This is a genomic window from Ectobacillus funiculus (assembly GCF_004138295.1).
GTDB classification, from domain to species: domain Bacteria; phylum Bacillota; class Bacilli; order Bacillales; family Bacillaceae_G; genus Ectobacillus; species Ectobacillus funiculus.
In genome coordinates this window covers 1-55,725 of record NZ_SCFM01000043.1, presented here as the reverse complement: position 1 = coordinate 55,725, position 55,725 = coordinate 1, and the positions used below count along the sequence as shown (strand labels likewise).

At 35.9% G+C, this 55,725-nt stretch carries 55 protein-coding genes and 1 riboswitch; of the genes, 34 read left to right on the top strand and 21 right to left on the bottom strand.

What is annotated here, in order from left to right:
• On the bottom strand, positions 1 to 689 hold a 689-nt coding region (locus EP737_RS20615; protein ID WP_129730507.1), incomplete at its 3' end, for an IS6 family transposase.
• Positions 690 to 850: 161 nt separating this feature from the next.
• On the opposite strand from EP737_RS20615, the gene EP737_RS20610 reads away from it, so the two are divergent.
• Positions 851 to 1,495, top strand: a complete 645-nt coding sequence (locus EP737_RS20610; RefSeq protein ID WP_129730505.1) for a LysE family translocator — start codon at positions 851 to 853, stop codon at positions 1,493 to 1,495.
• A 259-nt stretch (positions 1,496 to 1,754) separates the two neighbouring features.
• On the opposite strand, the gene EP737_RS20605 is transcribed toward EP737_RS20610, so the two are convergent.
• Entirely contained in the window at positions 1,755 to 2,474 is a 720-nt protein-coding gene (locus EP737_RS20605) for a HoxN/HupN/NixA family nickel/cobalt transporter (protein ID WP_165350878.1), read from the bottom strand.
• A gap of 303 nt (positions 2,475 to 2,777) precedes the next feature.
• Positions 2,778 to 2,966: riboswitch (cobalamin riboswitch) on the bottom strand.
• 238 nt (positions 2,967 to 3,204) lie between these two features.
• On the opposite strand from EP737_RS20605, the gene EP737_RS20600 reads away from it, so the two are divergent.
• From EP737_RS20600 to EP737_RS20575, 6 genes are all read left to right on the top strand, one after another.
• Positions 3,205 to 3,498: a metal-sensing transcriptional repressor gene (locus EP737_RS20600; RefSeq protein WP_129730502.1), complete on the top strand. Its 294-nt coding sequence runs from the start codon at positions 3,205 to 3,207 to the stop codon at positions 3,496 to 3,498.
• A 12-nt stretch (positions 3,499 to 3,510) separates the two neighbouring features.
• Positions 3,511 to 4,875, top strand: a complete 1,365-nt coding sequence (locus EP737_RS20595) for an MATE family efflux transporter (RefSeq protein WP_129730500.1) — start codon at positions 3,511 to 3,513, stop codon at positions 4,873 to 4,875.
• Between the two features lie 314 nt (positions 4,876 to 5,189).
• Positions 5,190 to 6,176, top strand: a complete 987-nt coding sequence (locus EP737_RS20590; protein WP_205650991.1) for a DUF1259 domain-containing protein — start codon at positions 5,190 to 5,192, stop codon at positions 6,174 to 6,176.
• Between the two features lie 244 nt (positions 6,177 to 6,420).
• A complete protein-coding gene (locus tag EP737_RS20585) occupies positions 6,421 to 7,617 on the top strand; it encodes a chromate transporter (RefSeq protein WP_129730498.1) in 1,197 nt (398 codons plus the stop codon).
• A gap of 18 nt (positions 7,618 to 7,635) precedes the next feature.
• Positions 7,636 to 8,070, top strand: a complete 435-nt coding sequence (locus EP737_RS20580; protein WP_129730496.1) for a Chromate resistance protein ChrB — start codon at positions 7,636 to 7,638, stop codon at positions 8,068 to 8,070.
• Positions 8,067 to 8,480, top strand: a complete 414-nt coding sequence (locus tag EP737_RS20575; protein WP_129730494.1) for a chromate resistance protein ChrB domain-containing protein — start codon at positions 8,067 to 8,069, stop codon at positions 8,478 to 8,480. The genes EP737_RS20580 and EP737_RS20575 overlap by 4 nt, the downstream gene beginning before the upstream one ends.
• A gap of 435 nt (positions 8,481 to 8,915) precedes the next feature.
• Here EP737_RS20575 and EP737_RS20570 read toward each other — a convergent pair whose 3' ends face one another.
• Complete coding sequence (locus tag EP737_RS20570) at positions 8,916 to 10,661, bottom strand: GMC family oxidoreductase (protein ID WP_129730492.1); 1,746 nt, start codon at positions 10,659 to 10,661, stop codon at positions 8,916 to 8,918.
• A 255-nt stretch (positions 10,662 to 10,916) separates the two neighbouring features.
• Here EP737_RS20570 and EP737_RS20565 point away from each other — a divergent pair, with 255 nt between their 5' ends.
• Positions 10,917 to 11,615, top strand: a complete 699-nt coding sequence (locus EP737_RS20565) for a hypothetical protein (protein WP_129730490.1) — start codon at positions 10,917 to 10,919, stop codon at positions 11,613 to 11,615.
• A 96-nt stretch (positions 11,616 to 11,711) separates the two neighbouring features.
• Here EP737_RS20565 and EP737_RS20560 read toward each other — a convergent pair whose 3' ends face one another.
• On the bottom strand, positions 11,712 to 12,149 hold the full coding sequence (locus EP737_RS20560; protein ID WP_129730488.1) for a hypothetical protein: 438 nt from the start codon (positions 12,147 to 12,149) through the stop codon (positions 11,712 to 11,714).
• A gap of 312 nt (positions 12,150 to 12,461) precedes the next feature.
• On the opposite strand from EP737_RS20560, the gene EP737_RS25760 reads away from it, so the two are divergent.
• Both EP737_RS25760 and EP737_RS20555 read left to right on the top strand, forming a co-directional pair.
• On the top strand, positions 12,462 to 12,614 hold the full coding sequence (locus EP737_RS25760; protein WP_165350877.1) for a hypothetical protein: 153 nt from the start codon (positions 12,462 to 12,464) through the stop codon (positions 12,612 to 12,614).
• Between the two features lie 52 nt (positions 12,615 to 12,666).
• Positions 12,667 to 13,275 (top strand): uridine kinase family protein, encoded by a 609-nt coding sequence (locus EP737_RS20555; RefSeq protein WP_129730486.1) that lies wholly within the window; start codon positions 12,667 to 12,669, stop codon positions 13,273 to 13,275.
• Positions 13,276 to 14,374: 1,099 nt separating this feature from the next.
• Here EP737_RS20555 and EP737_RS20550 read toward each other — a convergent pair.
• Positions 14,375 to 14,605 (bottom strand): hypothetical protein, encoded by a 231-nt coding sequence (locus EP737_RS20550; RefSeq protein WP_129730484.1) that lies wholly within the window; start codon positions 14,603 to 14,605, stop codon positions 14,375 to 14,377.
• Between the two features lie 199 nt (positions 14,606 to 14,804).
• On the opposite strand from EP737_RS20550, the gene EP737_RS20545 reads away from it, so the two are divergent.
• On the top strand, positions 14,805 to 15,266 hold the full coding sequence (locus tag EP737_RS20545; protein ID WP_129730482.1) for a hypothetical protein: 462 nt from the start codon (positions 14,805 to 14,807) through the stop codon (positions 15,264 to 15,266).
• Between the two features lie 391 nt (positions 15,267 to 15,657).
• Here the strand turns inward: EP737_RS20545 and EP737_RS20540 are convergent, their stop codons facing one another.
• From EP737_RS20540 to EP737_RS20530, 3 genes are all read right to left on the bottom strand, one after another.
• Positions 15,658 to 16,755, bottom strand: a complete 1,098-nt coding sequence (locus EP737_RS20540) for a GerAB/ArcD/ProY family transporter (protein WP_129730480.1) — start codon at positions 16,753 to 16,755, stop codon at positions 15,658 to 15,660.
• Between the two features lie 72 nt (positions 16,756 to 16,827).
• On the bottom strand, positions 16,828 to 18,039 hold the full coding sequence (locus EP737_RS20535; RefSeq protein ID WP_129730478.1) for a Ger(x)C family spore germination protein: 1,212 nt from the start codon (positions 18,037 to 18,039) through the stop codon (positions 16,828 to 16,830).
• Positions 18,040 to 18,060: 21 nt separating this feature from the next.
• Positions 18,061 to 19,605, bottom strand: a complete 1,545-nt coding sequence (locus EP737_RS20530) for a spore germination protein (RefSeq protein ID WP_246040324.1) — start codon at positions 19,603 to 19,605, stop codon at positions 18,061 to 18,063.
• Positions 19,606 to 20,277: 672 nt separating this feature from the next.
• Between EP737_RS20530 and EP737_RS20525 the strand changes: the two genes are divergently transcribed.
• The 3 genes from EP737_RS20525 to EP737_RS20520 all read left to right on the top strand — a co-directional run bounded on the left by EP737_RS20525 (position 20,278) and on the right by EP737_RS20520 (position 21,617).
• Entirely contained in the window at positions 20,278 to 20,493 is a 216-nt protein-coding gene (locus tag EP737_RS20525) for a hypothetical protein (protein ID WP_053348812.1), read from the top strand.
• Positions 20,494 to 20,733: 240 nt separating this feature from the next.
• Entirely contained in the window at positions 20,734 to 20,883 is a 150-nt protein-coding gene (locus tag EP737_RS25755; RefSeq protein WP_165350876.1) for a hypothetical protein, read from the top strand.
• Positions 20,884 to 21,122: 239 nt separating this feature from the next.
• Positions 21,123 to 21,617: a DinB family protein gene (locus EP737_RS20520; protein WP_129730474.1), complete on the top strand. Its 495-nt coding sequence runs from the start codon at positions 21,123 to 21,125 to the stop codon at positions 21,615 to 21,617.
• Between the two features lie 102 nt (positions 21,618 to 21,719).
• Here the strand turns inward: EP737_RS20520 and EP737_RS26065 are convergent, their stop codons facing one another.
• Positions 21,720 to 21,863 carry a hypothetical protein gene (locus EP737_RS26065; protein ID WP_205650990.1) on the bottom strand — a complete coding sequence of 48 codons (144 nt, stop codon included), beginning with the start codon at positions 21,861 to 21,863 and terminating at the stop codon, positions 21,720 to 21,722.
• Positions 21,864 to 22,120: 257 nt separating this feature from the next.
• Here EP737_RS26065 and EP737_RS20515 point away from each other — a divergent pair, with 257 nt between their 5' ends.
• The 5 genes from EP737_RS20515 (at position 22,121) to EP737_RS20495 (ending at position 24,871) form a co-directional block, all read left to right on the top strand.
• Positions 22,121 to 22,477: a DoxX family protein gene (locus EP737_RS20515; RefSeq protein ID WP_129730472.1), complete on the top strand. Its 357-nt coding sequence runs from the start codon at positions 22,121 to 22,123 to the stop codon at positions 22,475 to 22,477.
• 30 nt (positions 22,478 to 22,507) lie between these two features.
• On the top strand, positions 22,508 to 23,275 hold the full coding sequence (locus tag EP737_RS20510) for a pirin family protein (RefSeq protein WP_129730470.1): 768 nt from the start codon (positions 22,508 to 22,510) through the stop codon (positions 23,273 to 23,275).
• 44 nt (positions 23,276 to 23,319) lie between these two features.
• A complete protein-coding gene (locus EP737_RS20505) occupies positions 23,320 to 23,772 on the top strand; it encodes a MarR family winged helix-turn-helix transcriptional regulator (protein ID WP_129730468.1) in 453 nt (150 codons plus the stop codon).
• Between the two features lie 29 nt (positions 23,773 to 23,801).
• Positions 23,802 to 24,170 (top strand): DoxX family protein, encoded by a 369-nt coding sequence (locus tag EP737_RS20500; protein ID WP_129730466.1) that lies wholly within the window; start codon positions 23,802 to 23,804, stop codon positions 24,168 to 24,170.
• A gap of 95 nt (positions 24,171 to 24,265) precedes the next feature.
• Positions 24,266 to 24,871, top strand: coding sequence for an NADPH-dependent FMN reductase (locus tag EP737_RS20495; RefSeq protein WP_129730464.1), 606 nt, complete (start codon positions 24,266 to 24,268; stop codon positions 24,869 to 24,871).
• Positions 24,872 to 25,207: 336 nt separating this feature from the next.
• Here the strand turns inward: EP737_RS20495 and dltC are convergent, their stop codons facing one another.
• The 3 genes from dltC to EP737_RS20480 form a co-directional block, all read right to left on the bottom strand.
• Positions 25,208 to 25,447: a D-alanine--poly(phosphoribitol) ligase subunit DltC gene (gene dltC / locus EP737_RS20490; protein ID WP_129730462.1), complete on the bottom strand. Its 240-nt coding sequence runs from the start codon at positions 25,445 to 25,447 to the stop codon at positions 25,208 to 25,210.
• Between the two features lie 485 nt (positions 25,448 to 25,932).
• Positions 25,933 to 29,067 (bottom strand): efflux RND transporter permease subunit, encoded by a 3,135-nt coding sequence (locus tag EP737_RS20485; RefSeq protein ID WP_129730460.1) that lies wholly within the window; start codon positions 29,065 to 29,067, stop codon positions 25,933 to 25,935.
• Between the two features lie 179 nt (positions 29,068 to 29,246).
• Positions 29,247 to 29,858, bottom strand: coding sequence for an undecaprenyl-diphosphatase (locus tag EP737_RS20480; protein ID WP_129730458.1), 612 nt, complete (start codon positions 29,856 to 29,858; stop codon positions 29,247 to 29,249).
• Positions 29,859 to 30,131: 273 nt separating this feature from the next.
• On the opposite strand from EP737_RS20480, the gene EP737_RS20475 reads away from it, so the two are divergent.
• From EP737_RS20475 to pssA, 4 genes are all read left to right on the top strand, one after another.
• Complete coding sequence (locus tag EP737_RS20475; protein WP_129730456.1) at positions 30,132 to 31,424, top strand: VTT domain-containing protein; 1,293 nt, start codon at positions 30,132 to 30,134, stop codon at positions 31,422 to 31,424.
• Between the two features lie 61 nt (positions 31,425 to 31,485).
• Positions 31,486 to 32,178: a response regulator transcription factor gene (locus tag EP737_RS20470; RefSeq protein ID WP_129730454.1), complete on the top strand. Its 693-nt coding sequence runs from the start codon at positions 31,486 to 31,488 to the stop codon at positions 32,176 to 32,178.
• A gap of 46 nt (positions 32,179 to 32,224) precedes the next feature.
• Positions 32,225 to 33,586, top strand: coding sequence for a HAMP domain-containing sensor histidine kinase (locus tag EP737_RS20465; protein ID WP_129730509.1), 1,362 nt, complete (start codon positions 32,225 to 32,227; stop codon positions 33,584 to 33,586).
• Between the two features lie 249 nt (positions 33,587 to 33,835).
• On the top strand, positions 33,836 to 34,327 hold the full coding sequence (pssA, locus tag EP737_RS20460) for a CDP-diacylglycerol--serine O-phosphatidyltransferase (RefSeq protein ID WP_129730452.1): 492 nt from the start codon (positions 33,836 to 33,838) through the stop codon (positions 34,325 to 34,327).
• A gap of 437 nt (positions 34,328 to 34,764) precedes the next feature.
• Here the strand turns inward: pssA and EP737_RS20450 are convergent, their stop codons facing one another.
• Positions 34,765 to 35,928 carry an MFS transporter gene (locus tag EP737_RS20450; protein ID WP_129730450.1) on the bottom strand — a complete coding sequence of 388 codons (1,164 nt, stop codon included), beginning with the start codon at positions 35,926 to 35,928 and terminating at the stop codon, positions 34,765 to 34,767.
• A 152-nt stretch (positions 35,929 to 36,080) separates the two neighbouring features.
• On the opposite strand from EP737_RS20450, the gene EP737_RS20445 reads away from it, so the two are divergent.
• The 4 genes from EP737_RS20445 to EP737_RS20430 all read left to right on the top strand — a co-directional run bounded on the left by EP737_RS20445 (position 36,081) and on the right by EP737_RS20430 (position 39,161).
• Positions 36,081 to 36,437, top strand: a complete 357-nt coding sequence (locus tag EP737_RS20445; protein ID WP_129730440.1) for an MmcQ/YjbR family DNA-binding protein — start codon at positions 36,081 to 36,083, stop codon at positions 36,435 to 36,437.
• Positions 36,438 to 36,656: 219 nt separating this feature from the next.
• Positions 36,657 to 37,655, top strand: coding sequence for a DUF3231 family protein (locus tag EP737_RS20440; RefSeq protein ID WP_129730438.1), 999 nt, complete (start codon positions 36,657 to 36,659; stop codon positions 37,653 to 37,655).
• 213 nt (positions 37,656 to 37,868) lie between these two features.
• On the top strand, positions 37,869 to 38,186 hold the full coding sequence (locus tag EP737_RS26960) for a sigma factor (protein WP_129730436.1): 318 nt from the start codon (positions 37,869 to 37,871) through the stop codon (positions 38,184 to 38,186).
• 177 nt (positions 38,187 to 38,363) lie between these two features.
• Positions 38,364 to 39,161, top strand: a complete 798-nt coding sequence (locus EP737_RS20430; RefSeq protein ID WP_129730434.1) for an HAD family hydrolase — start codon at positions 38,364 to 38,366, stop codon at positions 39,159 to 39,161.
• A gap of 577 nt (positions 39,162 to 39,738) precedes the next feature.
• On the opposite strand, the gene EP737_RS20425 is transcribed toward EP737_RS20430, so the two are convergent.
• Both EP737_RS20425 and EP737_RS20420 read right to left on the bottom strand, forming a co-directional pair.
• Positions 39,739 to 40,212, bottom strand: coding sequence for a CBO0543 family protein (locus EP737_RS20425; protein ID WP_129730432.1), 474 nt, complete (start codon positions 40,210 to 40,212; stop codon positions 39,739 to 39,741).
• Positions 40,202 to 40,696 carry a CBO0543 family protein gene (locus tag EP737_RS20420; RefSeq protein WP_129730430.1) on the bottom strand — a complete coding sequence of 165 codons (495 nt, stop codon included), beginning with the start codon at positions 40,694 to 40,696 and terminating at the stop codon, positions 40,202 to 40,204. The genes EP737_RS20425 and EP737_RS20420 overlap by 11 nt, the downstream gene beginning before the upstream one ends.
• A 205-nt stretch (positions 40,697 to 40,901) precedes the next feature.
• Here EP737_RS20420 and EP737_RS20415 point away from each other — a divergent pair, with 205 nt between their 5' ends.
• From EP737_RS20415 to EP737_RS20400, 4 genes are all read left to right on the top strand, one after another.
• A complete protein-coding gene (locus EP737_RS20415; protein ID WP_129730428.1) occupies positions 40,902 to 41,309 on the top strand; it encodes an NUDIX hydrolase in 408 nt (135 codons plus the stop codon).
• A gap of 490 nt (positions 41,310 to 41,799) precedes the next feature.
• Positions 41,800 to 42,147 carry a cation:proton antiporter domain-containing protein gene (locus EP737_RS20410; protein WP_129730426.1) on the top strand — a complete coding sequence of 116 codons (348 nt, stop codon included), beginning with the start codon at positions 41,800 to 41,802 and terminating at the stop codon, positions 42,145 to 42,147.
• 459 nt (positions 42,148 to 42,606) lie between these two features.
• Positions 42,607 to 42,882 (top strand): hypothetical protein, encoded by a 276-nt coding sequence (locus EP737_RS20405; protein WP_129730424.1) that lies wholly within the window; start codon positions 42,607 to 42,609, stop codon positions 42,880 to 42,882.
• 410 nt (positions 42,883 to 43,292) lie between these two features.
• Complete coding sequence (locus EP737_RS20400) at positions 43,293 to 44,480, top strand: styrene monooxygenase/indole monooxygenase family protein (protein WP_425455939.1); 1,188 nt, start codon at positions 43,293 to 43,295, stop codon at positions 44,478 to 44,480.
• Between the two features lie 927 nt (positions 44,481 to 45,407).
• Here the strand turns inward: EP737_RS20400 and EP737_RS20395 are convergent.
• The gene (locus EP737_RS20395) at positions 45,408 to 46,640 is read right to left on the bottom strand and encodes a cytochrome P450 (RefSeq protein WP_129730420.1); all 1,233 of its coding nucleotides are present in this window, start codon (positions 46,638 to 46,640) and stop codon (positions 45,408 to 45,410) included.
• Positions 46,641 to 47,032: 392 nt separating this feature from the next.
• Between EP737_RS20395 and EP737_RS20390 the strand changes: the two genes are divergently transcribed.
• The gene (locus EP737_RS20390; RefSeq protein ID WP_129730418.1) at positions 47,033 to 47,632 is read left to right on the top strand and encodes a TetR/AcrR family transcriptional regulator; all 600 of its coding nucleotides are present in this window, start codon (positions 47,033 to 47,035) and stop codon (positions 47,630 to 47,632) included.
• Between the two features lie 1,128 nt (positions 47,633 to 48,760).
• Here EP737_RS20390 and EP737_RS20385 read toward each other — a convergent pair.
• The 4 genes from EP737_RS20385 to EP737_RS20370 all read right to left on the bottom strand — a co-directional run bounded on the left by EP737_RS20385 (position 48,761) and on the right by EP737_RS20370 (position 52,340).
• Positions 48,761 to 49,030 (bottom strand): hypothetical protein, encoded by a 270-nt coding sequence (locus tag EP737_RS20385; protein ID WP_129730416.1) that lies wholly within the window; start codon positions 49,028 to 49,030, stop codon positions 48,761 to 48,763.
• 420 nt (positions 49,031 to 49,450) lie between these two features.
• A complete protein-coding gene (locus EP737_RS20380; protein WP_129730414.1) occupies positions 49,451 to 50,365 on the bottom strand; it encodes an ABC transporter substrate-binding protein in 915 nt (304 codons plus the stop codon).
• Positions 50,366 to 50,387: 22 nt separating this feature from the next.
• Positions 50,388 to 51,404 carry a FecCD family ABC transporter permease gene (locus EP737_RS20375; protein WP_129730412.1) on the bottom strand — a complete coding sequence of 339 codons (1,017 nt, stop codon included), beginning with the start codon at positions 51,402 to 51,404 and terminating at the stop codon, positions 50,388 to 50,390.
• Positions 51,405 to 52,340 carry a FecCD family ABC transporter permease gene (locus EP737_RS20370; protein ID WP_379950760.1) on the bottom strand — a complete coding sequence of 312 codons (936 nt, stop codon included), beginning with the start codon at positions 52,338 to 52,340 and terminating at the stop codon, positions 51,405 to 51,407. It lies immediately after the preceding gene.
• Between the two features lie 439 nt (positions 52,341 to 52,779).
• Between EP737_RS20370 and EP737_RS20365 the strand changes: the two genes are divergently transcribed.
• The gene (locus EP737_RS20365) at positions 52,780 to 53,652 is read left to right on the top strand and encodes an AraC family transcriptional regulator (RefSeq protein ID WP_129730408.1); all 873 of its coding nucleotides are present in this window, start codon (positions 52,780 to 52,782) and stop codon (positions 53,650 to 53,652) included.
• A 205-nt stretch (positions 53,653 to 53,857) separates the two neighbouring features.
• Here EP737_RS20365 and EP737_RS20360 read toward each other — a convergent pair whose 3' ends face one another.
• Positions 53,858 to 54,733 (bottom strand): LysR family transcriptional regulator, encoded by an 876-nt coding sequence (locus EP737_RS20360; RefSeq protein WP_129730406.1) that lies wholly within the window; start codon positions 54,731 to 54,733, stop codon positions 53,858 to 53,860.
• 684 nt (positions 54,734 to 55,417) lie between these two features.
• On the opposite strand from EP737_RS20360, the gene EP737_RS20355 reads away from it, so the two are divergent.
• Positions 55,418 to 55,725 (top strand): RRXRR domain-containing protein (locus EP737_RS20355; protein WP_205650989.1); only part of this gene is annotated, 308 nt, incomplete at its 3' end.

Below are 55,725 nucleotides of genomic sequence, written 5' to 3'. Positions count from 1 at the left end.
AGCTTATCAATGAATTCTTTTCGATTTTGGACAGATTTCACTCCTTGATGAACCTGCTTCTTTTTAATCATATGCATCGCTTCTATGCCACTCAGTATGTAATTGGCTGTACGAAATGATTTCAATCCTAACATAGAGCGAACTCGCTTCTTTATAAAGCGATGATCCTGTTCCACGATATTGTTTAAATATTTCTTTTGTCTGAGTTGCATGCCTGATGGCATGTTTTTTTCTTTTCTCAATTCTTCAATTGCTATAGGATAAGCCGGATTTTTATCCACTGTTATGACACGTGGCTTAGAAACATGAAAAGACCGCAAAGCTTTCTTGAAGAAGCGCTTTGCAGCCTTATGATCTCTTGTTTTGCTTAGGTAAAAATCAATCGTACTTCCTTCGGAATCAACTGCGCGATATAAATACATCCATTGACCTTTTACCTTGATATACGTCTCATCTACTCGCCAAGAATCATTTGTTTTCTTAAGATGACAGCGAACTCTCTTGTCTAGTTCAGGACCATATTGATGGACCCAACGCATGATGGTTGTGTGAGCAATGGATAAACCTCGTTCCTCCATCATTTCTACCAAATCACGAAAACTGAGATTGTACCGTAGGTACCATCTTACAGTTAGCAAAATAATGTCAGGCTGATAATGTTTCCATTTGAATGAATTTTGGTTTTCCATACTGATCATGCTCCTTTTTTAGAGTAGTAGTATCAGTATGTCCAAGATTTAGAGATTAATTGCATTATCTTGAAGTTTTTGTACCAGAACCATAATAAATATTGTGAATATTCCTTAATGAGTTTATAGTCATAATACCTATTTACTTCGGAGGTGTATTTATGTTTGGTTTTATTAATTTAGATTTTACTACTTTTACAGCTTTTTTATTTGCTACATTGGTAATATCAATTATTCCAGGGCCAGATGTAGCATTTATAGTGAGCCGTAGCGTTGCTGGAGGTAAAAAGGTTGGAATTGCCACAGCATTTGGGATGCAATTAGGGATTATGTTCCACATTCTTCTTGCAGCATTCGGACTTTCAGCTATCTTGATGACTTCTGCACTTGCTTTTCAAATCGTTAAGTATATTGGTGCTGCGTATCTAATTTATTTAGGAATACAAACTATTCGAGATAAAGAGGGAATAAACATTAATATTCAAGAAAATCATGGTGGTATGTGGAAAGCTTTTTGGCAAGGAGCTATAACTGATATTTTTAATCCGAAAGTTGCTTTATTTTTCCTTACTTTTCTCCCACAATTTATTAATCCCGACAAAGGGAACACTTTTTTCCAATTCATATTTCTAGGAGTTGTTTTTGGATTGCTTGGTTTAATAATTGATGTTTGCTATTCAATTATTGCGAGTTCGATTAGAAATGTTTTAGCGAAAAATAAAACTGTAATGCAATGGCAGAAAAAGGTTAGTGGATTTACTTTAATTGGTTTAGGAACTTGGTTAGCTTTTGAGAAGAGAAGTTAATCTTTAACTAATGGAGAGTTTAATTAAACAATGGGGTAGCTGTGCGACTCTTTTTCTTATTCGGCTAACGGGTGCCTTAATTGAGCAAGAAACTCAAAACTTTTAACTTCCGAGAACGGGGATTATGTCAATTGAATATGAATACGGGATACATTTATTTAGATTTAAAACATTATCCAACTCGTCTCAACTTTAATTTCATTAAAAAATGAAAAGCCGTTCATCTTGTTAAACGGCTTTTCTAAATTAAAGAGTATGATTAAATTTTCAAAAGTATTATAACTCCTAATGTGAAACTATATGCAGCAGTAAGACAGCCGATAATTCGATATATTGAGAGACGTAAACGTGCTTTCATATAACCAATTACTGCCAGTAACGCAATAAGCGAAGTAGAGAGAATTAAACCAATTACAAAAGAGAGTACTACGGAACCTCCTAAAATCATCGTACCCATTCCAGCAGCTGTACTAAGCAATAAAATTTGCGTTGGTGTTTCTGCACCAAACCCATGAATAATACCAACTAAAAAAGCTCCTGCATATCCAACAGTTTTTTTTGTCGAAGAAATTTGTTCAATTTCCTTTTTAAATATTTTAGCAGCAATTACATACTTTAATTGTCGAAGTCCATCTAGAGCAACACTCCATTTGCTCTTAAGTTCAAAACCATTCCATTGACGAATTAATGTAATAACCATCCAAATACTCAATATGATTAGTGTAAAAGCCACTAATATTTCCATTGTTGCATCAAGCCAACTAGGAACTTCTTTACCAAGTCCAATTGCTATTACACCAAGAACAAGAATAACCAAACCATGGCCCAAAGAATACATTGTAGCTAAGAACATTCCCTTTTTTGCTTTTGTCTCTACACCAACAAGATCTGTGATAGCTGCAATATGATCCCAATCAATTCCATGTCTAAATCCTAAAAGTAACGAAGACATAAAAACTAGTACAAATTGATTTGTCATTTTCTCTCCTCCTCTTCTTAAAAACACAACAAAAAACCCTAGCCAGACTTGGGGAGGGGAGGGCAGTGACATGAGGATACAACATGTATCTTTATATCCTCAAGAAAAACATAAGGAAATTTAAAGATAGGTATATTAGAAGCAGTATCGATATTTCGAAAAACACGTACAGAAATGGATTTTTTTATAAATACTATTATTTCTATTCTAAAGTACGTTTTTCGTATTTTAACAGCGATACCCTTAAATAATAACCGTTCATGTTGAATACATTTTACACTAGCCCCTTTCCGCGAAGGTCAGCTACTATCTGATTACTAGGTAGGTCTCCTGGCTTTCAGATCCATGCTTCTTTCTTCCTTCCCCAAGACTTTGAGTGGATACTGTAGAAAGTTGCTCCCTGATTACAGTGGCGGGACCGCTGAGGAATTTCACCTCATTCCCTGTTACCCTTTTTGCTTACAAAAAGGCACCTAATAACCTATGTATTTTATTGTCTTTTATAATATAAATACCATAAAAAAGAGGGAAATGAAATAATGAATTTCGTCACACGAAAATAAAATGATCAGATCAATTTATAGAATCTTAGGTACATTGACTCCTGATAATGAGAAATTATGTTAACTCGACATGAATATGGTATACACGTGGAATTGTAGTTTTATAAAAAATTTTATTATGACATATCCCCCTAGGGGGGATATTATGTTCTTAAGGAGGGATGAGAATGAGTGAACATAACCATCATCATAATCATGAACATAAACATCGCAAACAAGTCATTAACCGTTTAGCAAGGATTGAGGGGCACGTGCGTGCTATTAAAAATATGGCGACCGAGGGCAGAGAGTGTTCTGATATTTTGCTGCAATTGGCAGCTGTGCGAAAGGCAATTGACAGCACTGCTAAGGTTGTTTTTGCTGATCATATGGAGACTTGTCTGGTAGACGCAGTTCATCAAGGCAATGAAGAGAAGGTATTGCAAGATTTAAAGAAGGCATTAGAAAATTTTATTAGATAGGAGAAACCCTCAATGGTTACCGAAGGAATAAATCAGGAGCTCACAAGGAAGCAAAAAATTTTCCTGATTTTAGCATTGGCTGTACCAGCTATGATTGAAAATACTCTCCAAACCGTGGTTGGATTTGTAGACACGCTTTTTGTATCCAAATTAGGATTAGCAGAAGTTACAGCTGTTGGGGTTGCCAATACTGTACTAGCTGTTTATATCGCCATTTTTATGGCAATTGGAGTAGGAGCATCTTCGTTGATTGCACGTCATATTGGTGCTGGAAATGTAGTGTTGGCCAAAGGTGTTGCGAAACAATCGACAATTATATCTGCCGCACTTGGATTGCTCTTTGGTGTGATTTCATTTTTCTTCGCAGAGCCTCTTCTTCGCGTAATGGGAGCAGAATCAAAGGTTGTAGCAGATGGAGCATTATATTTCCGCATTGTTGCTGTCCCATCTGTATTTATTTCCCTCATGTTTATTTTTGGTAGTATCCTCCGTGCCGCTGGTGATACAAAAACACCAATGAAAGTGAGTTGGTGGATTAATATCATTCATATCGGTCTCGATTATGTTTTGATTTTTGGTTTACTTGGATGGAACGGATTGGGAATAGCAGGGGCAGCATGGGCTACTGTCATCGTACGTATCCTAGGGACATTGGCTCTGTATTATTACATTCAAAAATCAAAAGTGGCATTTTCTCTGTGGAAAGATGGGTTCTCACGTACCACCCCATTCATCAAGCCTATCTTACAACTCTCTATACCCGCAGCTATCGAAAGATTGATCATGCGTCTAGGGCAGGTCTTATACTTTGGATTAATCGTTAGAATCGGAACAGAAACCTATGCGGCTCACACCATTGCTGGAAACATCGAAACATTTTCTTATATGCCAGGTTATGGATTAGCCATTGCAGCCACAACATTGGTAGGTCAACAGATTGGAGCTCGGCGTAAAAAAGAAGCGTATGAATATGGAATGCTGACAACTGGTATTGCTGTTGGTTTTATGTCTTTCGTTGGGATTCTATTGTTCTTCCTTTCTCCTTGGTTTGCTTCGTGGTTTACCACCGACAAACATGCGATTGATATGGTAGTGACAGCGTTACGAATTGATGCGTTTGCCCAACCAGCATTAGCAGCTAGCTTAGTATTAGCAGGAGCTCTACAAGGAGCAGGAGACACGAAAAGCCCAATGTACAGTACCGCTATTGGGATGTGGGTCATTCGTGTGATAGGTGTATATGTATTGGGAATTCAATTAGGAATGGGGATAGCTGGTATTTGGTTGTCTATTGCCATAGATGTGTTAATTCGAGCTATATTTCTATTCTTTAAATTTAGAACATCATTCCACCCATCAAAACTTAAGTCTCATTAGTACAACGTAACCATAATGATTAAACAAGGAACCTCCAATAGCAGTAAAAAATCCCTTCAGTAAACGATCTGAAGGGATTTTTTATAAAATACTAGATGTATTGAATTCCTGGAACGAATCTTATATGAACAAGATAGCCCCGTTTGGGGCTGTTTTTGTTTCTTAGCGTAGGAACAGCAGGGAGTTCCTTCTAGAAACTGTATTAGCGTATAAAATTTGAATTTTGACATCGGGACCCCCTTTTAAAAAAGAATAACTTTAGGATTTTTTTGTAAAAATAAGTAAAAAATTCTATAAACAGAGGCGGTTTTACGATGTTTCATAAAAATAAAATCATGATAGGCTTATTTCTAGCTTCAGTATTAATTATTGTTGGAAACATTCTGTTAAACAATAATTCGAGAATTGAAATGAAAACAAATCCCCAAATACCTACTATGGCTCATGTTTCTCAACAAAGTAATTGGCAAGCGATTGAAAAAGTAATCGGAAAAAGTGGAGAAATAAAAACAGGAAACGTTTATTACATTAGCCTCCCAAGAACAGACCTAGAAATTAAAGTGAGTGATATCCTCTTACATCCTTCTTTTGTACTTGGGTCTTGGCTTGCATTTAAGGAAGTACACGATGGGGGAATGGTAATGGGTGATCTTGTTCTTACCGAAGATGAGGTTAATCCCGTGATGAACGAATTGATAAACAACGGAATAGAAGTAACTGCTTTGCATAATCACCTACTAGGCGAGTCACCCCGTATTATGTATATGCATATACAAGGGCATGGAGAAATAGTCGGTTTAGCAAAAAAACTTCATTCCGCTTTAATCAAGTCAAATACTCCATTAAAAGACAGTCCATCTCCTTCAACTGGGAAATTCGAATTAGAAAAAGAACAGTTGGACAATATTTTTGGTAAAAAAGGAATTGTCAGTAACGGCATCTATAAAATAAGTTTTCCACGTGTTGAAGATATCACTGATCAAGGCATGATTATCCCCCCTTCTATGGGAATTGCAACAGCAATTAACTTCCAGCCAACTGACAAAGGGAAAGCCGCCATTACAGGAGATTTTGTATTAACGGCAAAAGAAGTCAATTCTGTTATACGTACTTTAAGGAAACATAATATTCAAGTAACAGCATTGCATAACCATATGTTGTATGAAAAACCACGCTTGTTCTTCTTACATTTTTGGGCAAATGATGATGCAATAAAACTGGCAAAGGGACTACGAGAAGCTATTGAAAATACAAATTCAATAAAAACTAGAAGCACATTACTTATACTTTCAAAAACATAAATTGTGTGAACTCAACAGCCCTTCAGGTAGTTTAACTGAAGGGTTTTTTGGTAGGCTCCTAAATCCAATGACCCCCGATAATAACGAGTTATGTCAATCTCACATGTATACAGTATTCATTATATTTTATTCAATTAACAAACTTAAAATGTAACCAGTGTTACAAAAAATCTTCTAATATTTCCTATTATGACATACAATGTGTTTATAAATGTAACCAGTATTACTTTTAGGAGGAGAAGGAATGAGTGATTTTTCAAAAGCAAAGTTAAAAAATGAAACTCAAACTGCAACTTACTCACTTTGGCAAATGATTGTATACTTTTTAAAGTTGGGTACTGTTGGTTTTGGAGGACCTGTCGCCTTAACAGGTTATATGTATCGAGACTTAGTGGAGAAACGAGGTTGGATTTCAGAAGAGGACTATAAGGATGGTCTTGCTCTTTCACAACTTGCTCCTGGTCCCTTGGCCGCACAATTAGCTATTTATTTAGGTTATGTTCACTACCGACTACTTGGAGCGACATTAGTAGCAATTGCATTTGTTATTCCTTCATTTGTAATGGTTGTTGCTTTAGGTTGGGCATATGTAAAATTCGGCGGCTTAACTTGGATGCAAGCTGTTTTTTATGCAGTAGGTGCCAGTGTAATTGGAATTGTTGCTTTTAGTGCTTACAAATTAACTACCAAAACAATCGGCAAAGATTGGTTGCTTTGGATTATCTTTTTTATTGCCGGTACAGTAACAGTTCTTACCGAGACAGAAAATATTTTGTTATTTTTGGGATCTGGTATTTTATATTGGTTAGTAAAATCGCCTCCAAAGGGATTATGGAAAAAAACAAAATTAAGCATTCTTGAACCATTTTCGCTTACTGTACTGCTGGGAGCCACAATACCTTCAAATACAGGTGTTCTATGGAACATATTCACCTTCTTTACAAAGGCAGGAGCATTTGTTTTTGGTAGCGGTCTTGCCATTGTTCCTTTTCTATATGGAGGTACTGTTAAAGAACACGCTTGGTTGAATGCCCAACAGTTCCTTGATGCGGTCGCTGTGGCAATGATTACACCGGGTCCTGTTGTTATTACAACAGGGTTCATAGGGTACTTAGTAGCCGGATTTTCAGGAGCAACTGTTGCAGCTTTGGCTACCTTTCTTCCGTGCTATTTATTAACAATTATTCCTGCACCTTTCTTTAAAAAATACGGAAAAGTTCCTGGAATTAATGCTTTTGTAAATGGTGTTACAGCTGCTGCAACCGGAGCCATTAGTGGTGCAGTAATTGTATTGGGGAAACGGTCTATCATCGATATTCCTACGGCGTTGTTAGCCCTTATCACGTTAGGAATTCTATGGAAGAGTAAGAAAGCTTCGGAACCGATTATTATTCTTGTAGCAGCTATTATTGGATTAATTGTGTACCCAATGATGCATTAAAAGTTAGGAGATGGATTCATGCAGGAATGGTTGCATTTGGTGTATAAGATTCCACGCAATCCAAGTAAAATACGTGTGTATGTATGGAGAAAACTGAAGAAACTCGGCGCCGTTCTTCTTCATGATTCTGTCTGGTGTCTTCCATCCCATCCGAAAACAAAGGAACAATTTCAATGGTTAACTGTTGAAATTCAAGAACTGGGAGGGGAAGCCAGTCTATGGGAGTCACAGCTTGTCTTGGGAATGAATGAAGAATGTATCATAAAAGAATTTTTATTCCAAGTAGATAAGGAGTATGAGGAAATTTTAGAAGAATTGAAGAAAGAAGAAGTAGACCTTATTTCTCTTTCTAAAAAATATCAGCAGGTGAAAGTAAAGGATTATTTCCAATCTCCCCTAGGAAAACGTGTATTGGAAGAATTACAAATTGCCAGAGGAGGAATACATGGATGAAGTGGGTTACTTGGGAAAACGTTGGAGTAGACAGGATGGCTTGTGCATGGCTTATCAGAAAATGGATTGATTCCGAAGCAGAATTTTTATTTATTCCAGTAGGTCAAAAGCCATTCCCAGAGGGGGCAGAACCCTTTGATATTCCTGGTGTTCGTCTTTCTCATCGAAAGGGTCATTGCACATTCCATACAATGTTGCGAGAGTTTGAGGTCAAAGACCCAATACTGGAACAAATTGCTCTCATTGTAGACGAAGCGGATATTGTACAGGAAGTATCTTTGGAGCCAGTTGCACCAGGACTTGATTTTATATGCGATGGAATTCGATTAGCAAGCCCTGATGATATAACAGCATTAGAAAGAGGTAGTTTAATTTTTGAAGCATTATATGCTCAATTATCAGTAAAATAAAATTCATTAAAAACTAGAAATGTGTTACTTGTATTGCCGAGAACAATGATTATGTGAACAAGAACCCCCTTCAGACTTTCTGAAGGGGGTTTTATAGTGTATGAGATATATTGACCTCCGATAATGTGGAATTATGTTAACTGAATATGTATAGGATATACAGGAAAAAGACTTGTCCTTTTTTCCATAAATCCCCTCTTGAAGAAAACGTTGCCCAAACAGGAGTTTTTCTACATTTACTTTAAGAGATGCATCACATTGTACCGAAGTTATTTGTTATTTGCTATTTGCTTAAACAATTAATTGATCTTTATTAGACCAACCATTGTGTCAGACACATTTCACAAAAATAGCTTCTTTTCTATTAATATTTTATTCTTATCATTAATGATGTTCAGAATCATCATCATCAAATTTATCATCTAGAATGTATGGTTAAGAGCCCTCTAGAATAAATCGTACAGTATTTAAACCAATCATCTGCGCTGGAATGGAAGTATTACCATCTGGTATAATAGGTGAGATGGAAAGGTCAGCAACTTTTAGATTTTGGGTACCAAAGACATTCAAAAATCCATCAACAACACCTTCTTGAATATTTCTACCCATTTTACATTGCCCTGCAAAATGAGCGAAATTAGTGTAAGACGACTTGGCATAATCGGCAAGCTGGCTTCGCTTTTCTTGTTCATTAGTTAATTCGAATATATTTTCAGGTGGGTATACAACCTTATAAATGCCACCGGGATCTATTTCCCGAGCTCTCTTCATAATATTGAAAGTCTCAATATACTGATCCACCACAAAATTTAAATCATCTGGATTATCTAACGGATTAAAGCTAACCGATGGATAAGCTTCAGGATCGCTATGTGCTACCATAATCGTCCCTCTGCTTTTTGGATTTACGTCGCCAATCCCAATACTCATGATATTGCTCCGCTTTGCTCGATCAAAACCCCAATTATTAATAAATACAACTTGATTAGGAACAAAACTTGGTTGCGGTGACGTAAACAATTGAAGCCGGCGACCTTCTCCATCTTCTCCTTTAAAAGCTCCAGATGGAAAAGGCTGATCTGGATCAGCGTCTATTACATCAAGAAGTCGTTGTGTTTCTACTTCTATTCCGATCCCAACAAAAAAGTGAGACTGAAAATTGTGACCAACATTTGGACTTTCTACTAATGTTGATATACCTGCTTTAGCTAAATCAGTTGATCTCCCAATTCCCGAACGTTGTAAAATGACAGAGGAAAAATTACCCGCAGAAACAATGACTCCTTTTCTTGCTAAAGCTCTCTCTGATACCCCATTCCTAACAAACTCAACGCCAACAGCAATGTGAACTCCTTTTCTTTTTTGAAAAAGAATTTTATTCACCGTTGTTTTTGCGAGAATGGACAGCTTTCTCTTATTAATCCCAAACTCATCTGGACGGAACTCATTTCCTTGTTTGACAATATTCTCATTTAAATATCCAGTTGCAGTAGATGAACGAATGAACTTTCCATTCACTTCTTTGTGCATAAATTGTGATCTGAAAAATGTACAATCTCTTATGCCTGTATTATAGTCTTCGACAATTGGGATACCTAAAGTATCTGATGTTGCTTTAGCTAAAGTCTCTATAAGTCCACCATCAGGAATTATTTGTTGTCTAACAAAAATAGGACCATGAGTTCCACGTGCGTTCGGTTCTTGTGTGTTTCCTGTATATGTCTCATTTTCTTTAAATAAAGAAAGAATATTGTTATAACTCCATTGAGGTCCAACGAGCTTTGCCCACTCATCATATAGATTACTACTTCCACGTACTGCATACATGGCATTATGTTCTGAACTTCCCCCAATTGCTCTGCCACCTGATAATCGAAGCTGACGCCCAATGTTTAGTTCCGTTTTAGTAAAAATATTAAACGAATGCCTATTATCAGAAGCTAAAAGAGCTGATCCTGTACGAGAAGGATCACTTAGCTCGTTTATCATATTAGTCCCTGCTTCAAGAACGAGTACAGAAGTAGACATGTTATCCGTTAATTTTTTTGCAATTACTCCTCCGGCAGTTCCTGCACCAATCACAATATAATCAATATAGTCAATATACTTTTTATTTTTCCGATCAAAATAATGGCTACCCGGATTATAATAAAAAGACTTTTCTTCTTTTTTTCTTTTCATTTAATCACCCTTTCTTTATTCTCAAAATATATGTATGTTATTTATTTTTAAAAAGAATTAATTTTTTTAGATGGGGTACCGCCAGTAAATTTCCAAACTGCTGACGCTACCCCTATATTAGGGGATTTCTTGCATAAATTAACTTCCTACAACGCACATTATGTTGACTTGCCATGAATGTGGGGCACATACAGGGATTGCCCTAATAACTGGTGAATCTTATAGTAATAGGCGGACAAAAAGAGGGGGGCTCTTTTGAAGAAGAGCATTTTATTTGCTGTTTTAGCGGTTCTGATGTTGGGTGTAGTTTCTTGCTCCAATCAGGATGAGAAGAAGTCAAGCAATTCTCTAGCCACGTCTAAAAGCGTTTCAATAAGCGGAACAACAGCAGGCATGAAAACAGCATTTACACTGTCTTCCTATGCGGATTATACCAAAGCCGTGGCCTCTGTTTACACAATGTATCAAGAAGCGGATATTGTTTTAGTAGGGAAATTTGAGAAAGATAATAAATCCTTTGTAGACCATGGTACGATTGAAACTGAGTCACACATGAAAATAAATAAACTGCTAAAGGGAACTCTGACGGATTCAGAAATGAAAAATGGGATAGATATAGTGTATTACGGAGGGGAAATGACTCTGGATACTTATCTGAATAACGCCCCACCAGTACCCGATAAAGTTGATAGCAATGGTATCCTTCATAGACAAAAACAATATTCTAAACAAGAGCGTGAATCTCAAAAAGTTGTTTATCAACTTGAGCACCAAGCTAATAAAGATAAAGATAAAAACTCGGAAATCATGGTTTTCTTATCTCGTAACCCTGCTCCAAATAATTATTTTGTGATTGCAGATGAATTTGGATATAGAAAAATCAACAATAAAGGAGAGGTATTCAATCCTAGGACAAATTCTTATGAAAAGGTAGATTTTTATCCGACGAATTAACAATTAAAACAATAAAAATATTGCCACAAAAGCAGAAATCCCCTTCTTTTCTTATAAAAGGAATGGGATTCTTTTTGTGCTTTTATAAAATTAATGTTAATAAGGTAAGGTTTTCTCTCTAAACTGTTTTAGAGGTACTTTTTGAATTACTTTTGAACCGTCCATCACAAGTAAGGTTGCGTATTTAGAAAAGAAAATTATTTCATTTATAGGTTCATTTTCTTTAATTTTATACTCTAAATAATACTTTCCAATATCACCTTTTATATATTTGGATTCATTTAGTAACAATAGTTCTCTGCCGTTGGATTGCATTAAACTTTTTAAATCAAATCCAGGTTTAACCTTTAAATGTAAATTGTTTTTACAAAGCTCATTACAATGAATGAATTTTAATTTGATGTCATACCCAAGTCCTTGTTTAGTTACTGAAGTTGAAACAATAGAAATCTTAACTGGTTCTTTATTGTCAAATCCTGAAAGGATAAAACCAAGAATGAAAATTATAGCTACAAAAAACCATTTTAATCTCATAATCCCACCTCTCAAAACATTATTATCTCGTGTTTGGGAGTGTATTATCCCCTTCTTGAAACCCAATAAAACCAATGAAATGAATGTATACTTTTGTTTGATATTTGCAAAGTGTCACTAAAAACAAGAAGAGATCAATAAAAACAACAAAACGAATGTAAACTTTACTCCAAAAGATTACATTGAAAACAAATCGCTGACTTCCGATAATTATTTATTATGTAAACTTGATGTGTATGGAATATACATTCAAAATCTACAATTTTCCTCCTTTCCCGAATGGTATAATTAGGAAAAAGGGGTGGGGTTTCGATGGATAAAGAGAAGGAAAAAAAACAGAAGAAAAGTGCTATTCAAACAGATGACTTTGCTAATCGTACTTTTTTCGGTGTTCCAACTATTGGTGGTGGCATTATAGCAGGAATTCTTATCTTGTATATTTTGTATGATATTTTCTGCAAGTAGTTCCTCTCCAGAATGAGAGGGGTTTGCTGTAATAAACAATAGGGGGAGAGATATGAATTTTTCTTCAAATAATAATCAGGTGTGCGCCTTTAGTGACCTATTGGATACACTTGAAAAGTTGCCTAAAAAGCAAGAGACGATTCTTGTTGGAATTGATGGATGCGGAGGTTCAGGAAAGAGTACATTTGCTAATACGTTACAGACCATAAAACCCACTGTAACAATTGTTCATATGGATGATTTTTATTTTCCTTCTTCCCAAATCTTAAAAGGAAGTCCTGATTCTAAACCCATCGGGGCTGATTTTGATTGGAATCGCTTATTAGAACAAGTAATTCACCCTCTTAGTCAAAACCAAGATAGTTATTATCAACGTTACGATTGGAATACAGATAAATTGGCAGAATGGCACTTAGTTCCTACTGGTGGGATTGTTATAATTGAGGGTGTTTACGCCCTTCGTAAAGAACTTGAACATACATATGATTTCAAGATTTGGGTGGATTGTCCTCGCGAAATTCGACTTGCGAGAGGTATTGAAAGAGATGGAGAAGCAGCTCGTGATACATGGGAACATAATTGGATGATTTCAGAGGATATTTATGTAAGAAAACATAGACCTGATGAAAGAGCAGACCTTGTCATAAACGGAACAAAATAAATCCTATGCAACTTCCGCTTTCGGGAACTATGTAAACATGAACCCCCTTCAGATCACTGAAGGGGGTTTTTAGCATTTTAGATACATTGACTGCCGATAATGTTGGATTATGGTGCGACAAGATGTCGCTTTCATATAGTGTAGCTTATGCTACTAGTTTAGACGCAAAAACTATCCCTGTCCGAAACTGCGTACTTGGTAACGGGTGCGTGGGTTGCATGAGGAAATGCGGAAACAGAGAGCCAGTGCACGGTTCGGAACACTGCTAGGGGAAGATGAGTATGGTGAACAAAAGTGAAGGTTTGTAAGCTTCGTAAACGTTAGCTCGAGATCGTGCACAGATTCACTCGGGTATTGGCAAGAGGAAAAGCAGATTCATAATGCTGCTGTGCCGCGTCCCACATCTTGTCCGGAGTAAAGAACCCACCTAACCTCGTCGTATCTATGGGATGCGGAACTTGGTAAGCCCTATGTCATCTGTACAAACAGTAGGGAGACCGTAAGGTCAAACGATGTGGTAGAGGGTAAAGGATACGAGAGAAAGCGAATGCCGTCATCTCGAAAGGGAACAGGAAAGCAGGGAACAGGAAAGCAGGAAACTGTATAACTGGACGGATACTGTCGTCTTTACAGACAAACCCTTGACAGGCCCGAAAGGGAGCCCACTTCTCGTTGGTCTCTCGCAGGAACATAAGGTTATGGCTATTTTCTGACGAAAGAAGCGTACTGTTATGTATACCTCCAAACGGAGCGTCGGCGTACGCTTAACTTATCTATCAGGATTGTGAAGAAGATACGATAACAAATGGACCTGCAATGGGAGGCTTGAGCTGCTGTATCTCGAAAGGGATTCGCACGGTTCTTAGGGGAGGAAGGGGCAGTGATGCCCCTAACTTACCCGACTAAACTTAACATGTATGGAATATACAGCTTGGCAAGGTATTCGTTTTATGAAGTTTGTTCTTCTTTTGATTTCTTTATCGAACGATATAAGAAAATACAGGCTATCAGGAACATTACTCCAAGTATTGATATAGGGAATAAAACAGTGTTAATAAAATGATGATAAATCCATGAATCCTGCATACAATCGGCCTCATTATTTATTGTCTTGTTTCTCTTCTTCAGCTAGGAACCATAGTTTATCTGGATTCCAATAAAAGAATCCAAAATAAAGGAATCCAAATAGTATAAGTCCTAAACCATACCAGTATGTATCCCAATGTAAGTATGCTAAGTATTTTATTCCTATAACGAAACATAAGAATCCTTGAATTCGAAATATCTTTTTAAAAATTTTATCTAATCGTTGCCGGCTTTCGCTTTTCATTTTATTTCCCCTTTATATATTCAAAAAACAGGGAATTTTTCGCGTTTGTATTTTTTACTACATATTGTTTTTTATACACTTCCTCAATTTCAGGCTAAATCGATCAGGGATATTTGCTGTGTATACAGGAGTTTTTTCTCTCACATATTTAGAATCATTGAGAATTCTTTGGATAAATTAAGAAAAAAGGAACTATAGCATGATAGGACTTATTGTTTCCGTTCTTCTTTTCAATCTGATTGCGTTCAAAACAAATCAGCATCTTACAAAAAATCAAATTGTTCATATTTGGACATTCACGATTGTATTTCAACTGTTGGATGATCGGTATATTGACGTTAAATACGGTGGGTATTGGTACTTTACAAAAGCAGTTGATTGGGAAAGCCTTCCTGCTATTACTCCACTTATTCCACCTGTTAATATGATGTTTTTAAATTGGTATCCATTTCAAGCATTGAAAATCAAGAAAGTCCTTTACTTTGTATATTGGACAGTAGGTTTAATATTGTATGAACGGTTTACATTGTTGCCACAACCATTTGGTTATTTTCACTATGGTTGGTGGACAATATGGTACTCCGTTGTGGTAGACCCTATCTTATTGTTCTTGCTATTGATGTATTACAAATGGATATGTAGGATTGAAAACTCATCATAAGATAGGTAAAAGCGACTTACTTCCTACATCGTTTCGTTGTCTACGGTCTGAAATAAAGGCTAAAAAAGCCTTTATTTTTTTGTTTTCTGATTTCAAAAACTGTATCAAAAAACAAGTTTCATAAAACATATGTTTTATTTATGTTTGATGGTAAGATGGGACTTTCTTTTTTATTTGTCGTATTTCTTTCAAAATTACCTGTCGCTATATATAAAATCAAGCTACCTGCTAGGGTATCTTGATTTTATATATACAGTGACATTTAATTGTAAAAGGATTACGCCAGAGCTATATATCATATTTTTCATAAAATGAAACGCCATTGCTATTTATCTTTGCTTAACGGCACTGTATAATTGTTCTTCTTACTGTAGTCGATTCTTAATTACATTTACTTCACGTTTAGTTTTTTTCTTATCCAAGTAACTGCAAGCAAAAAGAGTGGAAATACAATTTGTAGTGGGATAAAGAGATATACAGGCAGGATTTTTGTACCTGTGTCTAAATGTTGGATGGTGTTGCTAGCCATTAGGATGGAAGCAATCAAAATGATAATACCTACTAGCCCAATAGGATAAATTCTTTTCTTTATCTTAAACATATTTGTGATTCCTATTATAGCTGCGTAAAAAAATACAGTAATTTTAAAAAATACACAAATAATGAGAACAGAAATAGCAATCGCGTCTAACCGTTGCAAAAAATTTAGCACATTGATCTTTTGGGTTAATGTCAGCAGTGGAAATACACTGGTAGATGCTATGTAAGATCCTAATGCAGCAATTTCCAAAGCTACGGTGAAACTAAGCACTATTCCTGCTAAAACAATAGCGGATCCTCCTGCTTTCCTGACCATATTTGACTGATTTAAATAAGGAAATAGCATAGTAAAGGTAACTGCTTCACCAAATGGGAGGTTAACAGTCTCCGGGAGTATGTTTGTCACGATAGTTTTCCATTTGATTTGAAATAAGGGTAGAAAATGTTTAAGCTTTATCACATCAGACACAAAAATAAAAAGAGCTCCAATTGTTCCTAAAATGACGATGACAAAAAAGAAAATCTCTCCCGCCCTTGCCAGTGGTTCTATTCCCCAATAAACAGCGTACGTAATGAGAAGTACAATTACTACCCCAATAATCCACATAGAAGTTTCAGGTATTATCGAAATAATCAACAATTCTATAAGGTCTCGTACATCTCTTGCTGCCTCATACATAAAAAACAAAATATACAGAACAGACATCGGATATCCTATGTATCGTCCAAGAACGCGTGGAATGTAAGTTGTAAGCGGGAGATTTTCATTTTGACGATAGAGTGAGCTGTATATAAGAAACAGGAGCATGCCCGGTCCTGTACTTAGGAGTATAATCCACCAAGCATCTTGTTTTGCCGTCAATCCTATTCCAACTACAACAGTAGTTCCTAATTCGAACAAGAACATCAAAGTAAATAGTTGAAACGGACTTATTTTTTGTTTCTTCATGTATCAGCCACCCCAAATATAGAAACTATTTATAACTCATAAAAATAAAAAGAATGCGTATATTCCATTCATTCATTTAATATCGTCTATGAAAGATTTTTTTAATTTTCCTGTACGTTGAATGGTTACACGGACATCGATATCCACCGGCAGATGAGCAAATGTTTTATCCCAATCTTTTTTCATGGTGTTCCAAGCCTTTGGATGTGCACCCTGAATACTGTTTCCAAAGCCAAAGATATCTGCTTGATACTTCCTTTGGACGGTTTGTACAGTAGTTTTTACATGGCGCTTAATTGCTTGTTCTATTTGTGTTTCGGCCAAAGAAATCGTTCTTGGATTTGTAATATCACTGCCTTTACAATCAATTTCTGATATTTTTCCTTTTGCTTGTATCCGTACTTGTATTTTAGGCTTACCATTTTCAACAATACCTTTTATTTTCGAATGCGACTTTGTTATGATAACCGTCATATTACCTTTTTTCTTTGGACACACTATTGTTTCTGCAGTCTGTACTACATTATCAATCACATAATTATACCCACTGCTTTCTTCCTCATTGAGCCATCCAATCAGTTTATCTTTTTTGAATACAGCTAATCCAACATATTTAAAGACGGAATCTCTACGCATTTGTTGTATATTTGTTACTTTATTCGCTTTTTCTAATTTCTTTTTCTCTGTTTTGTGTGTAACTGTAATACCTGTTAAGATAGGATCCTTTCCCTCGCTTACTAAATCAGATACGAGTGCATCAATCGTAACTGTTGTTACAGATGCCCAAATCTTTTCGGATGATATCAATGACTTGAACATATTTCCCACAGGAATTTTATCAATAGGTGTTGTAATTAGTAATAATTGTTGCGCCTCAATTCCTTTTGTCACTACGATTAAAAAATCTGAACGAAAATCCGGATCTCTAAAAAATGCATCTAATATTTTGCCGATTCCTTGCGAAGCTACCTTTTCACTAATGACAAGCATTTGCAAGTGTGAAGCATACAATTTACGCGGAGCCTTCACAGAAACTCTTCGCAGTGCCTCTAGAAGGGATTTTCCTTTCGCTTTATAGAATGTTGCAGGAGCTACCCCGCTTTTTTGGTCAGATACTTCTCCAGGATCAACAACTTGTGCAGATACTAAATATTGACCTTTTTGTTTATCTATGGCTATACCTGATACAATTGCTAATTCATTTAACTCTCTTCGGCTCCCGCACCCAGTTGTCAAACTGAGGAGAAAAGACATTATTACAAATATCGCTGTTATCCGTTTCATGATTACCTCCTCTGTTTCATACTACTCTGGCTGTTTCGAATCAGGATAATCAGGACTTTGTTTCCGGATTTTGTTCTTGTGCACGATCGATTGAGGGCGCGAAACTAACATGTTCTGCGGAACTCTTATTAACGTATCCTTCTGATCAGACAGTAATAATGGAGCAAATGGGCTCATGTAAGGGACTCCAAACGATTGTAATCGACACAAGTGTAAGACAAGAGCAATAATCCCTACCGTAATACCAAATAGCCCTAAAGAAGCCGCAAGCAGCATGAAGACAAAGCGTAACATTCGGATTGAAATAGCCATATGGAACGAAGAGAAAGCAAAGCTTGCAATGGCAGTTATCGATACAACAATGACCATAGCTGGAGCTACGAGTCCTGCTTCTACTGCAGCTTGGCCAACTACTAAAGCTCCTACGATGGAAACAGCAGAGCCTACGGCCGTTGGCATTCGTATTCCCGCTTCCCGTAAAATTTCTAATGTGATTTCCATCGACAAGGCTTCTATGAAAGCTGGAAAAGGAACGCCTTCGCGTTGTGCCGCTAAACTATAGAGAAGGGGAGTAGGAAGCATCTCTTGATGATATGTTGTTATAGCAATATAAAGAGAAGGAGCCAGCAAAGCAATGAAAAAGCTGAGAATTCGAAGAAAACGCATACATGTTGCAAAATCAGCACGTTGGTAATAATCTTCGGCTGATTGATAAAATTGACTAAATAAGGCTGGAACCACTAACACAAATGGTGTTCCATCTATTATAATAGCCACTCTTCCTTCCAAGAGAGCAGCTGCGACGACATCCGGACGTTCTGTATGATAAACGGTCGGAAACGGTGTATATGTTTCATCTTGGATCAATTCTTCGATATATCCGCCTTCTAAAATGCTATCAACATCAATTTTATCTAATCTTGATTTCAATTCTTTCAATATATCTTCATTTACGATTCCATGGATATACATAATAGCAATATCCGTTTTTGTCATTCGACCGATTTTTTTGCTTTCTAACCAAAGATGCGGATGTTTTATTTTACGTCGAATCAGTGTGATATTGGTGTGTAACGATTCTGTAAACCCTTCTCTTGGTCCGCGTACGACTCCTTCTGAGCTCGGTTCTGATACATTCCGTTTTTCATATCCTGGCAGTCCTACGGTAAATCCTTGGGCAAATCCGTTTACCAAAATGATAATATACCCTGATAGGATTTTATCAAATAGCATTTCAAAATCTTGTACATCTTTAATATCTGTAACTGTTAGAATCGAGTTTTTAATCGTTTCTAAAATGCATTTGGAGGAAAGGAGCGATTCTAAGGTCGTTCCTTTTATATCCAGCATTAGGGATTCCATAATAAAATTTTGAGCAGCTTCTGTATCGACTAATCCCTTTATATAAACAACCCCTATTTCTACGCATTCGTTTTCTCCAATTTTAATATTACGAATAACGATGTCGCTGCTGTCTCCCAAAGTTTCTTTTATATTTTGTATATTTTGTTTCAAACTTGTATGTAAGTTCATATGTTGATCAAAATGTTGAGACGAGTGATGCATGAAAGAGCTATTAGCAAAAAGCTGACTGAACATTTTCTTAATCATTTTCATAAAGAAGGTAACCCCGCTTATTTTTGATAATTATACTAAAAAATGGAATTTATATAAATTATTTGTAATATATGAGAATATATGCACTAAAATGGATGATATCTCAACATTCGTATGTATTGCATATAGAAGTAAAATTATGTTCCAGCTGTTTATTACTGATTAACATTGAGGAAATGCTGATAATTTCGTACGGCACTTAGATTGTCCAGAAAGTCATGATTATGTAAACATGAAATCCCTTCAGATTGCTGAAGAGATTTTTTATTTTTTTGGGTGTCAAAAGTTATAAGATTTGACACTACATCGACACCCTACTGGTAACAAGGGTTTAAGAGGTATCATTACTTGGTGTCATAAGTCATTGCTAAAAAACGTCCATAAAGGTATACCTTTATAAACAAAAAGGTCCCAAAGAATTGAGTGTTGAATAACAATAAAGTTGTTCCACAAACGGTCCAGTTTATAGAAGAGCACCTTTAAAGAAAATGGGATATTTATGTTAAATTTTAAAAGAGATTGTGAAGGTTTGTACTTAAACAAATGGCAGGTTAGTTGAAGAAGGTAATATTTGGATCAAGATAGATATAAGTAGAAAAGTTAATAACAAGGGGTGATTTTTTGGAGAAAAATATTGGGGATGTAGATTTTTTTAAACAAGTAGTAAAAAGACTTTGCAAAAAAAACAATATTTCCCCTCAGAAACCTAAATTTGAAATCATCGAGAACGTAATGGTTATTAGCATTAAGAACCATTTAAAAGATGGAGTAGACTTAGATTGTTTTAATATTTTAAACCTTATTTACCGAACAATTGGACCTTTAGAAGAGAGCTGAACAAACAAGAAATAGAATTATTGAGGCTTATGCAGAGTGTCAAGGCATTTTATTTTGATTATAGCAATGAAATGAATACCATTTGGCGATGAATTATTTTACTAAGTTTTTAATGTTTTTACTGATATATGCAAAGTTAGCAGTACGCTAATAAAGTAATAAGGTTTACTTCAGTAAAATAAGGTATATTATATTTGTTGAATAGATTCTCTTTAAAGACAAGAAAAGTAGGTGAACAAAGTGGGAAAATATCAATTGGATAGCAAAGGTCAGGTAGCTGTGACAAAGTTTCATGAAAAACAGAAGCCTGCCAAATTTGATAAAAAGCAGCAACTTGAAAAAATACGTGCGGAGTATTTGAAAAAGAAGCAAAAACAAACAGATAAATAATATGAATGAAAACATAGGAAGACTAAAATCTCCCTATGTTTTTCTTATTCGAAGTTCTTTTTTCAATTGATGATAGAGTTTATTATTCCCATAAATTTCAGATTCAGTGACAAAAAACTCGTCATCAGATATCCATTCCTCACTAAAAATTTCAGTAGCAGAATCAATAGACTAACGGAGAACGATAATTGTTTCTGGAATAGTTCCATCCTTTTAATGTTTGCCCAGGAGGAAATAAGATGAAAAACTACATTTTTAAACAATTAAGATTTGTTCGAGAAAACACAATTAATTACGTGGCAGAAATTAATGATGAAGCATCACTGTTTATTCCAGAGGGATTTAATAATAATATAAAATGGAATCTAGGACATATATATGTTGTGCAAGAAAAGCTTGCATTTTATTTTATTAAGGAAAAAATGATAATGCCGAATAACTTTTCGGAATTATTCACTACTGATACAAAGCCCACCAATTGGGGAGATCAGGAGTTACCAACAATTAGTGAATTGATCCAATTATTAGAAAATCAAATAGAGGGGATCGAACAAACATTGGAACTTCGGTTAAAAGAAGTTATCGAGAAACCTTTTACTACGTCAACAGGTCTTACTTTATCAACAGTAGAAGAATTACTCAGTTTTTGTTTATATCATGAAGGTATGCATTTTGCTACAATAAAATCGTACGAACGAATTATTCAGAATGAGAGAAGGAATAAGGGTATTTAGAACAAACAAAATGTCCTACTTCTTAAACAATTATTAAATAACTCTATTTTTAGCACCGTCATAAAAATGGACGGTGCTATATGTGTTAAGCTTAAAATTAAATTAGGGGTAGAAACCCACAGCCGTCAACTTAAAAAAATAAACTACCCCAAAACGATAAAATTGAGAAACTTGTGCAAAATCTTTGTTTTGGGGTAATTCTGAATTCTTAAGTTGATGGGTATGTGGCGTTACCACATCCATCAACTTAAGAAATCCGTTGTTCCCCAAAACGAAAAAAATAAGCTTAATTCTCATAGACAATTGTGGAAAGATAAAATTTTCGTTTTGGGGTACTTCAAAATATTAACTTGATGGGCATGCGGACTTACCGCTATTTATTTTTAGAACCCGTTATAAATAAAATGGGTTATTTTTTATTGACACAAAATATACCCTAATGTTAGGATAAAAATGTACTAATTTTAGGATAAATAATATTAGGATAAAGAGAGAGAAAATAAATGACTGTTTTATCAATTATTCTTCAAGGCATATTAGGATTAGGATTCCTAATGTTTGGGTTTATGCAATTTGGTTCAAAGCAAATGGTGGATGAATTTAAGCGTTATGGGTATCCAGCAGGTTTTAGGGTATTTACAGGTCTGGTTGAAGTGATTTCGGCGGTATTAGTCATTTCAGGTATTTGGAATGATACATTAGCTGCGTGGGGTGCTTTGCTAATTGTAGGAACAATGTTGGGAGCAATTTTTACACACATGAAAGTTAAGGATCCTGTAAACAAAATGATGATGCCAATCATTTTACTCATTTTAGGATTGGTAGTTTTATTAATAAACCTAGGATCTTTGTTTGTATAAATATCGAATTAATCTAAAGGAGAAATATAAATGGAATTTAAAATTATTAAACCGCGAGATCAGGCGTATGGGCAATTCGATGACGGTAAAATTATAGAACAAAAACCGATTGGCTTTTCTGGAGAAGGATCACTAATCAATCGACTAGGACCATTATTTTACTGGGCCTGGGGACATTCTTCCGAACCCGCGGAAATTGGTCTGCATCCTCATCAAGGTTTTGAAATCATCACTTATGTAATCAAGGGTAAAGGTTATCATCGTGATACGCTTGGTACAGTAAGTGTTGTAGAGGAAGGCGGCACTCAGCTCATGCAAACAGGCTCCGGTGTGTATCATGCAGAAGCATTAAAAGAACCATCTGAAGTGTTTCAAATCTGGTTCGAACCCCATTTAAGCCAAGCAATAAAACGAACCCCAACTTACTCACAATACAATTCTGAGGATTTTTCTGTCCTAGAAAAAGAAAGTGTGACAATTAAGACCATACTAGGAAATGGTTCACCCATGAAAATTGTGACAGATGCGGGGATGTGGGATATCTCCATTCCAAATGGTACGGTATATACCCATAGTCTTGCTCCAAACCGGACATTAGCTGGTTTAGCCATCAAGGGCGATGGATCGTTCACATTAGATACAAATCAACCGAATCATTTTAGACATAAGGATTTTGTTATCGTTCAATCAGGACAGGGTGGGAAAGTAACAATTCAAGCTTTAGATAAAGACCTTAGAATCTTCCTAATTGGAGTTCCGACTGAAGTTGAATATCCTCTATACAGGAAACCAAGATAACCTAAATTGAATTTTAAAAACCATTATAATAGGAGGTTCGATGAATGTATCAAGGAGATGAACAAAGTCAGTTGGATTTGAGGTTGTTTCGTGTTTGGCTGAAAGCTTCTCAAACTATTACTGAAAACATACTAAAAGATATTGAAAGCCATAATATTAGTCGGGAAAATTTTATGATTCTTGAATTGCTTTACAATAAAGGTCCGCATCCTGTCCAAAAGATCAGTGAGACGTTCTCTATTCCAAGTGGAAGTATCACCTATGTGGTAGATAAGTTAGAAAAGAAAGGGTTTGTAGAAAGACAACCAAACCCTAATGATAGAAGGGCTTCTAATGTCGTCATAACGGAAAAAGGAAGAGCACTTTTTGACAAGATTTTCCCAAAACACGTTGCAACAATCTCAGAAAATGTTTCATTCATTACTAACGAAGAGAAAGAACAGTTAATTTATTTATTAAAGAAATTAGGAATAGGTGCAAAAAATTTACAAAAATAACAGATAAAACATAAGAGGAGAAAAAAGAAATGAAATGGGTTATTCGTATTCTTCAAGGATTACTTGCGGTTGGTTTTGCAGCTTTTGGTGTAATGAAGCTAACAGGAAATGTAATGCAAGTTCAAATATTTGAAGGTTTTGGTTATCCGTTAGGATTCATGTATTTTGTAGGTTTCTGTGAAGTATTAGGGGCTATTGGACTTTTGGTTGGGTTCTGGAAATCAAGAATTGCTTTACTGGCTTCAGGCGGACTCGTATTACTGATGGTCGGTGCTGTGTTTGCACATTTTAAAGCTGGACAAGGTATAGGATTAGCTATGCCTGCCTTGGTCTTTTTCATCTTAAGTCTTGTGGTTTTACTTGGAAAAAGAGCAGGGAATTTAAGTAAGAACGTGTAAAAAAGAACTTTTGGATTTTATTGTACAGAGTTCATACGTGTTAATAAAAGTTCTTTATAATATAGATTTTTAAAAAATAATAGGTGGTAATTAATATGGGGTTTCTATCCAAATTATTTGGAAGTTCATCTATAAAGGAGGAAGAAAAAATGACAAATGAGAAATTAAATGTAGGAATTATTTTAGGTAGTACAAGACAAGGACGAGTTAGCCCACAAGTAGGAGAATGGGTGAAAGAAATTGCTGACAAACGTGGAGATGCAAACTATGAAATCATAGATATTGTGGATTATCAGTTACCATTTTTAGGAACAACTGATGGGACAGAACCAGGAATTGCAGCTTGGAATGAAAAACTTAACAACTTGGATGGTTTCGTATTCATCGTTCAAGAATATAATCACAGCATAACAGGAGCCTTAAAAAATGCACTTGATTTAGCTCGTGAAGCTTGGAATAACAAAGCAGCAGGTATCGTAAGTTATGGTTCAACTGGTGGTGCTCGTGCAGCTGAACATTTACGGGGCATCTTGGGGGAATTAATGATTGCTGATGTTCGTGTACACCCCACCTTGTCCTTATTTACAGATTTTGAAAATTATACTACCTTTAAACCAGCTGAATTACATCTTAATAATGTAAATGAAATGCTTGACCAAGTTGTCGCTTGGAGTGGTGCATTAAAAACCTTAAGAAAATAATCTAATATCTAATTGAACTATAATTCGAATATCAGATACTACCTAAAAATAGTGTTTGATATTCGTTTTTTATTTCCAGTGCCAGTATGCTCGATGTAAAGATTGTGAATGATTGCACTTAAATTAAAGGGGGCATTAGTTCAACAAGTTATGAGCGATTTTAGGACTAAGCCTATATTTTAGTTATTCAATTAAATTGCGCAATTGTTGAATAATTAAATCCCAATCTCTCTCATTTATATCACTGAGAGATTGGGATTTTAGTACTAGAATATCCTTAACGTTGTAAATCCACGTCTTGCTGGTGGTACCTCTAACTGTTCTCGTAGAACTTTTTCATTGCATTTCCTTTAATCTTTGAATGATTAAATTTGGAGTAGCCCATTCAATGCGATCAAAATCAGAGATAGATACCTCAATGTCTAAACGCTCTTGAATTTCAACCAATAAAGAAACAACACCAAAGGAATCCAGGAGCCCCTCTTCAAACAGTTGAACGTCTGAATTTTCTTTTACAATATCATTTTCACAAACTTCTTCTAGAATAGCTAATACTTGTTCTTTTATATCAGCCATGATACTTCCTGGTTCACAAAACTTACTAAAAGTTACAATTCAACATTGAACTTACAAGCTTTGCATCTCCTTTCGGAAACGTGTGCCTCACAGGATTCGCACACTAGAGGACCGCTCTCGCTCAGTCAATAAGGGATATACTTGTTCCTTATTATAGGTGTAACCTATCTCTGTAAAGATAACCGCAACCTTCTTCACGATGTTCCAGTTAAACGGTAATCGTATTCTACATCCTGTATCCACAAGCTATCAATGTCTTTTGTATAATTCTTCCACTTTTAGTGTTGTTTTGCAACCAGTCTTCACCTCCTTTTGAAATCATATTTCATCATTTTTGCGAACTTCCAGCAGCTTATTTGCAGCTGTTGTAACCTCCTTACTGTTATTAAATAACTGAACTGTACTACTACTAAAAAAATAGAAAAATCTTACTGAGAAGACACAAGTATTTAGCCATGGCTAAATACTTGTGTTATTAACCATACCTAGGATAGATTTTTATCGTTCTTTGTTATTGCAATTTTAGTCTGCATGTAGTTCTTATGAAGCCACTCATAAATAATTGGAATGATAATAAAGCTGTTAATTGTTGATGTAATCATACCTCCTATAACCACGATACCTAATGTTTGAGAAATAACCGTATCCGCATTATGAGAAAATGCAAGTGGTAACAAAGTAAGGATTGTTGCTGCTGCTGTCATCAAGATTGGTCTAATCCTTGAAAGACTACCATTTAATACAGCTTCTTTAACAGGCATTCCCTCTTTTCGATTTCGTTCAATTTTGTCAATTAACACAATTCCGTTTGTAACCACGATACCAGTAAGCATCAAAACACCAATTAATGCTGCTAAATTCCATTCTCCATGGAATAAAGTAAGTGCGATGACTACACCACTTAAAGCAAGCGGAATGCTTAAAAGTACTGATAATGGCGCTCTCCATCCTTTGAAAATAGAAGAAGTGATCAATAATACTAAAAGGATAGAAAATGCAACGGCAACAGACATATCAAAAATCATTTCTTTTACTTGTTCGGAGATTCCGCCCATTGAGTAAGTTACATCCTTTGGAAGCTTCATGTTGCTTAAGGCTTTCTCAGCTTGGCTGGACACTTTGCTAATATCATTTGATGTAATTTGTGCTGTCACAAGTGAGAATGGCTGACCATCTCGTTCGCTAATGGTCGAAGGAGACTGATCTTTCGTAATCTTAGCAATTTGGTCAAAACGAACCACTTCACCATTATTTCCATTAAACGTTTCAGCAGCAAGGGATGCTAAGACATCATCTGCAGAAGCATTTAAAGTAATAGTAGAATTTTCTCCTGATGCAATTTGATCTAAATATTGGTCTACAGGAAGTGCTTTATGATCAACAGTAATTGTTGCATCCTTAGATTGGGACATATAACGATTAATGACCGTTAGAATGTCAGTGACATTTAAGCCTTTATCTTGGATCGCTTTTTGGTCAAATATAACCTTGTACTTAGGAGCACCATTTGTTAAATCCACTTTTCCATCCACGCTCAGGTTAGCTACTTTAGATAAGTTTGTTCTTGCCTCTTGAGCTACATTATCCAATGTTGCTTGATCTGAACCGGTAAAGAGAATCCGCATTTGTGAATCATCACCAGAAATGTTCTGGCTTGTTACGGTATAAGTAACAAGTTTAGATAACGTTGGAAGTTGTTTTTGTAATTCTTTAATGACAGAATCTGCATCTTTGTCATTTTTCAATACAACAGAAAGGTTTGCAACATTTGGATATGTGATAAAGCCGCCACCTTGGTCAAACACATCATCACTTTGCGGTGTCATGGTAGACCCGAAATTGGATGAATACGCAGCGACTTTTGGATTTTCTTGTAATGCTTTTTCAATTTTTTGAACTTCAGAATCTACTTGAATTAATGTGCTTCCTTTAGGCAATTCTGCTTTAATGGCAATTTGTCCGATTTTTCCACTCGGTAATAAACTTACTGGGAGGAAAGCGGAATAGATACCAGCTGCTAAGAAGACTAAGATCGAAACAATAATCATTGCTTTTTTATGTTTAAAAGCAGATTGCAAGATAGGCCTCATTTTTGAATCGAGTTTGACTGTTTCTGTTTGTTTTTCTCCGTTTCCGCCTTTCCATCCCATAAAGGTAAGGGCAGGAATCACCAACATTGCTACAAAAAATGAAATGACAAGTGCAATAACAACTGACCAGGCAAACCCGCTATACGAAGCACTGATTACTCCGCCAACAAAGGCGATTGGAATATAAACAGCAATCGTTGTTAACGTAGAACCTAATATCGCTGGAATCATTTCAACAACAGATGATGCAAGTACAGAAAGTAAAGATTTCTCCTTTTCTTCTTCCCGTTTTCGATACATGTTGTCTAAGATAACAATGGAATCATCAACAATACGTCCCATTGCTACAATCAAACCTGAAACCGTCAAAATATTTAAGGTGATACCCATTGATTTTAAGAAGGCTGTTGTTGCTAATAATGAAATTGGCAATGAAATGGCAATTGATAATGTGCTTCTTACATTTCGGAAGAAGAAGAACACACAAATCATAGAGAATAAACAGCCGAGGAAACCTTCTCGAACCAAACCGAAAAGAGAGTTGTTTAATTCTGTTTCTCGGTCAAGTAATACTTGGAACGAAACATCTTTTGGATTTACTGTATCCAAGTGAAGCTGTGCGACACGATCTTTTACTTGATCAGCAACATCTGTAATATTAGCCGATGGCGTTTTAATTACATTTAGCTGCACACTTGGTGCTCCGTTTGTTCTGGAGACGGTTTTAACGTCATTTAAGGAATGAGAAATGGTACCAAACGCCGAGACAGGAATCGCTTTTCCTTCCTTATTCTTAATCGTTGCGTTTTCCATTTGCTGTTCGGTTAATGGTAACCCATCAAAAGATACTGGGATTGATAACTGATTGTTTACAATATTCCCTTGTGGCATCATTGGAAGAGCCGTAGAAAATGATTTATTCACATCATCCAATGTTAACCCGTTTTTTACTAGGTCTTTCATGCGAACAGTTAATACATATCCATCTTTTGCTCCCCCAAATACAGAAACATCTGCTACTCCAGGGACAGATTCTAATTGTTTCACAATTTCCTGTGTTGCAGTGGAGCGAAGTGTTGGTTCATCCAAATTTGAACTAGTTACGCTATAAGTCAAAATAGGGAATGAACTAGTTGTTAATCGTGTTACCGATGGCGTGCTAGTAATGGTTGACGGAAGATCTGCATTTGCCAGTGCTTTATTTACTTGATCTTCAGCTTGTTTCATGTCTGTATTCATCGGAAAATACAAACTCATAAATAATCCACCATCATAAGAAGTGGTTTCCACATTGGATAACCCATCTACTGTTTTGACGGCACTTGCCAGACTATCGGTTACTTGCTGTTTTAGCTGAGAGGCTTGATAACCAGGTACTCTCATACTAACGGAAAGGGTAGTATTGTTAATCCCAGGCAAATAATCTCGTTGCATCTGGAAAGCGGAAATACCTCCCCAAGCCAATATAATGAGAGTACAAACAATCATTAATATGCCTCGTTGCATTGTGCCCTCAACAAGCTTTTTCATTCTCTGACCTCCTCATTTCATTCATGTGAATAGAAGCTTCAAAATAAGTACATTGCAATAAATCAGAAGAGACAAAAATAGAACATACAAAAAATCCCTATAATGAAAAAAGTTTGTTTATCCAGCAATTATAGGACTTCATATTCTTATTCCAGCCTCTTTCCCATTTAAAACAATCTTTAACTTTCTTGACTTGGGTCTTTGTAGCTGTACTTAGCCAATAAAGGTATGTGTTTCGTCAATCCGCTATACACGTTGAATATCACTTGTACCAGAGGCTCCAGCTTTTTGGAAGACTGTATCACCAATAGGCTTACCCCATATGAAATAAGGGCACCGCCAATCACGTCAGCAGGATAATGGACACCGACGAATACACGTGAAATACCAACAATGATAGCCCATATGAATCCGGGATACTTCCACGAATCATTTCGCAGCAACATTATCCATGCTATAGAGAAAACTAATACCGCGTGATCACTTACAAACGAAGAGTCAGCAGGATGCGGTACTAACTGATGAACATGGTGTGCTACGAATGGACGCGGATGATAATAGAAAAGATGAAGGACTGCATTTATAGACAATCCAAGTAAGCAAGAAAAGACAGTATATACAGCTGTGTACTGCTTTTCCACTCTCTTTTCTTGATTTCCAATAAACCATAAGAACAGCATCAGTGCGATTGCAACATAAGGAACGCTATTCGTGATAAATATCATTCCTTTATCTAGATAAGGGGAATAACTGGACCAACCATTTATCCATTGAAATATTTCGTAGTTCATATTATTTGTCTCCTTTCTTATAAGGTTTTGGTCCCTCATATAAAACCAAATTGACCCAAAACATGTATGTGTTCAGTATATTGGGGCAACCTGAACATCCTCTAAAAATTACATTAAAAATCAATTAAAAAGAAAAATAAAGGAGAGTACAGTGCTATAGTGGTTTAACAATGGAGGCAAAAATCAAATGATAACCAATTTGTAAATGCAAAGCTTCCTTTGTTACTTAAAAGGTGAAGGACGAAAGAAAAAAATCAGGCACGGAGGAGTAACATGGAACATTTTATTTCGATATTTGAGCATCATAGCTATCCTATTTTATTTGCAGTAATCGTGCTTGAACTTATTGCAATTCCCGTTTCAGGTGAGTTCTTTATGAGTTATGCCGGTTACTTCGTGTTTCAAGGAAAAATGAGTTATACCTTGGCTCTTTTAACAGCGATCGCTTCAGGAGGGATCGGAATTACAATCACATATTGGATTGGAAGAATGGGTGGGTATAGACTTATTGAGAAGTACGGGAAGTACGTTCACTTGGGTCCTAAAAGATACGACAAAACAGCCGTTTGGATGGAACGGTCTGGAAGTAAATTATTGTTGTTTGCATATTTTATTCCTGGGATTCGACACTTTACAGGGTACGTATCAGGTATTTCGAAAATGCCGTATCTAACCTTTTTTATTCCTGCTTATATAGGAGCGAGTTTATGGGGATTTTGCTTTATTACACTCGGGAAAATATTAGGACCGCGCTGGGAGGACTTTCATAAATCGGCCGGTCACTATTTGATCATCATTATCCTTCTATTCGTATTCATTTTAGGGGTGTTACTAGCTTATCGGTTTTATAAGAACCAAATCAAAAGCTTCTTCGTACGAATGTTTAACAGAATCCATTCTTACTTTCGAACTGTCCGGGCAACCGAAGTTTTCCTGATCGCCCTTACATTGGTCTTACTAGGAATGATTATCCTAATGCTCGGGCTTGCGCAGGATTACTTATACAATGAATTTACTCAGTTTAACGAGGTTACTGTGTATATTGTTCATTCTGTATTTCAAACAGGATGGATCAGCAGTATGAGCAGATTTCTGATGTTACAATCCCTTATTGCACTTAGTGTTCTAATCATGATTACGATAATAGCTATTTGGAGGAAAGGACAAAATAGATGGATTGAAATCCTTCTACTTACTACCGCTATACTCGGGGCGCAACTATATCATAATGCGATTTTACGTGGACTGTCCTATTTTCATTTTATCGGGAAAGAGGCCGCAACTCGCTCTGCTGCTTTTCCGGACGAGAAAGCAACTATTACTATCATTGTGTATGGCACTTGCTTATTTCTCATGCTACGCCATCTGAAGAATACGTATATACAATTTATTGGTCCCATCTTAGGTATCTTAATTTTATTATATATAGCTATCGCGAACGTTGCGCTTTATCCTGTACTTCCAAGCGATATCGTAGGAGGATATGTATATGGTGCAGTATGGATGTTTTTAAACTTTTTGTTGTTTGAGATGCTACGCCTTGCAGTAAATAAACAAGTAATATAGAACAAATAGAACGTACTCGTATGGACATGCCGAGTAATGACTACGGAAAGGAGAGGAGATTATGAGTAAACGTATTTTAGTTGTAGAAGATGAAGTACAAATAGCAAGGGTTTTGAAGTTAGAGCTTGAGTATGAAGGGTATGACGTATTAGTAGAGCATGATGGGAAATCAGGATTAGAGGTAGCCCTACACGCAAACTTAGATCTAATCTTGTTAGACGTAATGTTACCAGAATTGAGCGGCATAGAGATGTTGCGACGATTAAGGAAGGCAGAGGTCAATATACCAGTAATCCTTTTAACAGCTCGGAATACAACATTAGATAAAGTGATGGGCTTGGATCAAGGGGCAAATGATTATGTTACAAAGCCCTTTGAAATTGAGGAATTGCTTGCTCGAGTACGCTCCTCTATTCGGCATAATACTTTATCTGTTAAATCAAGTAATGAGACACCTCTTTTATCAATTGCTGATTTAGTTATAAATACCGAGACGAGAGAAGTGGAAAGAAGCGGAATATCCATTTCGCTAACTCCGAAAGAATACGATTTATTAGTGTACTTACTTACTAATAAAAATAAGATTGTAACGCGTGAAGGTATTCTTATGCACGTCTGGGGATATGAATACGAAGGTGAAACGAACGTAATCGACGTGTATATTCGGCATCTTAGAAAGAAGATAGACGAGGAGTTTTCTCCTCCATTAATTCAGACAATCCGAGGAGTAGGATATGCCATAAGGGAGAACTAAAATGAAAGTCACAACAAAAATCAATTTGTTAACGACAGCTTGGAAAATGAAAATTACAACAAAAATCAATTTGTTAACGACAGCTTGGCTATTTTGTATATTACTGATTATAAACGTTGTTGTATTCTTTTCTTTTATGACAACGACTGTGAATATGGAGAAAAACGTGCTGCTTCAAAAAATGAATGATATTATACAAGAACTTCATACACAAAATGCAACGACGCTGCCAGAAGACAGATTGAAATCTTACTTAACTGAACACTCTTTTATACGAATTGTAAGTCCCGATTCTAAGGTTACAAATCAGGCAATAAGCGATAAGGATTTAGCTAAAAAGATTAAATACAAATTTTCTAGTAAGTCAGGATCACAATTGCGCACAATTCGAGATGAGGGAGGAGAAGAACAAGTTTTAATCGTCCGTGTTCCGATTATGTCTCATAAGCACGTAATAGGAACATTGGAGATAGGTGAAAGACTGATGGGGCTCGAAATGAGCAAAGACATTTTGGTGACTATTTTAGCATTTTGTACTGTGATTGCAGTTGTATTGTCGTTGCTGGGGGGAAGATGGTTATCAAATATTATTATGCGGCCTATCGCAAATATGATTCAAACCATGGAAGATATTGAACGCAGTGGCGTTCCAAAAACAATCATGATTCATAATCGAACAAGAGATGAACTTGAAAAGCTAGCTACAACATTCAATCTCATGATTAAGAGGCTACAGGAAAATTCAGAAAAACAAAAACAGTTTATTTCGGATGCCTCTCACGAACTAAAAACTCCTCTTACAGTCATTAGAAGTTACGCCAACTTAATAAGAAGACGCGGCATACAAAACGAAGAAATAACAGTAGAAGCAATTGAGGCAATTCATGCAGAAGCAACTCGAATGCAAAGAATGGCAGAAGCATTACTGGATTTAGCCGCGTCAGAAAAAGAAATGATTTTAGAAATAAAAGCATTGGATTTGATATCGTTATGCCAAAGCATTCTACAACAATTTAGAAATGTGTATAAAAGAGAATTTATATTTCAGTACAGTCAAGATCCTATCATTGTTAAGGCAGATGAGCTAAAGATCAAACAAGTTATCATCATATTGCTCGATAATGCCATTAAATATAGTTCTGACAAAATTGAAATGTTTTTGGAACAGAATGAAGACGATGTTGTGATACGAGTAAAAGATTATGGTATTGGTATACCTAATAAGGAAATAAAACATATTTTTGAACGATTTTACCGAGTAGATAAAGCAAGAAGTCGAGAAACAGGAGGGACGGGATTGGGACTGGCTATCGCAAAAAATATTATGAAACAACATAAGGGAGAAATTAAGATACGAAGTGAAGAAGGCAAAGGAACAGAAGTGGAATTGTTTATACCCGCTTCCTAGTATAAAACAATCGAGCGGTCAGGTTCCAATATCATGGATTTTTTGAGTATCATGATGAGGAATACAACAATTAGAATAATGAAAAGCCGGCTTTCCTTAACATACAGGAAATCAGCTTTTTTCTTGTCGGAATTTGTGCAGGGAGAGCAAAATTTTTTCATTCTATATCGTGTATTTTAAGAATAACGGAAGAATATATAGAAAATGCTACATAAATGGGAAGTTTGATCAACTTAGGGGGGGGCAACCTTGTTCAATCAGATAGTAAAAGCTGTACCCAATTTATTTACGATCGGAAATTTATTATGCGGCGTTTTTTCAATTACCTTGAATATGAGTGGGCTTTTAGAGTTGGCATCCATTTTTATTTTCTTTTCGGCTGTTTTAGATCTTCTGGACGGAAGGATTGCGAGAAAATTAAAAGTGAACAGTGAGTTTGGAGTAGAATTGGATTCCTTAGCAGATATTGTTAGTTTCGGAGTTGCTCCTGCACTTCTATTTCATTCGATAGCAGCACCATCTATTTTTACTTCTTTGGCATTTATCCTTTTCCCAACGATGGGGGTTTTAAGATTAGCTAAATTTAGTGTTAAACCAACCATTGGATATTTTAAGGGATTACCTATTCCAGCTGCTGGATTGCCATTGGCTGGTATGGGATTTTTTTCATATAGCAATGCATGGATTACCTTAATCCTCGCTCTCCTAATGGTAAGTCCAATTAGGTTTAAAAAACTTTAATTGGGATCCCGTCTTCATGCCTATCAAGACTTTATGTAACTTGGTTGGAAGGGATCCCCTAAACCAAAAGAATAAAACTCATATAAAGAGTAAATATAATTTCAATGAGGAATTGCTAAAACATATTTCACCACTGGGATGAGAGCATATAAACTTTCTTGGAGAATATCGATTTAATGTAAACGATATGATAACATTGGAATTTCTTCGTTCATTGCAATCAACTTAGCAAAGTAAGAGCCGATTTTTTCTTAGAGTAAGAAAATCGGCTTTTTTAGAATATCCTTTTTACCCTCGTACACTATTCGGTTATCTTTATTCAGCTTATTAGTTAGTCTTATTAAGATTATACTATCCATAAACGTGAAACGTTTTATGTATTACGGCATACAAGGATAGCCTCGTATATGTAAACATGCTACTCCATCATTTATGTTCTATGTTGCTTTTCTTACGTTAAAAGAGAGCGTTCTAAATAACAAAATAGATGCAATGATAGCGATGACTCCATTTATAATGAATGAAACTTCAGCACCAAATATCTGCCATAACCAACCTGTAAGCAAAGAGGCCGGAAATAGACCAATACCCGTAATCATAGCATAAAAACCAAGTGCAGTTCCTTTATTTTCTGGATTTGCTAAATCAGCAACTAACGCCTTTTCGACCCCTTTAGTAAAAGCTGAATACAGCCCATAAAACGTAAAGAGAATAATGAGGCCAATCGTTGTATTTGCTTCTGCAAATCCAATATATACAAATCCATATAACGCATATCCCACAGTTAGTAGACCTCTTCGACCGAATCGGTCTGAAAATACTCCAGAAATATATGAAAAAGAAGACGCGATAAGATGAAAGAGTAGATATAATAATAGAACATTATTAGTAGAAACCCCTAAATCTGCTGCTCTTAGTAAAAGAAACGAATTTGATGAATTAACAATGGTGAAGAGAAGTACAATAAACATTAATTTTTTTACATTCGGATTTAAAAGTTTCCAGTCAAGTTTCGGAATTGTGGTGGTTGGAATTTCCTTTACTACCGGTTCATGTTTTCTTTCCTTGATACTCCATAGCAGTACCCAACCAATAATTACAGGAATTAAGGAATAAAGAAAAACATCATTGAAGTTCTGATTTTCATTGGCTTGTAATATAAAATAAGCAGCTCCAATTCCGATAGAAGCACCTAACATATCCATCATTTGATGGAATCCAAAAGCCCTTCCTTGCTTTTTTTTTCCTCCAGCCTCAGATATAAATGCATCTCTCGGGGCTGTTCGAATGCCTTTTCCAGTACGATCGATAAGTTTCCATATGAAAACACTGACCCAAGAACTTGAAATAATTAAGAATACTCTTCCTAAACCGGATAAACCATACCCAACTACAGCAAGGCCTTTTCTATTTTTCAGAAAATCTGAACGCCGACCAGAGAAAAATTTCAAAACACTTGCTAGGCTCTCTGATAATCCATCAATCATCCCAATAATAAAAGGTCCCGATGAGGAAAGGAGAATTGGGATTAAAGGAGTTACCATATAGGTTCCCATATCTGTAAAAAAGCTAACCAGACTCAATATCCATATGTTTTTCATGTTTAAATCGCCTCCTGAAAGTAATTTAATGTTAAAATAGCTGGAGATTGTGAAGGAATGTACCTAAATGAATCGGATCAGTGCAATAAAGAGTCCAAGGATTATAATTTAGGATGCGACTTTATTCATTTATGTTAGAGAAGAGGTAAATAATGAAAAAGAGAGAGGAAGCTATCAGTTACTGTTTAAGAATGGGTAACACATATGAAGATTATCCATTTCGTGATAAGAATTGGACATTAATGCGACACATAGAAAACAAGAAAGTGTTTGCGTGGATCTTTGAAAAAGATGACCATATTTGGATCAATGTGAAGTGTGAACCCGGTTTTCTAGATTACTGGCGTCAGATTTACACTTCGGTAGTTCCAGCATTTCATCTTAATAAGGACCATTGGAATTCGATAATTCTTGACGGTACTGTTCCAGAGGAAGAAATTTACGAAATGATAAGACAAAGTTATATGTTAACTAAAAAAAGTAAGAGTAAAGTTAATTTCAATAAGTGAAGGCATTGATTCAGCAGTAAGGATCAATGCTTTTTTTTATTTTGCCGACAGAGAAGCTCCAGACGAATCGTTCGCATGTCTAAAACTTATCAATTTTGGATTTCCTCTTTAGAAAATGATATAAACAAGCTAAGCCTTTTTTAGCTTAATTGCGTTCATACATAATATTTGGAAAACGGATGACAATAAACTTAAATTACGACATCCTAAGGTGAAAAAATGAATCAAAACAACGATAGATTAACCTCATCAGAAATTGCGAATTTATGGACTCATTATATACGTGAGACTATGGGAATCTGCATGAGCAAGTACATGTTAAAGATCGTTCAAGATCCTGAGATACATAAAATTTTTCAAACTGCTCATGAGCTTTCTGAAAAGCATATAAACAAGTTGAAGGAGTGGTTTCATCAAGAAAACTTTCCAGTACCTAAAGGGTTTAGTGAAGAAGATGTTAATTTGGATGCGCCCCCTTTATTTACTGATCTTTTTTGCTTAAATTATATTCACATTATGACTATGCATGGAGGACAGGCTTACAGCTTGGCATTGACTGTTTCGATTCGTCAAGACATTAGAGATTTTTATTACCAATGTAATATTGACAGTATGAACTTATATAACCAATCCATTGAGATTCTCATGGCAAAAAAACTTTTCGATAAACCACCACACTATTCAACACCAGACAAAATTCATTTCATCAACACTCTTGATTATGTGACTGATGTGTTTGGTAATCATAGAACCATGAATGCTATTGAATGTGGTAATGTATATTTTAATTTGAAAAAAAGTTTGCTCACCAAAGGGTGTCTTATTGCCTTTAAACAAGTATGTACAGATAAAGGAGTAAATAAGTTTTTAGAAAAATGTATTAATGTAGCGAATAAACATATTGGGACATTTACAACATTATTACTTAAAGAAGACCTTCATTTACCTCATACGTTTGAATCAGAAATAACGAACTCAAATGTTGCACCCTTTTCTGATAAACTTATGTTGTTTCATTCAGGCTTTTTATTTGCTGCCGCAATATCTTATTACGGTTCTGCTGCGATTGCTAGTATGAGAGCAGATATTGCACTACAATGTGAAAAAGCAATTTTAGATGATTTACTGGTTTACGGTAGTTTCGGTAAATTAATTATTAAAAAAAATTGGATGGAGCAACCCCCTAATGCGGATGATAGGAAAATCATAAATAAATGAATATTGAGTTATAATGTAACTTCCGCTTTTTGATTTTATGTTAACCAGCTCTAGAATAGGAGCTGGTTTTTCTTGGCATAAGAACAGTAGGGATTTCTCTTCCAACAACTATTTTAATGCTTCATATTTTATTATTGGAACCTCTAACAAAAAATCGAACGATATTTTCCTTTCTAACCAATATATAGTATAAAGGACAAGGAGGGATCATAGGTGAAGAACCAAAATGAATATGACCAGCTCATTCAGCTCACTTTATCAGGTAAGAAAGAGGCATATGGTGAGCTGTATGAAAGAACAATTCAAGATGTTTATAAAACTGTCCATTTTCTCATAGAAGAACGGACAGATGTAGATGATTTGGTTCAGGATATTTATATCGAGGTATACCAATCCCTAAATCAATTTGACAGGAATAAACCATTACCTGTTGAAGTGGGGAGACTCCCTAAAGAGCTGCAAGGGGAATTTCAACAAGCAAGAGATTTTATAGACTATGTAAATAACAAACAGCAAGCAGTAAAGGAATAAGAATATATGTTTCAGAAATAGCTATCACAAAAACCAGTTAATGGCATAACATTTTTATCTTGCAGAGAACTGTCTTTTGCTTCCCGATAAACTTCATTCAATCTATACACTGAGTTTACGGTGATTTAATATTCAGATGATAGGATTGATTTAACAACGAATGAGGAGGCAGTAAAAATGAATGTGCGTGCAATATTTATTGATATGGATGGTACATTACTAAAAGCCTCAAACTACATTTCCCGCCGAAATATGGAAGCCATTTATAGGCTCATGAATCAGGGAGTCAAAGTTTTTCTAGCCACTGGTCGACACTATGAAGTAACCGCTCCCTACCATAAAGAAATTGGATTACAAACTCCGATGATCTGTTTGAATGGTGCCGCTATTCACGATGCAGAGACAGGAAGAGTTATGCAAATGAAAACCGTCCGATTGAACGAAGAACGATTTCACCATCTGACCGCTGAAAGTTCTTGTAATGTTATTATCCATACAGCAAACGGGCTTTATTGTAAGGAAACAAATGAAGAAATCGATTATTGGACAAAAGTTGGACAAGTTCCGCCACGGTATATTGGAGATTTAAGACAGGCAAAGTATCAAGATGTTCTTAAATATAGTGTTCGAACAGGTGCACCACGTCCTGAATTATCTGCTTTGTTTGAAAAGGAAGCAGAAGTCATCGATTGGAATGACGGGTTTGAGATGGTTGCTCCAAATGTGTCCAAATGGTCTGGTATAAAAAGCCTACTTACCGAATTTCGAATTAGTCCAAATGAAGTCGTAGCTATTGGAGACGGACCCAATGATATAGAGATGCTTCGCCATGTCGGTATTGGTGTGGCAATGGGGAATGCTAGCGAAAAGGTTAAAGCAGCGGCTAATTTTGTTACAGGACACCACGAAAATGATGGACTAGCTGAGTTTATAGAACGTTATCTTCTTAAATCGTATGAATCATATGTGATTTAGGTTTTTTTATAATATCAACTGCTTCAACATTACTAATTACTTCTAATTTTTAATGTTCGCACACTTAATGCAATAACAAAATAGCTTCTATGTAGCTTTAGTAAAAAAGCACTCCTTCTTATTGTAGATAAGTCCTCGTTTACTTTAAGGGCATTACTTCACAAAAATTTAATCAAAAACGTTGATTTAACACTATAGCACCATTTCATTTTTGGTCATGGAACATCAGCTGCTGCAGTTGGTTGAACAACTTCGAGAAAGGAGCGTAGGCTCCTTTTTTATTTTATCGGTATACCGGTAAGAAGATCCTTCTTTCTTAGTAAAACCCCATTTTAAAATAATGGCAACAAATAAAACACAATTATTATAATTTGTTTTTTTATACTTTTATTATAATGATATTCAGCAAAAAAACAGTTTTATGGTCCGAGAATGAGAGAAACCCGGTGTTGGCGCGGGTGCCCCAGGGAATCCACTTCCGAATAATGTGGGATTATGGGATTATGTTAACTTCTCATGTATACGATATACATTATTCCTTGTTCATCAAACGTTACAGGATAGTGGTAATAGCATGTTAGTCCTTATTTAAATCTAACTTAAAGAACCATTTATAAAATATCCAAGCTAAAAATAATGTTGCATAAACGGAAAGCCATGTATAATACCATTTCCAATTAACATACGTAATAAGATTTGTATATTTTTCAAGAAATATTTCAGGTACGGTTAATCCAGTGGAAAACAAACTTACATATAAAAACTTTTTCAACTTTGACTTGGATTTTGGATAATAGATACAAAAAAAGATTGTAATGACGGGGTATTGAAAAAATTCATATAAAAAGCTGGTGCCGTTCACTTCTGCTAGTTCCCGAACAGGATATTCTAATAATTTCAAACCAACTGCAAGAATCCCCAAAAACCATGTAATAGCTTGTTGAAATAAGAAGACTATGCTGGCATCCCTTAATTTGTCCTTTGGTATAAATGCTAAAGAAATAAAAGTAGACGCATATAGAATATATAAAATCAATTGGTCAACCTTCATTTGTTTCAAACCTTTCATAGTCGGGAGAGTCCATAAACCACAAAATATATTTACGGCATAACCATAATTCGATAATAAAATTAAAAAAACTCCGTACAAGGCTTTCAATATTACTATTTACAATGTTACTGATTGTACCTAACAAGAACATAGCTGATAAAATGCAGCCCACCCAAAACAAGTAATGTAACAAACGTTTGATAAAGTGTGCTTCTTTTGGAAATCTAAGTTGGAATAGAACAGCAAAAAAAGGGAAAACTAAATATTCCATAGTCCAATTAATTTTAGTCGCATTTCCGAAAATCCTAAATGGAGGCTCGTATAAGCCAAAATAAATAAGGAAAATACTTAACAACCACGTTAACATCTGAAAAAATAACAGGGTAGCAATTGCTTCTCTAAGTCGATTTCGAGGGATGATTTTCCAAAGAACAAAAGGTAATATTATCCATAACGAGAGTATCAAATATAAATCTGAATTCATATTGGTTCCCCTTTTTTGAACTAGTTTGTGATATAACAGAAAAAAATATCCAATTTGTGAAATGTTGAGTAAGAAATGAAAAACTTTTAACTTCCGCTTTCGTTTGTTATGTCAACTATAAAACAAAAACTCATCATACATAGTCTATTCTCTTTAAAAGATAAACTAAATAAACTATTTAGTTTTAAGGAAGGGAGATCAAGATATGCCTTCACCAAAACATAGTATTTCAGCAGCTGCTATCGTTTTAAATGAGAAAGGGGAAATTTTGTTAATTAAAGGGCCTCGCAGAGGGTGGGAGATGCCAGGTGGACAAGTTGAAGAAGGGGAATCATTAAAAGATGCAGCAATTAGAGAAACAAAAGAAGAATGTGGCCTAGATATCATGATTACTAAGTTTTGTGGAGTGTTTCAAAATGTAGAGAGGTCTAAATGTAAGACATTATTTCTAGGTAAACCTATTGGTGGAGAATTAATAACCACACCAGAAAGCTTAGAATCTGGATTTTTCCCACTTGAAAAAGCACTACAGATGGTTACGTGGAAAAATTTTAAACAAAGAATTGAATACTGTTTAGACGAGAGATATCACCCTTTTTACATTGAGTTTTAATAGGTACTTATAGAACTTCCGTGTTCGAAAATCATGTAAACAAGCACTGTCCTCCAGCTAAGTGACCTGGAAGGCATTTTTTATAGGATTCTAGATACATTGATTCCCGATAATGCGGGATTATATAAACATGATTTAGGATTATTTATTCTGCAACAGAATTTTTAAATGCACCACAAAAATTAGAACGCATAAAGGAAATTGAACAAAGGAGACAATTTCAATTTACAATTTATGAAAATAATAAAAAGCAGTTATTTCAATCGGCATTATTTGGATTCGCAGGAACAGTAGCAGGGATCTATACCTCTCAGACTCTTATTTGGAAGCTATCCGTTGGAGTAACCGCAGTCTCTCTCATTGGGTATTTTGTTACTATAAACTGAAAAAATGGATGAAGTATATGCATAAAAAACGGAGAGAATAGAAGAAATAGATTACTTTCATAAAATTCGTCTTTACAATACTCAGTATTAGATAAGGAGAGAGCATGACACAATATTGGATTATTTTACTGGCGATAGCTGTCGGTGTCGTATTTATTGCAGAAAAGTTGAAACAGCCGTATCCGACTTTTCTCGTTATTTTCGGATTGATAATAGGTGTGACGCCGATTCCTGCTCTAGAAGAAGTAAAACAATATGCGATAAATGATACTGTTTTTCAAACAACAGTCATTCTTATTTTTTTATCGGCTTTATTAGGTGATGCAGCTCTTAAGCTTCCAGTTCATGAACTAAAAGAAAATAAAAAGCCCATCTTATTGTTGGCATTCATTGGTACTTTCTTGACATTCCTCATTGTCTCTACATTGGCTTATACAATATTGAACCTTTAGCTTCAACAGGCACTTATATTTGGTTCATTAATGGCTGCGCAAAGTGTAAAAAATCATGACTTAGATTAACAAGTTGTTAGGGGATTAGAAAGTCAGTATGGACATATCCTAAGGAAGATTGATCTTTTCCGAAATGATAACAGCATAGATTACTAGAAAGATAGCAATAGCTGCATAATACTGAAGGTTTGAAACCTCATGAACCGTTTGTTGCAAAACTTTCATCTCCTTTATTATCATGTTGTCTTTTGCTTCGTGTATAACGAATACAAAAATTAAAGAATCCTGCCGGCTATACAGTCTCCTGACAATAAAGGACTAAAAAGATAAAAGGAACCTGTATAGTGACTGACTCCTTCAGATGTTACTTTTATAAATTATGCAGTGTAATTATATAATTTAACTAGAGGGGTCAAATACTATCGATAACAAGTTTCATGTGAACTAAGGGGGATTCAAATGATTCATTACCAATGTGCTAAAGGTTTGTCTTTATCAGAGAAGAAAAATGGCAAGGATATCGAGTTTACGATTGTAATTGAAGACATCGCACGTTATGATTCTGCAATAAAAAAAGTTCGTCAACATTTCGATGGAAATAGGGTATATACAGATGTATTGTTTTACATTCATAAAGATAACGAATATCAGATCATTGTTCGTCATGATTATTATATTGATTTTATCCTGTACTTATTTAAATATCAGCTAATCCAAAGTCTATCTTGGACCTAACATTTTTGTTTAAGAGTGAACCTCAAAAGGAAAAAAGAAATTAGCTTCCGATTCTGCTTTCAAATCTTACGTCAGCCAGCCTAGCATGGGCTGGTTTTTTACTCGTAAATAGAAGCATTTTTCACATAAAAAAGCCGGCTCACGTTTTTATGTTCATGAATCGGCTAGTGAATCTTATGATAAGAAGAAGTCATTATGATTTACTCCTTGTTTTTGATAACCTAAATTAAGCAACTTGTTTACAACCAAGTCCGGGCCTTTCCGTATGTCTCCATTAATTTTCCGTACTCTTTCATTGCTGAAGCGACTAAATTCAAAAGTTTTTTCATTTGAATTACCTCCTTAATGTATTGATTAATGGTAAAATTTACAATAGAATCTGAAAGAAAGATTTCAAGAAAAATAGGGGAGTGAGAGGCTTGAAAAGACGTATCTGTATTGTAGGTAGTGGTACAGCAGGACTACAACTGGCTTATGCTCTTAAGGAAGAATTTGATGTAACAGTTATTCACCATCGCTCATCAGAGCAAATCAGAAATGGACGAGTCAGGTCTACTCAGGTTCACTTTGGAACAACAAGAATGAATGAAAATCGCTTTGCTATGCCAAAATGGGATGAACAAACTCTTATTGAAAGTATCCATATTAGTATTGGAGATCAAAAGCTATTTACGGGAATGCTGAAGGAACCAGCATTATCCGTTGATCAACGTTTATATTTCTCACGTTGCATGGAGGATCTTGCAGAGAAAGGAGTCTCTTTCCAGTTAAAAAAGGTAGTTAGAGAAGATATAGAAGCATTAACAGATGAATTTGATTTAATCATTGATTGTACTGGAAAATCAGGATCTCTTATGTCATTTCCTATTGAGGAAGAGTTATCTCCTTTTCAAACACCTCAGAGAAAATGTATCGTTGGTTACTTTTTAGGCATAAAACCAAATACTCCTCAGGGAATAGGCGTAACGGTTCTTCCTGAACTAGGTGAAATGTTTGAAATACCTGCCATAACAGAACATGGCCCTGTTACTATCTTATTTATTATGTCAATCCCAAACAGTGACTTAGACGTATTTCAAGGAATAAGAAAAGCAGAAGAGTTTACTCTCAAAATGAGAACCACTACACAGAAATTTTTTCCTGAAATTCACAAGCGAATAGAGGAAAGAAAGTTTGCTTTATGTGACGAACATGGCTTTCTTCAAACTGCTGTTACACCGGTTATTCGAAAACCATATCTTACCGTTAAAAATAAGTTAGTAGTTGGATGTGGGGATAGCGTATTTCTAAATGATCCTATTACCGGCCAAGGATGTAATCTGTCTTCTTATTGTGCAGAAAAATTGTATGAAACTCTTATTGAATGTAAGGATTCGGCATGGAATATACAGGTAGGGGAGTCCTATTGGAATCGAACAAAACAGTTCGTAAAAGAGGTAACAGAATGGACAAACGCCATGACTTTACCATTACCTGAACATATTATTCAATTGTTACTTCAGGGTGCCCAGTCCCAAACCAAAGCGAATGACATTGCCGAATGGTTCGCTGATCCAAGAAAAGCCTATCAAGCTTTCTCTCTTGCAACAACAATCTAGAAGGTATAACTCACCCGTAAAAGCTTGATAAGCTCAACTAATCATCAGTGGGGGATGAAGGATTCCCCACTGATTGAAGTTTTCTTTATAAGTGTATTTAAATATCCCATCCAGGCAAATATTTTTTTGTATTTTGAAGTATTTGTTCAAATAATTCCTCTGCTTCCTGCGGTTTGATTGCCACTACTAGAGGATCGTTTACAAAGGCCTTGAAGGCCATACTCCTATCTTTATGGAGGTCTGCTTTTAAAGTTGTTTCTTGATTTAAATTAGGAGGGAATGCTTTTGTTAAATAACGCAGAGTATCAGAGAGAAACTATTGGAGATTTTTTCATTGAAAGAACCAAACGAACTGAAGCATACAATATGAAATCCAGACATTTTCACGATGGGTATGAAATTTATTATATGTCTAGGGGAGAAAGGTTTTAGTTATGTACGTCCTCAAGCAATTATTTATAATAGTGATGATTGATAATGAGGGAAGGGGAATTAGGATGTTTGCAAACAGGGTTAGAGAATTACAGGTACGATTTAAGTGGATACAGCAAAAAAAGGGGATTATTCCTCATTAGGAATGATGGTATTGAAATTTCATTTACTGAATTTATTAATAAAACAATTTAACATAAGTAAAGAGATGACTCAAAATGGAAAAACAGTAAAATTAATATTGATAATATAAATTGAGGTAGATATATAAAATAGCTCTGTATAATTTCAATCACCGTAAATATTTTATAAAAACATAATAGAATCAAATAAAAAGTATATTTTTACTTGAAGAGGGGACCAAGAATCGCAAATTTGCCGTTAGTAAGAGTGACTAATAACACATTATTTTTAAAAGCAATAATAAAAAAGAGAACAATAGACGTAATCTAGAGTTCCCTAATTCATTAACATATCTAATTGATTTTTAAATCCTCACTTATAAACCTTCATTGGTAGGTAAGTTAAGGACTGTCCTGTAGCTGAAGCAGTTAAATTTCTTTCTAATTGAAATCCTTCTACTGGTTCAATACGAGAAAACTTTTGGACGAATACCTCTAGTGCAATTTTCATTTCTAATCGTGCAAGAGGTGCACCCAAACAGAAGTGTGGACCATTTCCGAATGTTAAATGCTTTTTATTATTCGGACGACGGATGTCTATAGAGAAAGGATTATCAAACATATTTTCATCCATATTGGACGCACTCATCCAAGCAATGACAACATCTCCTTTTTTCAACGGGGTGCCTAATAAAGTATTGTCTTGTTTAACAGTACGATCTCTTCTTGACATATGAAAACGATATCGGAGCATTTCTTCGACTGCGTTTGGCACTAATTCCACATGATTTCTTAGTTCTCCATATAATGACTGGTCATCATGGAGCAATGAATAGAAAGTATTGGCTATCGCATGGCTTGTTGTTTCAACCCCTGCGCCTAAAAGCAACATTGTAGTTTGGACAATCTCCTCATCTGTAAATCTTTGACCTTCTACTTCAGCTTGGATTAAATCAGAAATAATATCATCGGAAAGGTTCGAACGTTTTTGAACGACAATTGGGTAGAGATATTGGAAATATTCTTTGGCAGCATTTTGCTTTGCTAGCTCAATGTCTTCTAGTCTTTCTTTGTCATAAGGTTGGAAAAGGATATCAACCCACTTTTTGAATTGATACTTATCTTGTACCGGTACACCAAATAAATCTGTTATGACTAGACTAGGAAAAGGGGCAGCTAAGGCTTCAACAATATTAACAATAGAGTTTTCTTGTATGGCTTCCACAAGTTCAGTTGCAATCTGTTGAATACGCGGTTCCCAGTTCTTTAAACTGCGGGGAGTAAAAGCTGCAGCTAACAAGGAACGTGCCTTTCGGTGCTGAGGCGGATCTAAGAGTGTAATATTCATAATAGGTGAAGTTTTTTCATGCTTGTTGTTAGCTCCAACAAAAATTGTTGTTCTAGGGCCCTCACTTGAAAAGAATTCATAGTTGCTTAAAACCTGTTTAACATCTTCATATTTAAACACATTCCATGTATTCGTTTTTTCATGAAAATAAACAGGATGATTATGAAGCATTTCTTTATACCAATTAACAGGAAAAAATTCTTCTGCACGTGATTGAAAATTAGTGATTTCATTCATTGGGATTACTTCTTTATTCATCATATTCCTCCCTCGAAATGGACATACACAACCTACTTTGCATGGTCCTCTACTTTCATCTTAAATCTCTTTGGTAATAAATATCCTTGTTGTGGTAATAGTCTTAGGTAGATTAGCAGCTGAACTTTCCTCGGAGATTTGTTCTACACGTTTAATAAACATTCACTGTCGGCTTGGTTGAAACCGTATATGGATTTATTTTACAATGTGTAAGATAATTAACACTGTATAAAACAGATTATAGTTAAGGATTACTACTCTGGCAATTTACAATAAAACGAAAAATGTAAATTAGTTTGCATTAAACTTAATTGTGTTAATTACTTGGAGAATACAGTACATACTTGAAAAAATTGTATATTTTATACCAAAGAGAAAGGAAAAGGGACATAATGGATAATTACAAGGGTCATATAGACCCCCGAATTCTTCGTACACGACATTTAATAAAAGAGGCCTTTGTTGATTTATTACAGGAAATGGATATTGAGAAGATGTCTGTTAGCCGTATAGCAGAACGCGCTACAATTAGCCGTGTTACGTTTTACCTCCATTATCGGGATATGCCAGATATGTTAGAAAAGATGGCTGATGATATGATTGAAGATATTCAGCGCTCCGTGAACAGCCAGCCTGTGAACGAGGGCTCTGCTGACGATACGGATTTGGTAATGCTGGTGCAGCTGCTTGAGCATATTGCTGAACATGCTAAATTTTATAAGGTGATATTAGGTTCGAAGAGGGTGCCTATCTTTACTGAACGCTTGTTAAATATGCTAACTGAAACGATAAATATAAGGTTAGAGGTTTTGGGGAATGATTCTTTCTTTTATAAAGCAGGAATTCAAAAAGAGATAGCTATTTGGCACGGATCTTCAGCTTTGATCGGCACTATAGTTTCTTGGCTGCGAAACGACATGCCGTACACACCTCATTTTCTCGCAAAGCAGCACTACTTGCTCTATCATTATCAGGATAAAAGTTATAATTAACTAGATGTGGATGCTGGTGCTGGGTATATAGCTAAGGCTAAAGGGCATATCAATTGGGGTATAGCCTCAGGAACGATTGGTTGGTACTAATCTGCGAAGAAATTTTGTGTCCTTCAGCAAAATGAGATTTAGAAATCATAGCTCTGATAATCCATATATATTTTGTCTTGCTGTATAATCGGGTGCAATTGTTGAATACTTAAATCCCAATTTCTTATTTATATCACTGAGAGATTGGGATTTTTAATACTGAAATATCCTTAATGTTATAAAGTTGCATTTTGCTAGTGATACCCCGGATTTACTATGTTAGAGGTAACATGCCTGTTGTTAATTCACAAAACTCTAATACTACCAAATGGAAACAAATGTATCAGAAGGAAAATCACCTATTTATTCTGCCATAAATCCAGTTATTCCTGGTTCAAAAAACTTACCAAAAGTTATTGCTATGCACGAAACTAGAAGTTTTTTATCTTCTTTCGAAGACGTGTGCCCACAGGATTGCACACTAGGGGACCGCTCTCGATCAGTCAATAAGGGATATTCTTGTTCCTTATTACATTAATAAAGAAACTCAACTGAGATGACTCAAAATGAAAAGTAGTAAAATTAATATTGATAATGTAAATTTGAGTTAGATATATTAAACAGGATATTAAAATTTCAATCACTGTATTTATATTAAAATCAAAAACATAACAAAAACTAAAGTAAGCAACACTCTAGTAGGCTTCTTTAGTCTTTTTCTTGATAAAGACTTACAATCCTTAGTCTCCCAAATAGAAGTCGTACTCTACATAGTATCAGTCACGAGTAAACTACAAGACAAAAAAGACATCGGAAACTTGGTACAGTAGGGGTAGCTGTGTTTCAGAAGGATAAATTAGTAGGGTGGTTGTTAAATCACTAAGAGGGACAGGACGAGGACTATTTATTGTGGTTTCGAAATGAACTGAAAACTTTCCTAACATTTTGAGTTATTATCTATTTTTTTGACAAAGGTCTTTGATCCTTTTTTGTTAGAAGAAGCCAGCTCTATAGGGTCTTGATTTAGTAACCTTCGAGCTAGCTTCTTTATTTAGTTTGACTAAGGACATGAGCGATATTGGCAGTCCGGTACAGCTCTTACGAAGGCGTTTCTTCATGTGCATCAGGGTTGTCATGCGGCGGATGGGCGCCAGGGTATTTTCGGTCAGTCTCTTCGTGGGCATTTTTATCTGGGTAGTTAAATGCGCTATATGTTCTTTGATCCTCTTCCCAAGGAGTAGATTTTCCAAGCTCCTCATTGATTGGAGAACCGTAAGGACCTTCAGGCAGCTCTTCAGGAATGATATATCGATGTCTTGCTTCAACAGTGGAAAAATCGTGATAGTTCTTATTCGTTTCTTTAGGCAACAAAACCGCCCCCTTCAAGTGATATTTATAGAATATAATTGTGATCCTTTTTAATATGCTCAAAAAGACGAGAAATCACCTAAAATGTCTGTTTTTTGTTCCACTGTAAGAAAGGATAAATTTCCAGCTAGACGCGACTTCGACGTAGTCGGAAATTTTAGGACTACGCCTCTGTCTTCGCCTAGGAGCAGGGCTCGCCAGTCGGCGAGTTTTCTTTATACTTTAAGAAATTTTAGGAATACAGTATAAGGGCAACTACACCTCTGTCTTCGCCCAAGGGCAGGGCTCACCAATCGGTGAGTTTTCTTTATAAAAGCCTATGGAATCTTTGTTCCATAGGCTTTACCATTGCAAGTTTTATGATACTATCAGAGGTGTTCATTAGATACGATGAAAAATCTGAAAGTATTTTTCTGTTATTTATTTGGAAAAGATTTCTTTGGCCTGATCCATTGCCATTTTATTTCCTAATGCTGAATAGTCAAGCCATGGCTGATCTGGAATTACGTAAACATGGTTGCCTTTAACTGCTTTTAGCCCTTTCCAAAGAGGGGACTCTTCTAACTGTTTAAAAGCTGTTTGAGCTTCATCGTCGCTATTGACAACAACAAATATAGCATCAGCATCAAAATCGGGAAGAATTTCTTGAGAAATCACTTCGTAAGGCTGATTTGAGTCAAGCTCCTCAATGCCTTTAGCTGGTTTTAAGCCTAAATCTTCGAATAAAATCGGACCCATTGGACGTTTTGTACTAAATACTCGTAACTCTTTTGCTGTAACACGGATGGCCATTACTTTACTATCTTCACCAAGTTTCTTCTTAATTAAGGTTTTCACTTCTTGTGTTTGTTTTTCGTAATCTTTAATAAATTGTTCTGCTTGCGGTTCGCGGTCAACCAGTTTACCTATCGCTCTTAAATGATCTCTCCATGTCCCTTCATTAAGGTCAAATACTTCAGTGGGTGCAATTTTTTCATATTTTGATACATCTTGTCCGGCAAATTCTTCATCAAGGTAGATCACAGAAGGATGTAATTCAATCAATGCTTCCATGTCAGGATCTTTAACAGGTCCAAGTTTTTTCGTATCTTTCAATTGATCCTTTACGTGAGGAAGAAAGTCTTTCAGATCTCCGCCAATGACGGAACCAACGGGCTTGATGCCTAATGCAAGTAAATCATTTGTTAAGTGAATAGAGAGGGACGCGATTTTAGTTTCTTTATTATCGCTTTTTCCTTCACTAGTCGATTTAGCTTCATTTGAAGCGGTTTGTCCGCAAGCTGACAATACAAGTAACAATAGAATACTGAATAAAATGGTAAGTTGCTTTTTCATGATTTTCTCCTTGTTGAAAAATTTATTTTGTTTTAGTTAGTAAGTAAAGAAAATAAGGGGCTCCTATGGCTGCCACGATTACACCCGCTGGAATAGCATTGGGCTGGAAAATAGAACGGCCCACTGTATCTGCAAGTACTAAAATCACCATCCCTATGAGTCCTGCGACTGGGAGAAAACCTTGGTACATAGGACCGACGAGACGACGTGCAAGATGCGGGGCGACTAAACCAATAAATCCAATGCCACCTACCATTGCTACACTCGCACAGGATAAACCAACAGCGGTTGCCATCATTAGCAGGCGCTGACTTTGAACGGAAGTACCAAGGCTAGCTGCCACTTCATCACCTAAGGCTAAGGCATTCAAAGTCCTAGACTGAAACCAAGCAAAAGGTGCCAATACAAGAATCCAAGGAAAAAGTGCAGTGACATGTATCCAATCTCTTCCCCAAACATTTCCTACTAGCCATCTTGAAGCAAATGTGTAAGTTTCTTCATTAAGACGAAGGGATAAGAAAAGCGTAACTGCACTAAAACCGGCTGAAACAGCAATGCCTGTGAGAATAAGCCGGATGGGCAATAAACCCTTGGTACGCTCATACGTAAGTAAAATAATAATGAAAGCCGTTAATAAACCGCCTAAAAAAGTAAATAACGGGATCAGAATAGCTGCATATTCATCTAAAGAATGAAAATATGTGACAAAGATAATTAGACCAAAGGCTGCACCTGAATGTAACCCTAAAATTCCTGGGTCTGCCAAAGGGTTACGGGATAATCCTTGTAATATCGCTCCGGAAATCCCCAGACCGATTCCGCCCAACATAGTAATCAGGATTCGAGGCATACGGTATTCATACAACACTAAAGAGTTTGTATAATCACCGTAGCCAAAAAGAGTTTGGATCACTTGTAATGGAGCAATTTGCAAAGACCCCGTATTCAAACTAATTAATACGATACCAATACTAATTAGAATTAAGATAAGTGAAACAGTATAGGTTCTCTTGTTGTCTTTATTGGCTTGGTATTTCACCTATAAATCCCTCCCAGTTTTACGAGCAATATAAAGAAAAAAAGGAACTCCTACGAGGGCTACCAATATACCAATTGCCAATTCACGAGGCGGGTTTATTGTTCTAGCTCCTAAATCAGCTATCATCAATAAGATTGAACCTAATAATGCTGACATTGGAATGATAAGTTTATATTCTACCCCAACCAGCTTTCGAGAAATATGTGGAATAACTAACCCAATAAAACCTATTGATCCAACAGCTGAAACAGAAACTCCTGCCAAAATGACCGCAATGATAATAGAAAGTACTTTTATGAGAATTACGTTCATCCCAAGATTCCGTGCAATATCATCGCCCAAGGAAATAAGAGAAACAGAGCGCCCCATCGCTATTGCCCAAATAATGGTGATGAGAATAACTGGAACCAACACCTTTAAATGATCCCACTTAATTCCTGCAACACCTCCTGCGTACCAAAAAGCTAAGTCTTGGCTCAAATCAAAGTAAATCGCTACACCTGCACTAAGTGAATGTAGGAGTGCTGCTATTACTGCACCTGAAATAGTCAGCCGTATTGGTGTTATTCCACCTGGGGAAGAAGATCCGATGATAAAAATGAGTAAAGTACTAAGTACTGCTCCAATAAAAGAAAAAATCATCAGTAAAGAATACGGAATCCCTGGAAAAAAAGCAAAGCAAAGAGTTACAGTAAACATTGCTCCAGCATTAATTCCAAGAATCCCTGCATCAGCTAACGGATTACGGGTGACTCCTTGCATTAAACACCCTGCAACTGCAAAGGCTGCTCCGACGATTGCGGCACCTATCACCCGTGGAAGCCGCAGTTCATGGATAATCTGTTGCTCAGTTAATAGAGGATTATAATTAAAAATTGCTGACAAAACTGTATTGAAAGTAATTTCTTTTGCTCCAAGAGAAATAGCCAAAATCATGCATCCTAATACTCCAAAAATAGCAAAAATAAATAAAAGCAGTATCAGAAAAGCATTTGAACGATCTTTCATGCACTTTTGAGAAGGGATATGTAACATCTTTAACTCAGCCTTTTTTCATAATTTATAATATTGATAATCATTATCATTTTGATATTATATTTCATAACTGTGTTTTGAAGCAATCTATTTTTTATGTAAAATTAAAAAAGGTTTTTAATACACACAAGTAAAGCGTCCTTGAAGAAGCTAACTAAAACAGTCAATCTCTTAAAACTCACTTTGAAATATTGGCGATATTTCGTCAAGAAAAGAAGGAAAAGGGACATATAGAGGAACAGTTTAGTGGAGAAAGCATACATCCTGCATTATGGTGCACAAAATGTCGGGTGGAAAGATTCGGCTCCTGCTATTCTATTGATATAAGGAGGGCATGACAGTGGATTTGCTTCAAAATATGAATAATGCAATGAAATTTATTGAGGAAAATCTTACGAATGACATTGACTTTAAGGAAGTAGCAAGACTCGCCTGTTGCTCGGAATATCACTTTAAAAGGATGTTCTCTTTTCTTGCGGGTATTACGCTGTCTGAGTATATACGCCGCAGGCGACTTACGCTTGCTGCTTTTGAGCTTAGAAATCGCCAAGTAAAGGTCATTGACGTTGCGGTAAAGTACACATATAATTCGCCAGACTCGTTTACAAGAGCCTTTCAGAATCTGCACGGTATCACACCTTCAGAAGCAAGAAATAATGGGAGCTCCCTTAAAGCCTATCCACCGATGACCTTTCAATTATCTATTCAAGGGGGCGATGAGATGAACTATCGAATCGAAGAAAAAGCAGCATTTCGTATTGTTGGAATTTACAAAAGAGTTCCGATCCTGTTTAAAGGGATTAATCCCGAGATTGCTTCTATGTGGAAAAGTTTAGATGAGAACACAATATATGAGCTTAAAAAATTATCCAATACTGAGCCGATGGGGTTACTCAGTGCATCTACGAATTTTTCTGAAGGCAGGATGGAAGAAAAGGGTGAGCTGGATCACTATATTGGCGTAGCAACAACGAAAGAGTGTCCCAATCATTTAACATCTCTTGAAGTGGCAGCATCCACATGGGCGGTATTTGAGGTAGCCGGACCGTTTCCTGATACACTGCAAAATGTATGGGGACGCATTTATTCTGAATGGTTTCCATCCTCGAACTATGAACAAACAAAAGGACCAGAAATTCTTTGGAATGAAAATAAGGATACTACTTCACCAACTTTTAAAAGTGAAATATGGATTCCGGTTTTGAAAAAGTAAGAATAGCCGCAAAATGGATTCAACTATGGATACTGATGTTGAACAGGCCAACTTTTGTTTTCGAGAAGTATGTGAATATAATGAGGGCCCTCCAGATCAGCTTAGCTGGAGGGCTCTTTTATAGGCTTCTAGATACATTGACTCCCAATGTTAACATATTTTACTGTAGCTCTTTATTTTTTTATATAGCAAGTTTCATTAGATTTTATAAAGGTTCATTTTTACTATACCTTTCAATGATAAAATCAATAAAATATCTACTTGCTATCGGCAATACTCTTTTATCCTTATATGCCAGACTAATTGTACGAACAATAGCTGGGGAGATTGCTTTCGTGACAATAGTATACGGACATCTATTTAGGACAAGTTTCGGTAAAATAGAAATGCCAAGCCCTTGTTCGATCATAGACATAATCCAATACGCATCATGTACTCGGTATTGTATATTAGGTTCAAAGTTATTTTGTTTAAAAATAGTTAATGGTTCACTTATTTCTCCCTCATCTAAAAGTATGTAAGGTCCATTTGTTAATTCCTTCAATGGGACTTTACTGTGCGCAGCTAAAGGATGATCTACCGGCAATACGGCAAGCATTTCATCTTCTTGCAGGGGAGTGGTAGTTAGATTCGATACGGCTTTTGGATTTACAAAGCCAAAGTCTACACTTCCTTCTTTAATCCAATTAGAGATATCCGTATAATTGCCTTGGTGTAATTCGAAATGAACGGCTGGGTACTGTTCCTTGAAATCTTTGATCAATCCCGGTAACCAATGACATGCAACACTAGAAAATGTGCCAATTCGAATAAGCCCACTTTGTAGTCCTTCCACCTCTTTGAGTTTTTCTATGAGCTCCCTATGTGAATTACAAATATTCTTAATATATGGCAAAAACTCCTCACCATCTGGTGTCAGTGTAATACCTTTTCGAGAGCGTAAAATAAGAGTGGTAGAAAGCTCTTCCTCTAATGAATGCACCATTTGGCTAATAGCGGATTGAGTATAGCCAAGTTCTTGAGCTGCTTTGGTAAAACTTCCTGTTTCTACAGCTTTGATAAAAGCATAATACGAATTCACCTTCACTAGCTCCTTTGTATTAGGATTTCTAATAGTTTCATTATAAATATTCATTTTACTAATGTAAATGCAGGTGATACGATATAGCTACTGTTTTTGTGAATTGGGGCATCTTATATTTTTATGAAACTTTCCATAGATACGGGATATGATTCAGCAATAATTTACAGCATGATGATTGGAAAGACTTGAAAAAGTTAACGGGGATATATCTGTTATTTCCATAAAATGAACATAGAGAAATGAGGCAACAAAAGAAACAAGGCTAAAGTGAGAAGGGTAAATGAAAAGATTTTGCTTTATGCTTTACTATGAGGTAGTAGAATTTGTTTTAATCTAATCCTCAGTGTAATAAATAAAATTAACCTTGGAATAGAGCGTGTAGTTAAAATTATTTGAGTCAACTACCCACCACTTAAACGTTAACACGTTTTTCCCACAAGGGGACTTCCGTTGGTCGAAAGTGGGGGCTTGTAAAAGCCTAGTTGTCTAGTCTCAGTCTCCGGTATATGGTGAGCCATAGCGAGTGACTACGTTGGGTAAGTCAATACGGCTTTGTGTGATTCCCAAGCACAATCTGTCGTTCAGGCTCTGTAACAGTTCTGAGAGGAGGAACGGTCAACCTGAAGTAAGAAGCTTATCCAACATGGACGAAGGGAAACAAACTCTAAGGAGGGACGAAACTTGCGAGTATTCGTCAGAAACTTACGAGGAGGGCCACTTACGCCTTGTTCGACTCGTAAGGCTAGAATTCTACTCAAAGAACAAAAAGCAATCATTGTAAGATATAACCCTTTTACAATTCAGTTATCATATCCAACTGGAGAAACAACACAAGAAACAAAATTAGGAATTGATTTAGGGGCAAAGCACATGGGAGCTGCCGTTGCATCCGATGAAAAGGTTCTTGGAAAAGCAGAAATAGAGCTACGTCAGGATGTAAAAAACAACTTGGAAACAAAGAAAATCTATAGAAGAAGCAGAAGAAATCG

Coding starts and splice junctions, on each gene's coding strand:
- EP737_RS20610 (WP_129730505.1), top strand. CDS start 851: ATGTTTGGTTTTATTAATTTAGATTTTACTACTTTTACAGCTTTTTTA.
- EP737_RS20605 (WP_165350878.1), bottom strand. CDS start 2,474: ATGACAAATCAATTTGTACTAGTTTTTATGTCTTCGTTACTTTTAGGA.
- EP737_RS20600 (WP_129730502.1), top strand. CDS start 3,205: ATGAGTGAACATAACCATCATCATAATCATGAACATAAACATCGCAAA.
- EP737_RS20595 (WP_129730500.1), top strand. CDS start 3,511: ATGGTTACCGAAGGAATAAATCAGGAGCTCACAAGGAAGCAAAAAATT.
- EP737_RS20590 (WP_205650991.1), top strand. CDS start 5,190: ATGTTTCATAAAAATAAAATCATGATAGGCTTATTTCTAGCTTCAGTA.
- EP737_RS20585 (WP_129730498.1), top strand. CDS start 6,421: ATGAGTGATTTTTCAAAAGCAAAGTTAAAAAATGAAACTCAAACTGCA.
- EP737_RS20580 (WP_129730496.1), top strand. CDS start 7,636: ATGCAGGAATGGTTGCATTTGGTGTATAAGATTCCACGCAATCCAAGT.
- EP737_RS20575 (WP_129730494.1), top strand. CDS start 8,067: ATGAAGTGGGTTACTTGGGAAAACGTTGGAGTAGACAGGATGGCTTGT.
- EP737_RS20570 (WP_129730492.1), bottom strand. CDS start 10,661: ATGAAAAGAAAAAAAGAAGAAAAGTCTTTTTATTATAATCCGGGTAGC.
- EP737_RS20560 (WP_129730488.1), bottom strand. CDS start 12,149: ATGAGATTAAAATGGTTTTTTGTAGCTATAATTTTCATTCTTGGTTTT.
- EP737_RS25760 (WP_165350877.1), top strand. CDS start 12,462: ATGGATAAAGAGAAGGAAAAAAAACAGAAGAAAAGTGCTATTCAAACA.
- EP737_RS20555 (WP_129730486.1), top strand. CDS start 12,667: ATGAATTTTTCTTCAAATAATAATCAGGTGTGCGCCTTTAGTGACCTA.
- EP737_RS20550 (WP_129730484.1), bottom strand. CDS start 14,605: ATGAAAAGCGAAAGCCGGCAACGATTAGATAAAATTTTTAAAAAGATA.
- EP737_RS20545 (WP_129730482.1), top strand. CDS start 14,805: ATGATAGGACTTATTGTTTCCGTTCTTCTTTTCAATCTGATTGCGTTC.
- EP737_RS20540 (WP_129730480.1), bottom strand. CDS start 16,755: ATGAAGAAACAAAAAATAAGTCCGTTTCAACTATTTACTTTGATGTTC.
- EP737_RS20535 (WP_129730478.1), bottom strand. CDS start 18,039: ATGAAACGGATAACAGCGATATTTGTAATAATGTCTTTTCTCCTCAGT.
- EP737_RS20530 (WP_246040324.1), bottom strand. CDS start 19,605: ATGCATCACTCGTCTCAACATTTTGATCAACATATGAACTTACATACA.
- EP737_RS20520 (WP_129730474.1), top strand. CDS start 21,123: ATGAAAAACTACATTTTTAAACAATTAAGATTTGTTCGAGAAAACACA.
- EP737_RS20515 (WP_129730472.1), top strand. CDS start 22,121: ATGACTGTTTTATCAATTATTCTTCAAGGCATATTAGGATTAGGATTC.
- EP737_RS20510 (WP_129730470.1), top strand. CDS start 22,508: ATGGAATTTAAAATTATTAAACCGCGAGATCAGGCGTATGGGCAATTC.
- EP737_RS20505 (WP_129730468.1), top strand. CDS start 23,320: ATGTATCAAGGAGATGAACAAAGTCAGTTGGATTTGAGGTTGTTTCGT.
- EP737_RS20500 (WP_129730466.1), top strand. CDS start 23,802: ATGAAATGGGTTATTCGTATTCTTCAAGGATTACTTGCGGTTGGTTTT.
- EP737_RS20495 (WP_129730464.1), top strand. CDS start 24,266: ATGGGGTTTCTATCCAAATTATTTGGAAGTTCATCTATAAAGGAGGAA.
- dltC (WP_129730462.1), bottom strand. CDS start 25,447: ATGGCTGATATAAAAGAACAAGTATTAGCTATTCTAGAAGAAGTTTGT.
- EP737_RS20485 (WP_129730460.1), bottom strand. CDS start 29,067: ATGAAAAAGCTTGTTGAGGGCACAATGCAACGAGGCATATTAATGATT.
- EP737_RS20480 (WP_129730458.1), bottom strand. CDS start 29,858: ATGAACTACGAAATATTTCAATGGATAAATGGTTGGTCCAGTTATTCC.
- EP737_RS20475 (WP_129730456.1), top strand. CDS start 30,132: ATGGAACATTTTATTTCGATATTTGAGCATCATAGCTATCCTATTTTA.
- EP737_RS20470 (WP_129730454.1), top strand. CDS start 31,486: ATGAGTAAACGTATTTTAGTTGTAGAAGATGAAGTACAAATAGCAAGG.
- EP737_RS20465 (WP_129730509.1), top strand. CDS start 32,225: ATGAAAATTACAACAAAAATCAATTTGTTAACGACAGCTTGGCTATTT.
- EP737_RS20450 (WP_129730450.1), bottom strand. CDS start 35,928: ATGAAAAACATATGGATATTGAGTCTGGTTAGCTTTTTTACAGATATG.
- EP737_RS20445 (WP_129730440.1), top strand. CDS start 36,081: ATGAAAAAGAGAGAGGAAGCTATCAGTTACTGTTTAAGAATGGGTAAC.
- EP737_RS20440 (WP_129730438.1), top strand. CDS start 36,657: ATGAATCAAAACAACGATAGATTAACCTCATCAGAAATTGCGAATTTA.
- EP737_RS20430 (WP_129730434.1), top strand. CDS start 38,364: ATGAATGTGCGTGCAATATTTATTGATATGGATGGTACATTACTAAAA.
- EP737_RS20425 (WP_129730432.1), bottom strand. CDS start 40,212: ATGAAGGTTGACCAATTGATTTTATATATTCTATATGCGTCTACTTTT.
- EP737_RS20420 (WP_129730430.1), bottom strand. CDS start 40,696: ATGAATTCAGATTTATATTTGATACTCTCGTTATGGATAATATTACCT.
- EP737_RS20415 (WP_129730428.1), top strand. CDS start 40,902: ATGCCTTCACCAAAACATAGTATTTCAGCAGCTGCTATCGTTTTAAAT.
- EP737_RS20410 (WP_129730426.1), top strand. CDS start 41,800: ATGACACAATATTGGATTATTTTACTGGCGATAGCTGTCGGTGTCGTA.
- EP737_RS20405 (WP_129730424.1), top strand. CDS start 42,607: ATGATTCATTACCAATGTGCTAAAGGTTTGTCTTTATCAGAGAAGAAA.
- EP737_RS20395 (WP_129730420.1), bottom strand. CDS start 46,640: ATGAATAAAGAAGTAATCCCAATGAATGAAATCACTAATTTTCAATCA.
- EP737_RS20390 (WP_129730418.1), top strand. CDS start 47,033: ATGGATAATTACAAGGGTCATATAGACCCCCGAATTCTTCGTACACGA.
- EP737_RS20380 (WP_129730414.1), bottom strand. CDS start 50,365: ATGAAAAAGCAACTTACCATTTTATTCAGTATTCTATTGTTACTTGTA.
- EP737_RS20370 (WP_379950760.1), bottom strand. CDS start 52,340: ATGATTTTGGCTATTTCTCTTGGAGCAAAAGAAATTACTTTCAATACA.